The sequence below is a fragment of the Streptomyces sp. NPDC054794 genome, from assembly GCF_053611585.1.
In genome coordinates this window covers 100,907-158,577 of record NZ_JBSHAQ010000011.1, presented here as the reverse complement: position 1 = coordinate 158,577, position 57,671 = coordinate 100,907, and the positions used below count along the sequence as shown (strand labels likewise).

The window sequence follows — 57,671 nt, the reverse complement described above, 5'->3', positions numbered from 1 at the left end:
TGCCGATCTGCGCGGGGGTGCTGGTCGTCGGGGCGGTGGTGGCCTTCACGACGGTACGGCGCCCGACCCCCGACTGCCGACGCCCGGAATGCCGCACACACGGCTGCGTGACGGCTCCGCCGCTGGAGCAGGGCGGCCGGGCCGCGGGCAAGGTGATCGGCGAGGTGGGGGATCGGGGGGTTTGAGCGGGGGCTCGAACGGGGGCGGCCGGCACCGGTGCCGGTGGGGGTGCCGCATGCCGGCCGGGTGGCTGGTGTCAGGTGACCGACGGCGGGTGCCCCGTACCGCGTGACCGGTCCACGGGGAGCGTGACCGTCGACGGGGAGACCGATCGCCCGTCACCGGCGGGCGTGCCCCAGACTTGAACCATGACGATTCACGAGAACCTTCTCGGGGGCCCGCCCCCGACCCACCTCCCCGACGACCCCGAGCCGCGTGAGCTCCTCGCCCAGGGCACCGCGCCGACGGACGTCGCCGCCCAGTACCCCACCTCCTCGCTCGCCTGGGCCCAGCTGGCCGACGACGCGTTCGAGCGGGGCTCGGTCGTCGAGTCGTACGCCTACGCCCGTACGGGCTACCACCGCGGCCTGGACTCCCTGCGCCGCAACGGCTGGAAGGGCCACGGGCCCGTCCCCTGGGAGCACGAGCCGAACCGCGGCTTCCTGCGCGCCCTGCACGCCCTCGCCCGGGCCGCGCAGGCGATCGGCGAGCAGGAGGAGTACGAGCGCTGCTCGCAGTTCCTGAAGGACTCGTCGCCGACGGCGGCCCAGACCCTGGGCTGAGTGGCGCTCGCGGTGTGGCCCGTCTGGCACTGGACGGGCCTTGCCGTAACCGGGGGTATTACGGAGGATGCCGGTGGGGACCGGGGCCCCCGTGCCGGAATCGGCAGGGGCGGACCGCTACCCGGAGCAACAACAGGAGACAGCGATGTCCCAACAGGCTCATCAGTCCCCCAAGGCTCAGGAGCCCGAGACTCCGCATCTCGACTTCGCGGGCACGACGCCGTACGAGGACTACGTCAAGGCGGACGTGCTCACCCACCTCCAGCACACCCTCTCCGACGATCCCGGAGAGATGGTCTTCCTGGTCACCACCCAGGTGATGGAGCTGTGGTTCACGGTCATCGTCCACGAGTGGGAGACCGCTGCGGAGGCGCTGCGTTCGGACGACGTGCCGACGGCCGTCGCCGCGCTGAAGCGCTCCGTACGGGAACTGGACGCGCTCAACGCCTCCTGGAGGCCGCTCGGCCAGCTGACGCCGGCGCAGTTCAACGCGTACCGGAGCGCGCTGGGCGAGGGCTCCGGCTTTCAGTCCGCGATGTACCGCCGCATGGAGTTCCTGCTCGGGGAGAAGTCCGCGTCCATGCTGGTCCCGCACCGGGGCGCGCCGCGCGTCCACGCGGAACTGGAGAAGGCCCTGCACGAGCCCAGCCTGTACGACGAGGTCGTACGGCTCCTCGCCCGGCGCGGCCACGCGATCCCGGCGTCCGTCCTGCACCGTGACGTCGCCCAGCGCTACGAGTCCTCACAGGCCGTGGAGTCGGCGTGGGCGGCGGTCTACTCCGGCGACCAGGACGCCGAACTCGCCCGGTTGGGCGAGGCGCTGACGGACGTGGCCGAGCTGGTCTGGCGCTGGCGCAACGACCACCTGGTCGCCACCCGCCGCGCGATGGGCGCGAAGCCCGGTACGGGCGGTTCGGCCGGGGTGGCCTGGCTGGAGAAGCGCGCCCGCAAGAACGTGTTCCCCGAGCTGTGGACGGCGAGGTCCCATGTCTGACGTGAGGGAACTCGCCACCAGGGCGGAGAAGCTGGACGCGGCGGACGAACTGGCGCCACTGCGCTCCCGGTTCGTCCTGGACGACGTCGTGTACCTGGACGGCAACTCGCTGGGCGCGCTGCCGGCGAACGTGCCGGGCCGGATCGAGGACGTGGTCCGCCGCCAGTGGGGCGAACTGCGCATCCGTTCCTGGGACGAGAGCGGCTGGTGGACCGCGCCGGAGCGCATCGGCGACCGGATCGCCCCGCTGGTCGGGGCGGCGCCCGGGCAGATCGTGGTGGGCGACTCCACCAGCGTCAACGTGTTGAAGGCCCTGGTGGGCGGGGTGCGCCTGGCCCGCCTCGCCCAGGGCCCGGGCCGGGACGAGATCGTGGTCGACGCGACGACGTTCCCCACGGACGGCTACATCGCGCAGTCGGCGGCCCGGCTCACCGGCTGCACCCTGCGCCCGGTGACCCCGGCGGAGGTACCGGGCGTGCTGGGCGAGCGCACGGCCGCCGTCCTGCTGAACCACGTCGACTACCGCACGGGCCGCCTGCACGACCTGCCCGGTCTGACGGCGGCCGTCCACGCGGTGGGCGCGATCGCCGTCTGGGACCTGTGCCACAGCGCGGGCGCGCTGCCGGTGGGGCTCGACGAGCACGGGGTGGACCTGGCCGTCGGCTGCACCTACAAGTACCTGAACGGCGGCCCGGGTTCACCGGCGTACCTGTACGTGCGCCAGGACGTGCAGGACCGCTTCGACTCGCCGCTGCCCGGCTGGAACTCGCACGTTGACCCCTTCGGCATGCGGCCGGACTTCGAGCCGGCGGCGGGCGCCCTGCGCGGCCGGGTCGGCACCCCGGACATCCTCTCCATGCTCGCCCTGGAGGCCGCGCTGGAGGTCTGGGAGGACGTGGACGTCGCCGCCGTGCGCGCCAAGTCCCTGGCCCTCACGGACTTCTTCCTGGAGTGCGTGACGTCGTACGTCCCGGACGGTCTGGTCGAGTCCCTGACCCCGGCTGCCCACGGGGAGCGCGGCAGCCAGGTCGCGCTGCGCTGCTCCCCCAAGCTCTCAACTTCGTTCGAGCAGGGAGGTACCCCCGTCGCCGGCGCCGTGATGAAGCGGCTCATCGAGCGGGGCGTGGTCGGCGACTTCCGGCACCCCGACGTGCTCCGCTTCGGCTTCACGCCGCTGTACGTGGGCTTCGGGGACGCGGAGCGGGCGGCCCGGGTGCTGGGGGAGGTGCTCCGCTAGCGGACCCCGTGGGGCGGCGGACGGCATACAGAACCGTTTACCCTCACCGTGCGTGACATCCCCGTGTCCCCGCACGTCACCGGCCTGATACCGTCCCCGCCAACGGCCGAAGTCTCACCTGGTCCGCCAAACCCGTTTCATCGCTGAGAGGTTGGAGCATGCCGGACGACGCCGCAGCAGCCCGCGCCGCCGCCGAGGAGGAGTCGGCCTTCTCCCACCCGCCCGTCGACCCCGACGCGACCGCGACGTACGGCGACCACCCGGACCAGGTGATCGACTTCTACGCCCCGCGCGGCGCCGAGCCCGCGTCGCCGGCCTCCCCCGCCCCGCTCGTCGTGGTCCTGCACGGTGGCGCCTGGCGCGCTCCGTACGACCGCCGGCACATCACCCCCTTCGCCGACTACCTGGCCCGCCGCGGCTTCGCCGTGGCCAACGTCGAGTACCGCCGGGGCACCGTGATCCCGGCCCAGGGCGGCGAGGGCGCGGTCGCGGGCCGCTGGCCGGACACCTTCGACGACGTGGCCGCCGCCCTGGACGCGCTTCCCGCGCTCGCAGGGGAACTCCTCCCGCAGGCCGACTCCCGCCGCACGGTGATCACCGGTCACTCGGCGGGCGGCCATCTGGCCCTGTGGGCAGCGGCCCGCCACGTCCTGCCCGCCGACGCCACCTGGCGCACGCACCAGCCCGCCCTCCTGCGCGGTGTGGTCTCCCTCGCCCCGATCGCCGACTTCGCCGTCGCGGAGAAGCTCGACGTCTGCGGCAACGCGGCGCTCCAACTCCTCGGCGGGGACGAGAAGTTCGCCGAACGCCGGCCGTACGCCGACCCGGCCCTCCTCCTCCCCACCGGCATCGCGACGACCCTCGTCCAGGGCCGCACGGACCTCGTCGTCCCCCAAGCGGTCGCCGAGTCGTACGCGGAGGCGGCGGCAAAGGCGGGCGAGGTCGTCGGCCTGACCCTCCTTGAGGACGTGGGCCACTTCCCCCTCATCGACCCGGCGGCGGACGCGTGCGCGGTGGTGGCGGAGGAGATCGCCCAACTCGCCTGGTGAACGGGCGAACGGCGGACGGATCCCCGGTCCCCCGTCATACCCGTAGTACTTGAGAGCTACCCCCAAGGACAGCTCCCAGGCGGGACGCCAACGACAGCCCCCGATTTCTAACTTCCTTGTCAGACAAGCCCGATGGCCGGGCGGACAAGGGGGAGAACGACCATGGGGCGTGAACCGGGGACGGAGAGTCCGGGACGGGTCGGCGTCCGAGACGCGACTGCGGCCGGGGCCCAGCGGAGCGCACGGGCAGCCGAGTTGTACGAGCCCGCGGCCGCAGACGGCGAGGACACCCCACAGGGGCCACCCGCACCCGACAACGATTCCCGCACGGATGGTGCGGGTGGGAGCAAACCCGCCGATGGCGAAGCCGAGGCGTCACCCCCACGCCCCCGCACCTGGCACCGCCCCCTCCTCGCCACCCTCATAACTGCCGCCGTAGTAATCCCCTTGTCCGCCGCAGCCCGACCGGAGGTCCCCGCTCCGCCTCCCGCTGTCCTCCCCCAGCCGAACGCGGCCACCCTGGACGAGGCCTACACGGCCAACAGAGCCAACGCCACCGAGGCCGCCCACATGGCGGCAGCCCACGGCTACCGCCACCGCGCCACCGCGGACCGCGCCATCGCCGCCCGCTCCCGCCAGTTCCTGACCTACGACGGCCGCGGCGCCGGCCGAGCGACGGAGATCCTCGGCGACCTGGCCCACGCCGACCACATAGCGGTCCTGGTCCCCGGTTCCGACACCTCCCTCGACACCTACGCCCGCTTCCACGCGGCAGCGGCCGCCCTCCACACCGAACTCACCCGCACGGCACCCCCGACCACACACGTGGCCGTAGTCGCCTGGCTCGGCTACACCACCCCAGGCACCGTCAGCACAACGGTCACCACCACGGACCGCGCCGACGAGGCCGCCCCCGACCTGCGGGCGTTCATACGGGAGTTGCGCGGCATCGTGGGCGCCAAGGCCCAGCTCTCCCTGTTGTGCCACTCCTACGGCTCGGTCGTCTGCGGCCGAGCCGCCCCCGGCCTGGCCGCCGACGACCTCGCACTCATCGGCAGCCCCGGCACCGGTGCCGACACGGCCGCCGCGCTGCACACCCCGGCCCGGATTTGGGCGGCCCGCGGTTCGAACGACTGGGTGGCCGGCGTACCGCACGTCAGCGCGACTCTCTTCGGCACCACCGTCGGCTTCGGCACCGACCCGGTCTCCCCGGCCTTCGGCGCCCGCGTCTTCGACGCCGAAGACGCGGACCACAGCGGCTACTTCACCCCGGGCTCGACCGCGCTCACCAACCTGGCCCGGATCGTCCTCGGCGAGACCTCGGAGGTGACCCGTGCGTGAGCCGGCCCCGAACCCCGTGCACCGCGCGCTGACCGGCATACGGCAGGGCGCCCGCCGCGTGGACACCGCCACGCCCGCCTCCCGGGACCGCGCCCTGGACGCCCTGCGGGCGCTGGCGATCCTCGGTGTCGTGCTCGGGCACTGGCTGGTCACCGCCCTGGTCGTGGACGGGGACACGCTGCACACGGCGAGCCCGCTCGGATCCATGCCCTGGCTGGCGCCCGTCTCCTGGGTCTTCCAGACCCTCGCCGTCTTCTTCCTGGTGGGCGGCCATGTGGCCACCCGCGGCCACGCCTCGGCACGGGCGCGGGGGACGACGTACGGACAGTGGCTGTACGGCCGTCTGTCCCGCCTGTTCCGGCCGGTGGCCGCGCTTTTGGGGCTGTGGGCGGTGGCGGCCGCGGCGCTGCTCCTCTCGGGCGCGCCCCTGGAGACGGTGCACACGCTGGTCAAGCTGGCCCTGTCCCCGCTGTGGTTCCTGGTGGTCTTCGCGGCACTGACGGCGGCGACCCCTCTGGTCGCCCGCCTCAATCCGATGTGGCCCCTGGCCGTCGTGCTCCACGTGGACCTGTGGCGGTTCGGCCTGGGCGGCGCCCCTGACTGGCTCGGCTGGGTGAACGTGGCGGCGGGCTGGCTGGTGCCGTACACCCTGGGCGCGGCGTGGGCGCGCGGCGAACTGGAGGGCAGGCGGGCGGGCTGGGTCCTGTTCGCCGGCGGCGCGGCGGCCACGGCGGGACTGGTCGCGTGGGCCGGGTATCCGGCGTCGATGGTCGGCGTGCCGGGCGCGGCAGTCTCCAACCTCGATCCGCCGACCCTGGCGGCCGTCACCTTCGGCCTGGCCCAGTGCGGACTGGCCCTGCTGCTGCGCGACCGGCTGCGGCGTGCGATGGGCCGCCCCCTGGCCTGGGCTGCGGTGGCGCTGGTGAACCTCTCCGCGATGACGATCTTCCTGTGGCATCAGACGGCCCTCATGGCCACGACGGCCACCGCCCTCCCGGCCGGCCGCCGGCCCGGTCTGCACACGCTTCCCGACGATCTGACCTGGGTGGCGGCGCGGTTGGCCTGGCTCCCGGTGTTCGCCCTGGCCCTGGCCGTGTGCTGGACGGCCTTCCGTTCCTTCGAACAGGGCCCCCGCCGTCGCGCGGGCCGTCCCTCCCGGCTGGTCCACCGCCACGCCCGCCCTGCGGACGTGAAGGCCTCGCGCCATGCCTAGGGTTGACCCCGTGAACGGCGCGGACCCCAGGACCCCCTCGGACGACGAGCCCGTACCCGCCGCCGAAAGCCGTCTCCGCCGTCTGCGCGTCTGGCTCGGCGAACACCCCTCCTCCCAGTCGCCCCCCTTCTCCAGACAGCGCTGGCTGCGTCTGCTGACGTACCTGGCCACCTGCTACCTCGCGCTCGGCGTCGCCCTGGCCGGCGGCGGCGAACTGTCCGACGAATACCTCCTCTCCACGGCCCAGGGCCTGCTGGCCGGCTTCACCCAGGCCGTCGCCGTCGTCCTGGCCCTGCGGCGCCCGGTCCCGGCCTGGGGCCTGTCCCTGGCTCCCGCCCTGCTGACCGCGGTGGCGGCCCGCCCCCACCTGGCGAACACCCCGCTGCCCGGCCCCGACTGGCCCTGGGGCACGCCCACCCTGCTGGCCCACATGGCGGTCCTCCTGCTGCTCGCCGTGCGGGTCCGCACGGCCGGTGCGATCGCGGCGCTGGCGGGGTCCGCCCTGGCGACCTATCTCGTGCAGGGCGTGCTGGGTGCGCAGCGGTACTCGTCGACGGGCGTCGTGGCGATCATGCTGTTCGCCGTCTCCGTGCTGGTCGGCACCGCTCTGCGCGGCCGCAGCGAGGCGCGCAAGCAGCTGGTGGAGCAGACGACGATCACCGCCGAGGAGCGCGCCCGCCGCACCCTGCTGGAGGAGCGCAGCCGGATCGCCCGCGAGCTGCACGACGTGGTCGCCCATCACATGTCGGTGATCTCGATCCAGGCCCAGGTCGCCCCGCACCTGGTGGACAACCCCTCCGAGGAGCTCAAGGAGAACCTCGCCGGCATCCGCCAGAACGCGCTGGAGGCGCTGACCGAACTGCGCCGCGTGCTGGGCGTCCTGCGCTCCGAGGAGCCGGACGACCTGCACCATCCTCAGCCCACCCTGGACCGCCTCGACGCCCTTCTGGAGAACACCCGGGCCGCCGGCCTGGACATCGAGACCGACATCAGGGGCGGGCCCACCGCCTACCCGCCGGGCGTCGAACTGTCCGCGTACCGGATCATCCAGGAGGCCCTGAGCAACGTCCTGCGCCACGCGCCGGGTTCCCAGGTCCGTGTGGAGGTCAGCCACTTCAGGGACGGCGTCCACCTGGGGGTCATCAACTCCCGCCCCGGCCAGGCCGTTCCGGCCTCCCCGGGCAGCGGACACGGCCTGCTGGGGATGCGGGAACGCGCGGCCATGCTGGGCGGCAGCGTCACGGCGACCCCCACCCTGCACGGCGGTTTCATGGTGACGGCGTTCCTCCCCAGGGGCGGCGGCCCCACGACGCCACCCGCGTCCGACGACGAAGTCGGCGCGCCCGGAAAAGGAGACGAACTCCCATGACAACCGGCGGACAGAGCATCCGCGTACTCATCGCCGACGACCAGCAGATGGTCCGCCAAGGCTTCACCGTACTGCTCGACACCCAGCCGGACATCGACGTGGTCGGACAGGCGGTGGACGGTCTGGACGCGATCGCCAAGGTCGCCGAACTCGCCCCCGACGTGGTGCTGATGGACATCCGCATGCCCGAAATGGGCGGCATCGAGGCCACCCGCCGCCTCATCACCGACGAGTCCACCGTCAAGGTCCTCGTCCTCACCACCTTCGACCTGGACGAGTACGTCTACGAGGCGCTGCGGGCGGGAGCCTCCGGCTTCCTCCTCAAGGACGCCTCCGCGGACCAGCTCGCCGAGGCGGTCCGCGTGGTCGCCGCCGGTGACGCCCTGCTCGCCCCCGGGATCACCCGGCGTCTGATCGCCGAGTTCGCCCGCCTGGACGGCGGCCACCGCGCCCCGCTCAAACAGCGCGTCGGCGACCTGACGGAACGCGAGACGGAGGTCCTGGCCCTGATCGCCCAGGGCCTGTCGAACGCGGAGATCGCCGAACGGCTGGTCGTGGCCGAACAGACCGTGAAGACGCACGTGGGCCGGATCCTGGTGAAGCTGGGCCTGCGCGACCGCACCCAGGCGGCGGTATTCGCCTACGAGTCGGGGCTGGTCCGCCCCGGAACCCGCTGAAACCCCGTGGCCTGCCCCGCGTAGTACCTGAGGGGGATTCCCAGCGACCCTCTCATTGGTGACGACCGTGACCCGGTCCGCCGCATACCTTTTTCATCGTGACCGAGACGACGCACATGCAGACGACACCGCCGGGCGCAGCCGCCAGGCCGCGCAGCCCGGAGTTCCGGCTTGTCGCGGACGCCCTGCGGGGGCTGCGGCAGGACCTCTTCCACGACGCCTTCGCCTATGTCCCGCTGCCCCGCAAGCGCGTCCACGGCCGACTGACCCGCCGTCTCGGCGGCCGCCCCCGCGAGTACGCGGCCTGGACACCGCACATGCTGGTCGCGGCCCTGGGCGCGGTGGCGATGCTCAACGGGTTCTGGGGCAGTGGCAGCGGCGGTGGGGCGTCCCTGCTGTGCGGTCTCCTCGCGCTGGTTCCGGTCCTGCTGACCCTGGCCCGTCCGGTGGGAGCCTTCTGGCTGTCCCTCGCGGCGACGGCAGTCACCTCGATCGTGAGCTCGTCCTGGGCCGACTGGCCGTGGCTGCCGGGCAGCTTCCTGGCCCATCTCGTGGTGCTCACGGTGGTGGCGGTACGGACCCGCCCGCGCACGGCGGCCTGGATGTGGGCGCTGACCGCGGGCTACGGCTTCATCGTCGAGAGCATCCACAGCGGGGGCCAGTACAACACCAACCTCGGCCCGATGCTCGTGCTCTCGGCGATATCCCTGCTGGCCGTCACGGTCTGGCACATACGCCGGGACGCCGTGCAGGAGGTGACCGCCCAGCAGACGGTGACCGCGCACGAGCGCTCACGCCGCACGCTGCTGGAGGAGCGCACCACCATCGCCCGCGAGCTGCACGACGTGGTCGCCCACCACATGTCGGTGGTCGCCATCCAGGCGGAGGCGGCGCCGTACCGGGTGGAGAACCCGCCGCCGGAACTGGAGAAGGCCTTCGCCACCATCCGGGAGAACGCGGTGGCGGCGCTGACCGAGCTGCGCCGGGTCCTCGGCGTGGTCCGCGCCGAGGACTACGAGGCGCCGGAGGCCCCGCAGCCCACCCTCGCCGAGCTGGACGCCCTGCTCGCCAATGTGCGGGAGGCCGGCCTCGACGTGGAGAAGGTGGTGACCGGCGCGGTGCGCGAACTCCCGCAGGGCGTGGAGCTGTCGGCGTACCGGATCGTCCAGGAGGCGCTGAGCAACACGCTGCGGCACGCGCCCGGGGCGAGCGCCCGCGTCGAGATCGGGTATGTGCTCGGCGGGCTCGGCCTGCGCATAGTCAACGGCCCGCCGCCGGCGCCGAACCTGGTGAAGCCCTCCCCGGGCGCCGGGCACGGCATCACCGGGATGCGGGAGCGCGTCTCCATGCTGAGCGGTGAGATGACGGCCGGCACGGCCGAGGACGGCGGCTACGAGGTGGCGGTGTTCCTGCCGGTCGTCGCCGCGAGCGACGGTGAGGCATGACGATCCGGGTACTGATCGCGGACGATCAGATGATGGTGCGCGAGGGCTTCTCGGTCCTGCTCAACGCGATGCCGGACATCGAGGTCGTCGGCGAGGCCGTCAACGGGCGCGAGGCGGTCGAGCGGGTGCGGGAACTGGCCCCGGACGTCGTGTTGATGGACATCCGCATGCCCGAACTGAACGGCATCGAGGCGACGCGCGAGATCGTCGCCGCGGACGGCACGGCGAAGGTACTGGTGCTGACCACGTTCGACCTCGACGAGTACGTGTACCAGGCGCTGCGGGCGGGAGCCTCCGGCTTCCTGCTCAAGGACGCCTCGGCCCGCCAGCTCGCCGACGGGGTACGGGTGGTGGCCTCCGGCGAGGCGCTGCTGGCCCCCTCCGTCACCAGGCGGCTGATCACGGAGTTCTCCCGGATGTCCGAGCCGCCGCGGCTGCCGGCCACCGCCCAGGCGTCGTACGGCGATCTGACCGAGCGGGAGACGGAGGTGCTTGTCCTCATCGCACAGGGGCTGTCCAACGCGGAGATGGCGGAGAGGCTGGTGGTCGCGGAATCGACGATCAAGACGCACGTAAGCCGGATCCTGGTGAAGCTGGGCCTGCGGGACCGCACCCAGGCGGCGGTGTTCGCCTATGAGGCGAGGCTGGTCACGCCCAGTTGAGGCACCCCTGGTCAGGGAGGGGGTGGCCGGGCTAGCGTCCGTTCATGGCAGCCTTTGATCCGTGGGACCCGGCGTTCCTCGCCGACCCGTACCCCGCCTACGCCGAGCTGCGTGCCCGGGGCCGCGTGTACTACTTCGAGCCCACGAACCAGTGGCTGGTCCCGCACCACGCGGACGTCTCGGCGCTGCTGCGCGACCGTCGCCTGGGCCGCACCTACCAGCACCGCTTCACGCACGAGGACTTCGGCCGGACCGCGCCTTCGCCGGAACACGAGCCGTTCCACGTCCTCAATGACCACGGCATGCTCGACCTGGAGCCCCCGGACCACACACGGATCCGGCGCCTGGTGTCGAAGGCGTTCACCCCGCGCACGGTGGAGCAGCTCAAGCCGTACGTGGCCGACCTCGCCGGGGAACTGGTGGACCGGCTCGTCGAGGCGGGCGGCGGGGATCTGCTCACGGACGTCGCCGAGCCGCTCCCCGTGGCCGTCATCGCGGAGATGCTCGGGATCCCGGAAGCCGACCGTGCCCCGCTGCGGCCCTGGTCGGCGGACATCTGCGGGATGTACGAACTGAATCCGTCCGAGGACGCTGCGAGCAGGGCGGTGCGCGCGTCGGTGGAGTTCTCGGAGTACCTGCGAGAGCTGATCGCCGAGCGCCGCAAGGAACCGGGCGACGACCTGGTCTCGGGACTGATCGCGGCGCACGACGAGGACGACCGCCTGACCGAGCAGGAGATGATCTCGACCTGCGTGCTGCTGCTGAACGCGGGCCACGAGGCCACGGTGAACGCCACGGTCAACGGTTGGTGGGCCCTGTTCCGCAACCCCGACCAGCTGGCGGCCCTGCGTGCCGACCACTCCCTCGTCCCGTCCGCCGTCGAGGAGCTGATGCGCTACGACACCCCGCTGCAGCTCTTCGAACGCTGGGTCCTGGACGAGATCGAGATCGACGGCACGACGATCCCGAGGGGCGCGGAGATCGCCATGCTCTTCGGCTCCGCCAACCACGACCCGTCCGTCTTCACCGCCCCCGACCGGCTCGACCTCACCCGCGAGGACAACCCCCACATCTCCTTCAGCGCCGGCATCCACTACTGCATCGGCGCCCCCCTGGCCCGCATCGAACTGGCGGCCTCGATGACGGCCCTCCTGGAGAAGGCCCCGGCCCTGACCCTGGCGGCAGAGCCGACGAGGAAGCCGAACTTTGTCATCAGGGGACTGGAGGGGCTGCGCGTGGAGGTGGGGTGATCACCCGTTCGGCCGATTGCTGAGTGATTCCACCCGACCGTCGCGGACGACTGGCCCTTCCTGCCCCCGTCGGCATCGAGCTCGGGACCGAGGAGCTCAAGCAGTACGTCGACTGAGGGGCACCGTCACGTCGTCATGTCCCGGCTCCGCAACCCCGCCAGTCCTCCACCCACCAGCATCATGGCCAGCCCCATCAGAATCAGCACCGGAGGCCACTCCATTCCTCCGCCCGGGAGCTTCGGGAGGTGGCCGAACGGGGACAGGTCCAGCACGATCCGCGGGGCGTTCAGGGCCGGGCCCACCCAGCCGATCAGGAGGACCGCCACGGCGATGCCCCAGGCGGCGGGGGCCAGGCGGGGGACCAGGCCGTACAGCAGGACCGCCGCGCCGCCGATCACCCATACCGCCGGGAGCTGGACCAGGCAGGCGCCCAGGACCGGGCCGATCTCCTTGCCGTAGCCGACGGCGAAGCCCAGGCCCGCCAGGAGCATGATCAGCGCCGAGCCGCCGAAGGCGATCAGCAGATGGCCGGCGGCCCAGCGCAGACGGCCCACCGCGCACGCCAGCAACGGTTCCGCTCGGCCGGAGGTCTCCTCGCCGTTCAGGCGCAGCACCGACGCCACCACGTACAGCGAGGCGATCAGGCCGAGCATCCCCACCATCGACGCGAGGAACGTGTCCGTGAGGCCGCTCTGGCCGCCCATCCGCTCGAAGATCTCCCGCGCCTTTTCGTTGTCGCGGACCAGGTCGGCCGCGCCGTCCGTCAGCCCGCCGTACACCACCCCGGCGAGGAAGAAGCCGACCGACCAGCCGAGCACGCCGCCCCGTTGGAGCCGCCAGGCCAGGGCGCCCGCCGTGCCGAGGCGGCCGGTGGGCGGGCCGGGCCGGGTGGGCAGGAAGCTCATGCCCACGTCCCGGCGGCCCGCCAGCTCGTAGGCGACCACCGCCTGCACGGCCACCGCCGCCGCGAACAGCAGCAGCACCCACCAGCGCTCGCCCCCGAAGGAGCGCTGGTTCTCCAGCCAGCCCAGCGGGGACAGCCAGGTCAGGACGGACGAGCCGTCGTCCGTAGCGGTGTCGCCCGCCGCGCGCAGCACGAAGGCCGCGCCCAGCACCGCCGCCGTCAGCCCGCGGGCCAGCCGTGCGCTCTGGGTCAGCTGGGCGGCGATCGCCGCCAGCGTGGCGAAGACCATGCCGACGCCGGCGAGCCCGAGCCCGAAGGACAGGGCGCCGGACGCCCCCTGTCCGGCCAGGCCCGCCGTGATCAGCAGGGCCAGCACCGCGTTCGCCCCGGCCGCCGCGAGCAGCGCCGCCGTGAGCGAGGCGCGCCGGCCCACCATGCCCGAGGCCACCAGCTCCTGCCGGCCGCTCTCCTCCTCGTCCCGGGTGTGCCGTACGACGATCAGCAGGCTCATCACGGCGCCGAGCGCGGCCGCGTAGATGCCGACGCGCCAGGCCGTCAGCGCCCCGATCGAGGTGTCGAAGACCGGGCCGATCAGCGCGCGGAAGGAGGCGTTGGTCTCCATCTGCCGCACCAGGTCGGCGCGTTCGGCGGTGGTGCCGTACAGGCCCTTGAGCGTGTTCGGCATGGAGAGGACCATGAGCGCGTTCACCGCGATCCAGACCGGGATCATCACCCGGTCGCCGCGCAGCGCGAAGCGCAACAGGGTGCCGGTGCCGGCCAGTTGGCGCGAGCCGCGCGGCGCCCGGGTCGCGGGCGTGGTCATCGGGCCACCTCGTCCTGGTAGTGACGCAGGAAGAGTTCCTCCAGCGTCGGCGGGGTCGAGGTCAGCGAGCGCACCCCCGACTCGCTCAACTGCCGCAGTACGCCGTCCAGCTGGTCGGTGTCGACCTGCAGACGGACCCGGCGGCCCCGCACGTCGAGGTCGTGGACGCCGGGCAGGTGCGCGAGCCCGTTGGGCGGGCCCGCGAGTTCGGCGGACACGCTGGTGCGGGTGAGGTGGCGCAGGTCGGCGAGCGATCCGGTCTCGACCGTACGGCCCTTGCGGATGATGCTGACCCGGTCGCAGAGCTCCTCGACCTCGCTCAGGATGTGCGAGGAGAGCAGGATGGTACGGCCGCGGTCGCGTTCCTCCTCCACGCAGCGCTGGAAGACCTCCTCCATCAGCGGGTCCAGGCCCGAGGTCGGCTCGTCCAGGATCAGCAGGTCGACGTCGGAGGCGAAGGCGGCGACCAGGGCGACCTTCTGCCGGTTGCCCTTCGAGTACGTGCGGCCCTTCTTGGTGGGGTCCAGCTCGAAGCGCTCGATCAGCTCCGCCCGGCGCCGGGGGGCGAGGCCCCCGCGCAGGCGGCCGTACAGGTCGATGACCTCGCCGCCGGAGAGGTTGCGCCACAGGGTGACGTCGCCGGGGACGTAGGCGATGCGGCGGTGCACCTCCACCGCGTCCGTCCACGGGTCGCGGCCCAGCACCTGCGCGGCGCCCGCGTCGGCGCGCAGCAGCCCGAGCAGCACCCGGATGGCGGTCGACTTGCCCGCGCCGTTCGGGCCGAGGAAGCCGTGGACCTCGCCGGTCTCGACGTCCAGGTCGAGGCCGTCCAGGGCGTGCGTGCTGCCGAACGACTTGCGCAGTCCGGAGACGGTGATTGCCTTCGTCATGGCTCAGAACGTACGCTTCTTTCAGAAATTTGTGAAGTTAAGGAAGTGCGTGAAGCTCCGGTAGGGTGATCCCATGACGGAATCAGCCGGTGGCCGGCGGGATGCGGAGGCCGTGTCGCAGTTCGTCGAGTCCTTCGCGGCGCAGCTCGTCGAGGCCGGGATGCAGCGGATGCCCGCCCGGGTCTTCGCCGCGCTCCTGTCCTGCGACGACGGTGCTCTGACCTCCGCCGAACTGGGCGAACAGCTCCAGGTCAGCCCCGCCGCGGTCTCCGGCGCGGTGCGCTACCTGGCGCAGCAGCACATGGTGTCCCGCGAGCGCGAGCCCGGATCGCGGCGGGAGCGCTACCGCGTGCACAGCAACCAGTGGTACGAGGCCCTGACCAACCGCGAGGCCGTCCTCAAGCGGTGGGAGGGGGCGCTGCGCGACGGCGTCCACAGCCTGGGCGCGGACACGCCCGCGGGACGCCGCATGGCCGAGACCCTCGCCTTCTTCGAGTTCGTCGACGGCGAGATCGCGGCCATGATGGAGCGCTGGCGGGTGCACCGGGAGAAGACCTTCGGGCAGGGGTGACCCCGCCTCCCCCCTCACGCCGAGGGCAAGGTGAGACCCCAGGCGCCTTCCACCACCCGCCACGTCCGCCGCCGCACAGGCCCTGACACGGCCGAGTCCGCCCGGTAGCGGAAATCCGCCCCGGCGACGGTCACCGTCTGCCCACAGACCCGCAGCGGGGTCGCCTCCGCGCCCACCGACAGGGGCCGTACCTCCACCGAGGCCATCCCGCCCGTACCCGGGGCCACCGACACCGTCTCGACCGGCTGGTCCAGGTCCACGACCGTCTCGCCGTCGACCTCGACCCGGAGCCGGGAGGGGCCCGGGCAGGGCACGGAGGCGAGGCGGGCCGGGCGGGGGGCCAGGTTGCGGACCAGGGAGCGGTACGTCGTACGCAGCCACGGCCGCCCCGAGGCGACGCTCACCGGCTCCGCGGCCGCCGCCGCCCGCGCCGGCGACGGCGGAATGCCCAGCGTGCCCAGCACCACCCCGTCGCTGTCGTCGACCAGCAGGTCCAGTTGCCGCGCGGCCCCGTCCAGCACGGCCCGCGCCGCCGCCACCGCACCGGCCGGCACCCCGAGGGACGCCGCCAGGGCCGCCTGCCCGACCGGCACCACCGACAGCACGCATCCGGCCAGGTCCCGCTGCCGGTGCAGCTGGGACACCGCCCGGACCAGAGCGCGGTCGTCGCCGACGACCACCGGCCGCCGGGACCCGCGCCGGGCCAGTGCCCGGGCGAATTCCTCGGGTCCGTCCGGCAGGCACACCTTGGTCGCCGCACCCGCGCTGAGCACGTCTTTCGCGATCCGTACGGACTCGCCGTCCGTCTGCCGGGCTGCCGGATCGATGACCACCAGCAGCTGATCGGACGTCGCGAAGGTCGCCACCTCGGTCCTGCCTCGCTTCCTCGGGTAGCATCTTTGTGCAAGAGCCCCTTGCGCTATTGCGCCAGGGGCTTCGTCTATTCCGGGGCATCCGGTCCGACGGTTGTGCGACCAACGGCGGTCGCGGTGGTATGCGGCGGTGAACCTTACGCCCACGCCCCTGACCTTGGACATGCCCCGCCCGGAAGGGGTGTACGCGCGTGCCCGCACTTGTGCTGCTCGGTGCTCAGTGGGGTGACGAAGGCAAGGGGAAGGCCACCGACCTGCTCGGTGGCTCGGTGGATTATGTAGTGCGCTACCAGGGCGGCAACAACGCCGGCCACACGGTCGTCGTGGGCGACCAGAAGTATGCACTCCACCTGCTCCCTTCCGGAATCCTCTCGCCCGGTTGTACGCCGGTCATCGGCAACGGTGTCGTCGTCGACCCGTCGGTCCTGCTCTCCGAGCTGAGCGGTCTGAACGAGCGTGGCGTCGACACGTCCAAGCTCCTGATCAGCGGTAACGCGCACATCATCACGCCGTACAACGTGACCGTCGACAAGGTGACGGAACGCTTCCTCGGCAAGCGCAAGATCGGTACGACCGGCCGCGGCATCGGTCCGACCTACGCCGACAAGATCAACCGTGTCGGCATCCGGGTCCAGGACCTGTACGACGAGTCGATCCTGCAGCAGAAGGTAGAGGCGGCGCTCGACGTCAAGAACCAGCTGCTCACCAAGCTGTACAACCGGCGCGTCATCTCCGCCGACCAGGTGGTCGAGGAGCTGCTGGGCTACGCCGAGCGGATCAAGCCCTACGTCACCGACACCGTCCTGGTCCTCAACCGGGCGCTGGAGGAGAACAAGGTCGTCCTGTTCGAGGGCGGTCAGGGCACCCTGCTCGACATCGACCACGGCACGTACCCCTTCGTGACGTCCAGCAACCCCACCGCGGGCGGCGCCTGCACCGGTGCGGGCGTGGGCCCCACGAAGATCAGCCGGGTCATCGGCATCCTCAAGGCGTACACCACCCGCGTCGGCGCCGGTCCGTTCCCGACCGAGCTGTTCGACGAGGACGGCGAGGCACTGCGCCGCATCGGCGGCGAGCGGGGTGTGACCACGGGCCGCGACCGCCGCTGCGGCTGGTTCGACGCCGTGATCGCCCGCTATGCGACCCGCGTCAACGGCCTCACCGACTTCTTCCTCACCAAGCTGGACGTGCTGACCGGCTGGGAGCAGATCCCGGTCTGTGTGGCGTACGAGATCGACGGCAAGCGGGTCGAGGAGCTGCCGTACTCGCAGACGGACTTCCACCACGCGAAGCCGGTCTACGAGACGCTGCCGGGCTGGTCGGAGGACATCACCAAGGCCAAGTCCTTCTCGGACCTGCCGAAGAACGCCCAGAACTACGTCAAGGCGCTGGAGGAGATGTCCGGCGCCCCGATCTCCGCGATCGGCGTGGGTCCGGGCCGGGATGAGACGATCGAGATCAACTCGTTCCTGTAAGTCGCTTGAAAGCACGGCGCCTTGGGCCGGTCATGGACATCCTTGACCGGCCCATGGGCTGCTCCTGGTTCCGCCCGGATCCGGCGGAGGGCAAGCATCTACGCGGGTAGTTGCCGTCCCTCCTCCCTCTCCCAGTTCAGGAGCCCCGTATGTCCGTCCCTCCCATGAACCGCCGGCAGTTCATGCAGAAGTCGGCCGTCACCGGTGCCGCCGTCGCCGCAGCCGGGGCGGTCGGCACCGGTACCGCCGAGGCCGCCGACCCCAGCCCCGAAAAGGCGCCCCGCACCTGGTCGTTCTCCATCCTCGGCACCACCGACCTGCACAGCCACGTCTTCGACTGGGACTACTACAAGGACGCGGCCTACAGCGACAAGGCGGGCAACTCCGTGGGCGTGGCCCGGGTGGCCACCCTCATCAAGCAGCAGCGCGAGGCGAAGGGCGAGCACCGCGTGCTGCTCGTCGACGCCGGCGACATCATCCAGGGCACCTCCCTGGCCTACTACTTCGCGCGCGTCGACCCCATCACCGGCACCGACGGCAAGCGCGGCCCCCAGCACCCGATGGCCGTCGCCATGAACCACATGCGCTACGACGCCGCGGCCCTCGGCAACCACGAGTTCAACTACGGCATCGACGTGCTGCGCAGGTTCGAGAGCCAGTGCCGCTTCCCGCTGCTCGGCGCCAACGCCCTGGACGCGAAGACGCTCCGGCCCGCCTTCCGGCCGTACACCGTGAAGCGGATCTGTGTGCCGGGCGCCCCGGACATCAAGGTCGGCATCCTCGGCCTGACCAACCCCGGTATCGCGCTGTGGGACAAGGACAACGTCAGCGGAAAGATGGTCTTCCCGGGCCTCGTCGAGCAGGCCAAGAAGTACGTGCCGCGGCTGCGCGCCCTCGGCTGCGACGTCGTCTTCCTGACCGACCACTCCGGCCTGGACGGCTCGTCCTCGTACGGTGACGCGCTCCCGTACACCGAGAACGCCTCCAACCTGGTCGCCGAGCAGGTCCCCGGCATCGACGCGATCCTCGTCGGCCACACCCACGTCGAAGTTCCGTCGTACACGGTGAAGAACGCGGAGACCGGCGAGGAGGTCCTCCTCTCCGAGCCGTACTGCTGGGGCTACCGCCTCAGCGTCTTCGACTTCGAGCTCGAACTGCACCACGGGCAGTGGAAGGTGACGAGCAAGAAGGCGCAGACCCTCAACCCCAAGGACGTGGCGGAGGACCCGGAGATCACCCGGCTCCTCACGGCGGACCACGACCTCGTGGTCAAGTACGTCAACACGGCGGTCGGCACCTGTACCGAGGACCTCTCGGCGGCCGAGTCCTGCTGGAAGGACGTGCCGATCATGGACTTCATCCACAAGGTCCAGATGGACACGGTGAAGGCGGGCCTGTCCACGGCGGACGCGGCGCTCCCGCTGATCTCCGTGGCCGCGCCCTTCAGCCGCACGGCCGACATCCCCAAGGGCAGCGTGACCATCAAGGACATCGCCGGGCTCTACATCTACGACAACACCCTGTACGGCAAGAAGCTCACCGGCGCCCAGCTCAAGGCCTACCTGGAGTACGCGGCGAAGTACTACCACCAGGTCCCGGCCGGCACGAAGGTCGACACCGCGACCCTCACCAACGCCAACAACTTCTGGGACTACATGTACGACACCGCGGCGGGCGTCTCCTACGAGATCGACATCGCCCGGGCCGAGGGCTCCCGGATCAAGAACCTGACCTACGGCGGGGCCCCGGTCGCCGACGACCAGGTCTTCGTCGTGGCGGTCAACAACTACCGGGCGAACGGCGGTTCGGGGTACCCGCACATCGCCTCGGCGCCGAACGCGTACAGCTCGACGAACGAGATCCGCCAGCTGATGATCGACTACGTGACGGCGAAGAAGACCCTCGACCCGGCGGACTTCGCGGCCGTCGACTGGAAGCTGACCCAGGCCGGAACGCCGGTGTTCTGAGCCGCCCCTTCGAGCGGGAGGGCGCCCCGTGCGGGCGCCCTCCTCGTCCGGCCGCTCGGCGTCGGGCCGTTCAGCTGAAGACGATCATCGAGCCCTGCGCCAGGGACCGCGTCGCGGCCGCGTGCAGGCCGAGCCAGACGTGCCGCTCGCGGGCGAAGGGACTGGGGTCGTACGGCGCCGGAACGGCCGGTTCCTCCAGCTCCGTCGGGGCGGAGGGGGGCTGCGGGGCGGCCGGCGGGTTGGCCGGGTCGATGCCGATCGACGGGGCCACGTACTCCAGCTCGCGCAGCAGGGTCTGCGAGGAGCCCAGCGGGCCGCCGCTCGCGAGGAGTTCGTCGTTCGAGAGCGGGTGCGGGAAGTCGACCGGGACATAGGCGCCCGCGTGGTCGTAGTGCCAGACCAGGTGCGACTGCTGGGCCGTCGACTCGAACATCTCCAGGAGCTGCTCGTAGTCGCCGCCCAGTTCGTCCACCGGCGTCACCGGCAGCCCGCACACCTGCAGCAGGTACACCCGGCGCAGGAAGTGCAGCGCGTCGTAGTCGAAGCCGGCCACCGGGGCCACCTCACCGGACAGGCCCGGCATGTACTGGTACACCGGCACCGGTGGGAGCCCGGCCTCGGCGAGCACCTTGTTGTATTGCGCGAGTTCCTCGGCGAACGGGTTGTCGGGCGTGTGGCACAACACGTCCACGAGCGGTACCAGCCACAGGTCACAGGCCAAAGAGGGCTCCTCACACAGCGCGGTGCTCAAGGCATGGATAAGCAGAGTAATTGGTGCGGCTCGGGGTCAGTTCCCCCCGTGCAGGTCCCATACCCACACTCCGCCGGTCCACTTCCCGGGACGCCCGGTCAGCTGCTGCACGGCCTTGCGCAGGGCGTCGTCGTTGGGCTGCGGCGCGACCACCAGGGCGCCCGCCTTCCAGTAGGCGAAGTCCCGCTGGGCCTGCGCCCGCCAGTTCTTGCCGATCACCGGGATCCGGCCGGAGTAGCGCACGTCCCGCAGCATGTTCGAGGTGAAGCGCGGTGAGGCGCCGTAGATGCCGATACGGTCCTTGCCGTACGGGCCGTTGTAGTAGCCGCCCGGCATCTTGAAGCCCAGGTCGGCGGTCGTCTGCCAGTGCAGGGCCTCCGCCGCCCCCGGGTCGGGCAGCGGCAGGGGCACGAGGGACTCGCCGTCATGGACGTACGACTTCCACATGCCGTCCGCGAAGAACGCCGGCACCTCCACCCGGTCCACCGACTTCAGCGGCGCCGGGACCAGCGGGAGCAGGGCGAGCAGGACGGCGAGCAGGCCGACGTACTGCACCCCCCGGCCGGTGGTGGCCAGCAGCCGGTCGACCGCGACGGCCAGCAGCATGCCCAGCGCCGGGCCGCAGATCATCGCCACCCGGCCCTCGATGACCGACTCGAAGAGCGGCTTGTGGGCGAGCAGCGCCCAGGGGCCGGGGTAGACGAGATCGGTGAGCGGGATGCGGATCTTCGGGCCGAGGGACAGCAGGGCCGCGCCCACCGCCGTGAACGCCAGCGCCTTGACGAGCGCCTGCTCCCACAGCCGTACGACGATCGTGAAGGCGAGGGCGACCAGCGGCCAGCCGTAGAAGGCGTTCTGCTCGGTGGGGTTGAGGGAGAGCGCGTTCGCAGACTCCGCGTTGCCCGCGATCAGGGAGCGCTCGGCGAAGGCGAGCAGCGACAGGGGGCTGTTGCCCGCGTTGTCGCCGTGCAGCACGCTCGTGTAGCTCTGTGGCCCGGCGAACTGCCAGTACAGGGGATAGGCGACCAGGGGCAGACAGACCGCCCCGCCGATCAGCAGGCCCTTCAGCAGCGGACGCCAGGACCGGCGGGCCACGTCCCGGCGCACCAGCGCGTAGGAGGCGGCGAACAGGGTCATGCCCAGGGCGGCGAGCAGGAAGGGTTCTTCTCCGAGGAGGATCTGGTAGGCCGCCATCAGGCCGAGCACGATCCCGTCCCGGACGACCCGGGCGCCCGCACACAGCCGCAGCGCCCGCTCGATGATCAGCGGGATCATGAACAGGATCACGAAGTTGGGGTGCGCGTTGGCGTGGCTGACCATCGGGGGCGCGAAGGCGGCCAGCGAGGCGCCGACGAAGGCGGCCGGCCGTCGCTGAACGACCCGTTTCACGATCAGCCTGTACCAGGCGGCCGCCGTCACGGCCAGGCCCAGTGTCATGCAGACGCTCAGCGAGACCGCCGGGCCCGCGAGCAGTGTGAGCGGCGCGAAGGGCACGGACACGCCCAGCATGACCGTGTTGGCCATCAGGTTCACGCCGTCCGGGAAGCCCTGGAGATCGGAGAAGAGGGGATTGCGCAGGTGGGCGACGTTGTCGGCGGTCACCGCGAAGAACCATTCCCACTGGTTCTGGTCCTGGAGCGAGTCCGGGAAGTAGCGGTGGCCGGGGTCGAAGAACCGCCCCGAGTAGAGGGCCACCGCCATCAGCAGGAACAGGGCGGTGGCCAGGAGGTCGGCGGGCCGTATCGCGCGGGCCCGCAGGCGGCCCAGGTCGGCCAGGACGCGGGCGTAGTCGAGGGGGGCGACCTTGGAGCCGGGCTGGTGGCTCCAGCGGACCGGGACCTCGGTGACGGCCCAGTCGCGCCGGCGGAACTGCTGGAGCACCTCCACGTCGATGCCCCAGCCCTCCAGCCGGGAGCCGGCGAAGACCTCGCGGGCCTTGTCGCCCTCGAACAGCTTGAAGCCGCACTGGGTGTCCCGTATGCCGGGCACGGCCGTCGCGCGTATCAGGAAGTTCCCGGCGCGGCCGAGCAGTTCGCGCACCCGGTGCTGGTGGGTCCCGATGGCCGCGCCGGGCACGGAACGCGAGCCGATCGCCGCCGAGTGCCCGTCGCTGAGCGCCTTGTCGAGCCGCTCCAGCTCCTCGATCGGCGCCGCCAGGTCGGCGTCCGTGACCAGCACCCGGCGGCCCCGCGAGGCGGCGACACCGAGGCGCAGGGCGTGGCCCTTGCCCCGGTTGCGGGGGCTGGTGACGAGTTGGACGCGCGGATGCTCCAGGGCGGTGACGACGTCGCCGGTGCCGTCGGTCGAGCCGTCGTCGGCGACTATCACCTCCCACTCGCCCCAGCGGCCCTCGCCGTCGCCGAGGTAGCGGGTGATGGCGGTGAGAGTGGGGCCGAGACGCTCTTCCTCGTTGTAGGCGGGGACGACGACCGAGAGGTCGACCCCCGGGGAGCGGCCGCTCATCCGGCGGCCAGTCGCTCGATGAGGGCGAGGGAGTGCGCGTTGTACGCGGAGACGACCGCCCGTGCCGCCTCGAAGTCCTGCCGGGACAGCGCCTCCACCAGCTCGGTGTGCCCGGACCACAGTCGGCCGCGCAGATCGGGCAGCCGGCGCAGGTACCGCACCGCGCACACCCAGGACTGCACGCGCAGCCGGTGCAGGAAGTCGGCGAGGTAGGGGTTGCCGAACAGGGCGCTGAGCTCGCGCCAGAACCGCAGGTCGTAGCCGATCAGCACGGACAGGTCCCCGGCACCGGCGGCGCGCCGCGCCTCCTCGCCGCGCCGGCGGACGGCGGCGAGCGCGGCGGGCGTGCGGGGGTCCAGCGGGTCCCGGAACGCCGGGTGGCCGGTCAGCAGGGCCTGGAACATGCCGTCGGTGACCAGGCTGCGGGCCTGGATCATGCCGCGGTAGTCGTCGAGCGTGTACTCCGGGACGCGGAAGCCGCGGTGCTGGTCCGCCTCCAGGATCCCCTGCGCGGACAGATCGACCAGCGCCTCCCGGACCGGCGTCGCCGAGACTCCGTACTGCTCGGCGATCTCCTTCACCGTGAACTCCCGCCCCGGCAGGAGCCGCCCGGCCAGCACCTCGTCACGAAGCGCGTCCGCGATCTGCTGGCGCAGGGTACTGCGGGTCACGGCACCGTTGCCGGGCATGGTCGGGGCCCTTTCCTCACGCGTGCGGGTGACGTACTCGTCCATGTCTACGAGCACGCCACCTTACGCGTTCGGGTTGCCCCAGGTGAGCCTTGGTGTTGCGGTCCTCACCTACACCGTGTACTCGTCGGCCACGCTCAGCGCGGCGTCCAGGGCGGCGAGGCCCTCCTTCAGCTCGGCCTCCGTCACGTTGCACGGCGGGACGACGTGGGTGCGGTTCATGTTGATGAAGGGCCACAGGCCGTGCTTCTTCGCGGCGGCACCGAAGGCGGCCATCGGCGCGTTCGCCTCGCCCGCCGCGTTGTAGGGCACCAGCGGCTCCCGGGTCTCCCGGTCCTTCACCAGTTCGAGCGCCCAGAACATGCCCACGCCGCGCACCTCGCCGACGCTCGGGTGCCGCTCGGCCAGCGCGCGCAGGGCCGGCTCGACGACGGTCGCGCCCAGGTTCTTCGCGTTGGTGACGACCCCCTCCTCCGCCATCACATCGAGCGTGGCGACGGCGGCGGCGCAGGCCAGCGGATGGCCGGAGTACGTCAGCCCGCCCGGGTAGGCGCGCTTGCCGAAGGTCTCCGCGATCTTCCCGGAGATGGCGACACCGCCGAGCGGCACATAGCCGGAGTTCACGCCCTTGGCGAAGGTCATCAGGTCGGGCACGACGTCGAACAGGTCGGCCGCGAACCACTCACCGGTCCGCCCGAACCCGGCCATGACCTCGTCCAGGATGAACACGATCCCGTACTTGTCGCACAGCTCGCGCACGCCCGCCAGGTAACCGGGCGGCGGCACCATGATGCCCGCGGTGCCCGGAACGGTCTCCAGGACGATCGCGGCGACGGTCCCCGGTCCCTCGAAGGCGATCGTCGTCTCCAGGTGCTCCAGGGCCCGCGCGCACTCCTGCTCCTCGGTCTCCGCATAGAAGCGGGAGCGGTACAGGAAGGGCGCCCAGAAGTGGACGACACCGGCGTTCGCGCCGTCGGAGGGCCAGCGGCGCGGGTCACCGGTGATGTTCACCGCCTGCTGCGTGCCGCCGTGGTACGAGCGGTAGGCCGACAGCACCTTCGGACGGCCGGTGTGCAGGCGGGCCATGCGCACCGCGTGCTCGACGGCGTCGGCGCCGCCGTTGGTGAAGAAGATCTTGTCCAGGTCGCCGGGCGTCCGCTCGGCGATCAGCCGGGCCGCCTCCGAGCGGGCCTCGATGGCGAAGGCGGGCGCGAAGGTGGTCAGGTGTGCGGCCTGCTCCTGTATCGCGGCGACGACCTTCGGGTGCTGGTAGCCGATGTTCGTGTAGACGAGCCCGCTGGTGAAGTCGAGGTAGCGCTTGCCGTCGTAGTCCCAGAAGTACGACCCCTCCGCACCGGCGACGGCGAGCGGGTCGATGAGCTCCTGCGCGGACCAGGAGTGGAACACGTGGGCGCGGTCCGCGGCCTTGACGGCGGCGCCGGCCTGAGGGTTGGGCTGAGGGGTCATGCGGGCGAGCGTAAATGTCCGGGATGCGGACGCGGTATCGGCGTCCTGTTCCCTGGTCGGGGGGTTTCCGCGACAGATTGTCTGTTACGGAACCGTAGACACCGCTCCGCGCGACTGTCCGAGCGACCGCATTATTCTCGGTCCGTTGCACACCTACGGGGGGAAGGCGGCGCAGCCATGGAGAAGCTGACACCCGGAGATCCGCAGCAGATCGGGGCGTACCGGCTGCTGGCGCGGCTCGGCGCGGGCGGTATGGGGCATGTGTACCTGGCCCGGTCCGACCGGGGCCGCACCGTCGCCGTGAAGCTGGTGCGCGAGGAACTCGCCGCGCAGGAGGAGTTCCGGGCCCGCTTCCGGCAGGAGGTGCAGGCCGCGCGGCGGGTCGGCGGGTACTGGACCGCGCCCGTGCTGGACGCGGACACCGAGGCCGCCGTGCCGTGGGTGGCCACCGGGTACGTCGCGGGGCCGAGCCTCCAGCAGGTCGTCGGGCACGACCACGGGGCCCTGCCCGAGCGGTCGGTACGGATCCTCGCCGCAGGTCTCGCGCACGCCCTCAAGGACATCCACGCGGCCGGGATCGTCCACCGCGACCTCAAGCCGTCGAACGTGCTGGTGACCATCGACGGGCCGCGGGTCATCGACTTCGGTATCGCGCGGGCGCTGGAGACCCTGACCGGGGACTGGCTCACCCGCACCGGCTCCATGATCGGCTCGCCCGGCTTCATGTCGCCCGAGCAGGTGCGCGGCGACCGGATCACGACCGCCTGCGACGTCTTCTGCCTCGGCTCCGTGCTGGCCTACGCGATGACCGGCAGGCTTCCCTTCGGGGCCGCCCACAGCGGGGTGCACGCCCTGATGTTCCGCATCGCCCAGGAGGAGCCCGACCTGGAGGGCGTGCCCGAGGGCATCGCCGACCTCGTCCGCGACTGCCTGAAGAAGGACCCGGCCGCCCGGCCGACGCTGGAGGGGATCCTGGAGCGCACGGGCGCGGAGGACACGGTCTCCGGCGGCCGCTCACGGGACCCCTGGCTGCCGGGCACCCTGGTGGCCCAGCTGGGCCGGCACGCGGTGCAGCTCCTGGACACGGAGGACCCGCAGGGCCCGGCGGCGGTCGGGGGCGCGGGCGGTGCGGGCGGTCCGCAGGGTTCGCCCGCGGTCGGGGGCGCGTCCGTGCCGGCGCAGGGGCAGGGACCGGGTCAGGTGCCGGACCGCATGCCCGAGCAGAGCCCGGGCGTGGACCGTATGTCCAAGCAGCCGGGGCCCGCCGGGGACCGGATGGCCGCTCCCGTTCCCGCCGCCTCGCCCGAGCACGCCCCCGCCTCCGACGACGCCTCCGCGTCGCCCCCGCCCGGGGGCCCGCGGGCGCCGGGCGGGCCGGTGAACCACCTGCCCACGATGGTCGGCCAGACGCCGCCGCCCGGGACGCCGCCGCCCCACCCGGCGTACGGCTATCCGCAGCAGCACCCGCAGCCCCACGCCCACGGTTACCCGCAGCAGCCCGGTACCGGTGGCTGGCCCGGTGCCCAGCAGCCGTACAACCCGTACGCCGGAGGCCTCGGCTCGACCCCGCCGTACGGCCCGCCGCCCGTCGCCCCCACCCAGGCCTACCCGCCCGGCGGCGGCGCGCCCCAGGAGCCGGCCGGCAGCAACGGCCGCGCCACAGCGCTGCTCGTGGTGATCGCGCTGGTCGTCGCGCTCGCCGCGGGCGGCTCGGTGTACGCGCTGATGCAGGGCGGCGACGGCAAGGGCGCCGGCCCGGTCGCCGGCTCCCCGACCACCGGCGCGCCCACCACCGCCGGGCCGACCGGTTCCGAGCCCGCCCCGACGACCTCGGCGCCCACCTCCTCCGCGCCGGCCGACGGAGCGGTCCCGGCCGGGTACCTGGGGACCTGGGAGACGTCGATCGACAACGCCGCCGGGCACAACACCCGTGAACTGACCATCCGTCAGGGAAAGGTGGGGGACACGGTGCTCACGCTCGTCGCCGACGGGCCCACCGAAGGGGGCGGCAGCTACCACTGCGTGTTCGAGGCGAAGCTGGCCGAACGGCCCGGCGGCAACGGTCCGTTGCTGATCGGGCCGTCCGACGTCACGTCCGGACAGCCGCGTTCGTCCTGCACCCCGGGCGAGGCCACCGAGGTCACGCTGCTGTCCGACGGCACGCTGAAGCGGTCGAAGCAGGTCAACCAGGGCAATGGGGAGAGCCTGACGTACACACGGCAGTGACGATGTGGGGATGAAGTCCCGGTCCGTGGGAGGCCGTTGAACGTCGGGCGAACTTCAGCCGACGAGGCCGGATCGTCCCCTTCGGCGCGCGTACGGTGACCCCACCATCCGACTCCGGGGAGTGGCGGGGGCACCCACATGGAGTGGCTGAGCACGGAGAACGTCGTAGCCATCGGTACGGCCGTCCTGGGCATCGCCGCCTCGGCCGGCATGGTCCGGTACGAGCGCCGGGTGCCGCGCCGCAAGCGGGTTGGCTACCGCGTGCAGATGGACAACCCGATAGGCGACGACGTGCGCTCGGGCCGGGCCAACCGCCGGCTGGGCCTGTTCGACGAGGCGCCGGACATGACCGACGCGACCCTCGTGCTGCTGCGCGTCGAGAACGACGGCTCGCAGGGCATCGACCGCGACGACCACACCAGCCCCGAACCGCACGGTCCGACCGCGGTGTTCACCGACCGCACCATCCGGGGTTCCTCGACCTCGACGCCGACGCCCCGTCGGTGGACGCCATCGAGCACGGCAGGAGCGCGTATCCGTACCGCGAGATCGAGTACGCGTACACCTACGGCCAGCCGCCGGCCGACTCCCTGGTGTCGAGCTTCCTGACGTACCTCTCCCGCGGAAACGGCCAGGACGTGATCCGCACCCACGGCCATGTGCCGTGCCGGACCCCGGAGGGCATGAAGCTCTGCGCCTGACCGCGCGCGTACGTCACCGGGGCTCGGGCGGGCGCTGGCGGGGCATGTTGGGGCGGGTGCCGTTGGCGGGCGGCAGCGGGAAGCGGCCCTGCCAGATGCCCGGCTCGGCCCGGCCCCCGGTCGCGGCCACCGCCGCCTGGATGCCCAGCGGCGCGGGCCCCGTCCGGAACTCCACCATCCAGTCGGCCGTCTCCGCGCGGACCAGCTCCGTCACGTCCTCCGAGAACCGCCGCAGCACGCTCAGGCACCGCTCGGTGGCCTCGCTGGCCGTTCCCTCGGCCGGTCCCAGCACCTCGCGCACGCATTCCGAGGCCCAGTCGAACTGCAACACCTGGAGCCTGCGCTGCACGGCCTGCGCGGTGGCCACGTCCCTTATCCATCCGGACGTCACGCCGAAGAAGCGGTCGATCCCCACGCACGCCACGGCGAACACCAGCGCCAGATACCCCCAGGGCGCGCCCGAGTCGAGCGCCCCGGTCAGGTCCAGCAGCGGCAGCGCGGTCCCGCACACCGCCCCCGAGGCCGCCCCCACCCGCAGCACCCGGGCGGTGCGCCGTTTCCACACCCGGTCGGCGAGATACCAGGCCGCGGTCTCCAGTGCCCCCCGCTCCACCCACCGGTACAGCTCGTCGAGCCGCTCGGCCGGCTCGCCCCAGTCCCCGAGCGGAAACACCCGCCCGGTCAGATCGCCCGGCCGCAGCCCGGCCGCCCCCTCGCCGCGCTCGTCCTGAGGCGGACCCTCGGGCTGCATCTCCGGCTGACCCACCCGGCACTCCCTACTCACGACCGATACCGACTACGTACTGACCCTGACGGCGTTGATCTAGTTGATCCCGATCCATCACGCTGCGTGATATTCGATGCCGATGTGCGGCCCCCTTCCTACCGCCCAATGGGTGGCGAAGACGAAGCTTTCGCCTATTTTCCGCCCGGAAGAGGGCCTTGGTCAGGTATAGGGTCCCCCTCGGTCTCACTCGAAAGAGTGGCGGGGCGATGGCTGCGGTGAACACGTAGGCTCGTGCACAACGGAGGAAACGACGAACCAGGAGCTGATCGTGATTCCCGGTGGTGGCCAGCCCAACATGCAGCAGTTGCTCCAGCAGGCCCAGAAGATGCAGCAGGACCTGGCGCGGGCCCAGGAGGAGCTGGCGAACACGGAGGTCGACGGGCAGGCGGGTGGCGGCCTGGTGCGGGCCACCGTGACCGGTGCCGGTGAGCTGCGCGGCCTGAAGATCGATCCGAAGGCCGTGGACCCCGACGACACCGAGACCCTCGCCGACCTGATCGTCGCGGCCGTCCAGGCGGCCAACGAGAACGCGCAGACCCTTCAGCAGCAGAAGCTCGGCCCGCTCGCCCAGGGGCTCGGTGGCGGAACCGGCATCCCCGGACTGCCGTTCTGATGTTCGTCGCTCGCGCGACACCCGCACCGCCTTCCTAGGAAAGGCGGCAGCCAACTACCGTACGTACCGTAAGACTCCAGGAAGGGCAGTCCGTTGTACGAAGGCGTGGTTCAGGACCTCATCGACGAGCTGGGGCGGCTGCCCGGCGTCGGTCCGAAGAGCGCGCAGCGGATCGCCTTCCACATCCTGCAGGCGGAGCCGACGGACGTACGGCGCCTGGCCCAGGCCCTCCTCGAAGTGAAGGCGAAGGTCCGCTTCTGCGCGACCTGCGGCAACGTCGCGCAGGAAGAGCTGTGCGCGGTCTGCCGGGACCCGCGCCGCGACCAGTCGGTCATCTGCGTGGTCGAGGAGCCCAAGGACGTGGTCGCGATCGAGCGCACCCGCGAGTTCCGCGGCCGCTACCACGTCCTGGGCGGAGCGATCAGCCCGATCGAGGGCGTCGGCCCCGACGACCTGCGCATACGGGAGCTCCTGGCGCGCCTGGCGGACGGCACCGTCACCGAGCTGATCCTCGCCACGGACCCCAATCTCGAAGGCGAGGCGACGGCGACGTACCTCGCCCGCATGATCAAGCCCATGGGCCTGAAGGTCACCCGCCTGGCCAGCGGCCTCCCGGTGGGTGGCGACCTGGAATACGCGGACGAGGTCACCCTCGGCCGCGCCTTCGAGGGGAGACGACTCCTAGATGTCTGACGCCACGCTGCACGCCACGTCGCAGAACCCGGACGACTTCGTCGTCCAGATCGCGGACCAGGTGGAGAGCTTCCTGGTCGCGGTCACGGAGGTGGCCAAGGGAGACGAGCCGAGCTCGGCCGTCCCCTTCCTCCTCCTGGAGGTCTCCCAGCTGCTTCTGGCCGGCGGCCGCCTCGGCGCGCACGAGGACATCGTCCCCGACGAGCGCTACGAGCCCGACGCCGGTCCGGACGTCGATGTCGACGGGCTCCGCGAGAACCTCGCCCGGCTCCTGGAGCCGATCGACGTCTACTCCGAGGTCTTCGACCCCTACGAGCCGCGCAAGGCGCCGGTCCCCGCCCGGATCTCCGACGACCTCGCCGACGTCATCACGGACCTGCGGCACGGCATGGCCCACTACCGCGCGGGCCGCACCACCGAGGCCCTGTGGTGGTGGCAGTTCTCCTACTTCTCCAACTGGGGCACGACCGCCTCGGCCACCCTGCGCGCCCTGCACTCCGTCCTCGCCCACATCCGCCTCGACCAGCCCCTCGAAGAACTGGACGGCCTGGACACCGACCAGGGCGTGGGTGACGACACCCTGGAGTTCGAGGCGGGCCGGGTCATGGAGCAGGAGATCGCGCAGCCGCTCGGGATGCACCAGGCCAAGTAGCGGGACGCGCCCGCGGTCCGGGAGCCTTCGAGCCGCCGGGCCGACTGCAACGCATGTCACAGCCATCACTCGCGTGACTTTGGGCAGGGAACTCGCCAAGGAGGGCTCGGCGCGGGTGTCCGGACATCTCACCATGCGGTATCCCGGAGGGGATATTCGGACGCTCGTTAGACTGAGCTCGCAATCGACGGACTGAGCGAGGAGCGCACGTGGGCCTTGTCGTGCAGAAGTACGGAGGTTCCTCCGTTGCGGATGCCGAGGGCATCAAGCGCGTCGCCAAGCGGATCGTGGAAGCGAAGAAGAACGGCCACCAGGTGGTCGTCGTCGTTTCCGCGATGGGCGACACGACGGACGAGCTGATCGATCTCGCCGAGCAGGTATCCCCGATGCCTGCCGGGCGTGAGTTCGACATGCTGCTGACCGCCGGAGAGCGGATCTCCATGGCGTTGCTGGCCATGGCGATCAAAAACCTGGGCCACGAGGCCCAGTCGTTCACCGGCAGCCAGGCAGGCGTCATCACCGACTCGGTTCACAACAAAGCCCGGATCATCGACGTCACGCCGGGCCGGATCCGCGACTCCCTGGACAGGGGCAACATCGCGATCGTCGCCGGGTTCCAGGGCGTCAGCCAGGACAAGAAGGACATCACCACGCTCGGGCGCGGTGGCTCCGACACCACGGCGGTGGCCCTCGCGGCCGCCCTGGACGCCGAGGTCTGCGAGATCTACACCGACGTCGACGGCGTGTTCACCGCCGACCCGCGTGTGGTGAAGAAGGCGAAGAAGATCGACTGGATCGCCTTCGAGGACATGCTGGAGCTCGCCGCCTCCGGCTCCAAGGTGCTGCTCCACCGCTGTGTGGAGTACGCCCGCCGTTACAACATCCCGATCCACGTCCGCTCGTCCTTCAGCGGGCTGCAGGGCACGTGGGTCAGCAGCGAGCCGATCGAGCAAGGGGACAAGAAGGTGGAGCAGGCCATCATCTCCGGTGTCGCGCACGACACCTCCGAGGCCAAGATCACGGTCGTCGGCGTGCCGGACAAGCCGGGTGAGGCCGCCGCGATCTTCCGCACGATCGCCGATGCCGAGATCAACATCGACATGGTCGTGCAGAACGTGTCCGCGGCCTCCACGGGCCTGACGGACATCTCCTTCACGCTGCCGAAGACCGAGGGCCGCAAGGCCATCGACGCCCTGGAGAAGAACAAGGGCGGCATCGGCTTCGAGTCGCTGCGCTACGACGACCAGATCGGCAAGATCTCCCTGGTCGGCGCCGGTATGAAGACGAACCCGGGCGTCACGGCCTCCTTCTTCGAGGCGCTGTCCGGCGCGAGCGTGAACATCGAGCTGATCTCGACCTCCGAGATCCGTATCTCGGTCGTCACGCGGGCCGACGACGTCCCCGAGGCCGTCCGCGCCGTGCACACCGCCTTCGGGCTCGACTCCGACACCGACGAGGCCGTCGTCTACGGAGGCACGGGCCGCTGATGGCGCCGACCGTACGTCCGACGCTGGCGGTCGTGGGCGCGACCGGAGCCGTCGGCACGGTCATGCTCCAGATCCTGTCCCAGCGCGCGGACATCTGGGGCGAGATCCGCCTGGTCGCCTCCCCGCGCTCGGCCGGGCGCAAGCTGGCCGTGCGCGGCGAGGAGGTCGAGGTGCTGGCCCTGTCGGAGGAGGCCTTCGACGGGGTCGACGTCGCCATGTTCGACGTACCGGACGAGGTCGCCGCGCACTGGGCGCCGATCGCCGCCGCCAAGGGCGCGGTGGTCGTGGACAACTCCGGCGCCTTCCGGATGGACCCGGACGTGCCCCTCGTGGTGCCCGAGGTCAATCCGCACGCGGCGCGGGCCAGGCCGCGCGGGATCGTCGCCAACCCCAACTGCACGACCCTGTCGATGATCGTCGCCCTGGGCGCGCTGCATGCCGAGTTCGGGCTGCGCGAGCTGGTGGTGTCCTCGTACCAGGCCGTGAGCGGGGCGGGGCGCGCGGGCGTCGAGACGCTGCGGGCGCAGCTGTCCCTGGTCGCCGGTACGGAGCTCGGGACCAAGCCCGGTGACGTACGGCGGGCCGTGGGGGACAGCACCGGGCCGTTCCCGGAGCCGGTCGCGCTGAACGTCGTACCGTGGGCCGGGTCGCTCAAGGAGGACGGCTGGTCCTCGGAGGAGATGAAGGTGCGGGACGAGTCCCGCAAGATCCTCGGCCTGCCGAAGCTGCCCGTCGCCGTGACCTGTGTGCGCGTTCCGGTCGTCACCACGCACTCCCTCACCGTCCACGCCCGCTTCCAGGGCGAGGTCACCGTGGACCGCGCGCGCGAGATCCTCGCCACCGCGCCCGGTGTCGTGCTGTTCGACAATCCGGACGCCGGGGAGTTCCCCACCCCCGCCGACGTGGTGGGCACCGACCCGACCTGGGTCGGCCGCCTGCGCCGCGCACTCGACGATCCCACCGCGCTCGAACTCTTCGTATGCGGGGACAATCTACGCAAAGGCGCCGCGCTCAACACCGCCCAGATCGCCGAGCTGGTGGCGGCGGAGTTCTCGTGACACCGGTGCTGTACCAAAAAACACATCGATGGGAGCGGATCCATTTGTAGGATCTGTGTACGACACATGTGGTGCGGATAATGGTCCGGACCACTTGATCCGGGGTCCCCGGGCGTCCGAAGATTTTCCTCCCCGTCCTCCGCAACCGCGCGGAGGGCGGGGAGCGTCTTTGCGATAGCCCTTCCGGGCCGTGGTGGCGCGATGATCCAGGCGTGGGGGCGCCGTGATCTGGGCGTGGGGACGCCCGTTCATATGGGACATAAAGGAAGAGCGGGACGCATGACAGCACTTGAGGCTCCGTCGGGTGTGCTGCCGGCCGCGGAAACGCCGTCGGTCGTGGCATCCGGCGCGTCCGACGCAAAAGTGATGCTCGGCGCGTACAACCCCAGCGGGGGGACGCTTGTCCAACTGGCGTGGCAGAGGTTCTCGAATTCACGGCGGCGTCCCGCGGCACGGCCCTTCGGCCGCCGCGCGCGGCGTTCCGACCCCGTATGCCCGGTGCCGCCGGCGGCATGCCGGTGATCGCGCCCATGCCCGCAGCGCGGCCCGCCCGCATACCCAATCAGCGTGACGGCGCCGAGGAGACCGTGGCGACCGGCACGACCGTCGACCACCTCACCGAGACCTACCGGGCGCACTACCGCTCGCTGCTCGGCCTCGCCGCACTCCTCCTCGACGACACCGCCTCCTGCGAGGACGTCGTCCAGGAGGCCTTCATCCGCGTCCACTCGGCCCGCAAACGCGTCCGGGACCCGGAGAAGACCCTGGCCTATCTGCGCCAGACGGTGGTCAACCTCTCCCGCTCCGCCCTGCGCCGCCGCATTCTCGGCCTGAAGCTCCTCTCCAAGCCGATGCCGGACATGGCCAGCGCCGAGGAAGGTGCCTACGACCAGCTTGAGCGCCGGGACCTCATCAAGGCGATGAAGGGCCTGCAGCGCCGCCAGCGCGAGGTCCTGGTCCTGCGCTACTTCGCGGACATGACCGAGGCCCAGGTCGCCGAGACGCTCGGCATATCCCTGGGCTCGGTGAAGGCGTACGGTTCGCGCGGCATCGCGGCACTGCGGGTGGCCATGGAGGCGACGACGTGAGCGACCGCCCCGAGGGAGGCGATTCCCGTGAGCGCCACGAACCCTATGCCTGGCACGAGCCGACGGAACGCCACGAGCAAGAGCACACGCAATCGCACGCTGGGAACGGAACTGTGAACCACGGCCCCGACGACAAGAGCCCCGAGGGGCTCGGCTCGGACGAGCTGGCACTGCGCCGGATGCTGCACTCGGCCGTCCAGGACATGGAGCCGCGCGACGGCACGCTGGACCACCTGCGCCGCGCGGTACCCGCACGGCGGGCGCGCAAGCGGCAGGCCGCCGTCGGCATGGCGGCCGCCGCGCTGTTCATCGGCACCGCCATTCCCGCCCTGGTGCACGTCACCACCTCCGGCGGCTCCGACCCCAACACCTCCCCGGCCGGCCAGGCCTCACAGGCCCAGGGCGGCACCGGGCAGGGCAAGTACCCGGACGGCGGGTCCAGCACCTCGGGTGGCACCGGCGGCCAGACCCCGGGCCAGAGCAAGGGCGGCAAGAAGGACGGCGGCAAGGGCAAGACGGGCGGCACGGGCCCCGGCTCCTCCGGCGGCGCCAACCCGTCCGCCACCACGGGCACCGGCACCGCGGTGTGCACGGCGGCCCAGCTCGGGTCCACCACGGCGACCGTCGACGCCCCCGACGCCGCGGGCATCGTCTACGGCACCTTCCGCGTCACCAACATCTCCACCAGCAGCTGCACCGTCGGCGGCGCGGGTTCCGTGAGCACGCTCGCGCAGGGTGCCGCGGACGCCACGAAGATCGGTGTGGCCCGGCACGCGGCGGGCGACGCGGCGGCCGGTCTGCCCGACCCCTCCCTGGAGCTGTCCAGCCTGGTGCTGCAGCCCGGCGAGGCCTACCAGGAGAAGTTCGCCTTCGTCCCCTCGGAGACCTGCCCCACCACCGGTGGCGGCAACAACGGCGGCACGGACCCGGGCGGTCCGACGACCGACCCGAGCCCCTCCCCGGACACCGGCGCGAGCGGCGGCACGGACACCTCCGGCACCACGACGGGCGTCACCTCGCAGCTCCTCGCCGAGGACGGCACGGCGGACGGCAGCATCGCGGTGTCGCACACCCCGCAGGCCGGGTCACCGACGGTGTCGGCGACCGTGGCCAACGCGTGCGCGGGAACCGTGTACTGGACCGGGGTGCTCTCGGGGTCGTAGACCCGGGACGTGGGACGCGAGTCTCAGACGCCGGACGGGCTGGCGATGTTCTCCTGGTCCGCCTCGCCTGCCTCGTTCGCCTCGTTCGCCTCGTCCGGCACCAGGCCCAGCGCCGCGTCCCGCTGGAACTCCACCTCGCGGCGCAGCAGGCGGAACCACATGAAGACCACGAAGCCGGCGAAGACGAACCACTCGCCGGTGTAGCCGAGGTTCTGGAACGCCTTCAGGTCCAGGCCGGTGTTGGCCGGGGCGGTCGCGGGCACGGCCGTCATCCCGGAGTCGCCCCGGTCGAGCGTGATCCAGGCGTCGTACAGCCGGTACGGCACGAGGTTGACCAGCGATGCCGAACTGATCGCCGCCGTCTGCCCGGCGGGCAGCCCGCCCTGGGCGCCGACGCCGTTGTCCCCCGGGGTCTCGGACGCCTGCAGCGCACCGGTGACGGTGACCTCGCCGGTGGGCGCCGCCGGGGCCTTCGCCGGGTCCGCCCTGCCCGGCAGCCAGCCGCGCACGACCGGCAGCGCCTTGCCGCCGTCGGTGCGCAGCAGCGTCAGCACGTAGTAGCCGCCGTGGCCGTCCAGCTCCCGGCCGGGCACGAGGAGCTGCTTGCCGTACCGGCCGCTCGCCGTGGCCCGCCTGCCCGACGTGCTCTTGTCGACGGGCAGTAGCTCGGACAGCGGCCGGGCCGCCTCCTTGCGGCCCGCCGCGGCCTGCTCGGTCGCGCTGCGGTGGTCCTGCACCCGGTCCTCGAACCGGCTCAGCTGCCACGACCCCATGAAGACGCAGAAGGGGATGGCGAGCAGCACGAAGACGTTGATGCCCCACCAGCGGGGTGTCAGCAGGAAGCGGTACACGCCTTCAACGGTACGGGGCTGCCGTGCCGGGGTGGGGGCGGGGTCGGGGTGTCGCGGGGGGTGTCGTCGGTAGGTCGTCGAGGTGTCGGCGGTGGGGTCTCGGCGATGGGGGTCGGCGGCGGGCGGAAAGTTATCCACAGGCTGAGGACACCCGGCGGCGGATTGTCGGCGGGGCCAGGCACTATGGGGCCATGACTGAGAGCAAGATGCCGGACTGGGAGAAGCGCTTCCGGGCGCCGCGGGTGTCGCTGCCGGACTGGGCACAGGACGCGCCGGACCGCTCCCTGTTCGTGTCGAACGCGACGGGGACGTACGAGCTGTACGCGTGGGACCGGGCGTCGGGGGAGCAGCGCCAGGCGACGGCCCGGCCGAACGGCACGACGGACGGCCTGCTCTCTCCGGACGGCGCCTGGATCTGGTGGTTCGACGACAAGGACGGCGACGAGTTCGGCGTCTGGCGCCGCCAGCCGTTCGCGGGCGGCGAGGACGAGCTCGCGGTGCCGGGCCTGGAGGCCTCCTACCCGGCGGGCCTGGCCCTCGCGCGGGACGGCCGCACGTCGATCGTGGGCCGCTCGACGGACGAGGAGGGGACGACGATCCACCTCGTGCGCGAGGGCGATTCCCCGGTGGAGCTCTACCGTCACCACGAGTCGGCGTACGTCGGCGATCTCTCGCACGACGGCACGCTGATCGCGATCGAGCACACGGAGCACGGCGACGCGATGCACTCCTCGCTGCGCGTCCTGCGCCGGGACGGCTCGCCGCTCGCCGAGCTCGACGACACCAAGGGCGGCACCGAGGAGCTGGGCCTGGAGGTGCTCGGCTTCGCCCCGGTCGACGGCGACACCCGTCTGCTCATCGGCCACCAGCGGCGGGGCCGCTGGGAGCCGCTGGTGTGGGACGTGGCCACGGGCGCGGAGACGGACCTGGCCCTGGACCTGCCGGGCGACGTGAGCGCGGAGTGGTATCCGGACGGCTCCGCCCTGCTCGTCGCCCACGGCTTCGAGGCCCGCAGCGAACTGTTCCGGTACGACCTGGACTCGCGTGAGCTGTCGCCCATCCCGACCCCGACCGGTTCCGTCTCCGGTGCGACGGCCCGCCCGGACGGCAGCGTGGAGTTCCTGTGGTCCTCTGCCGCCGAGCCGCCGACGGTCCGCTCGTCGACGGGCCGGGTGGTCCTCGACCCGCCCGGCATGCGGTGCCCCGGCTCGGTCCCGGTCCAGGACGCGTGGGTGGAGGGCCCCGGCGGCCGCATCCACGCCCTCGTCCAGAAGCCGGCCGGAGCGACGGGCCCCCTCCCCACGGTCTTCGACCTGCACGGCGGCCCGACCTGGCACGACAGCGACTCCTTCGCCGCGGGCCCGGCCGCCTGGGTGGACCACGGCTACGCGGTCGTCCGCATCAACTACCGCGGCTCCACGGGCTACGGCCGGGCCTGGACGGACGCCCTGCGGGACCGGGTGGGCCTGATCGAGCTGGAGGACGTGGCCGCGGTCCGGGACTGGGCGATCGCGTCCGGCCTCGCCGACCCCGACCGGCTGATCCTCACCGGCGCCTCCTGGGGCGGCTATCTCACCCTCCTCGGCCTCGGCACCCAGCCGGACCTGTGGACGCTGGGCATCGCGGTGGTCCCCGTCGGCGACTACGTGACGGCGTACCACGACGAGATGGAGACCCTGAAGGCCATGGACCGCACGCTCCTCGGCGGCACCCCCGAGGAGGTCCCCGACCGCTTCGAGGCCTCGTCCCCGCTCACCTACGTCGACCGGGTCCAGGTCCCCGTCTACATCTCGGCCGGAGTCAACGACCCCCGCTGCCCCATCCGCCAGGTCGAGAACTACGTGGACCGCCTGGCCGCCCGCGAGGCGCCCCACGAGGTGTACCGGTACGACGCCGGACACGGTTCCCTGGTGGTGGAGGAACGGATCAAGCAGGTGGCGCTGGAAATGGACTTCGCGAGAAGACACCTGCCGAAGTAGGGGGGCTGGAGCCCGGGCGGCTTCTCGACGTACGGAGCGGTCCGCCCGGGTCGCCTCTCGACCTACCGAGTCGGGTGATCGGGCGGGCCGGCGGGGTCCGGGGGCGGAGCCCCGGGGCGGCCGAGCAGCTCGGCCAGCCCCCTGCGCGTCGCGGCCAGCACCACCCGCTCCCCGGCCCGCAGCACATGGTCCCCGGAGACCGATGACCGCCCCTCCAGCGCGAGCACCCGCCACGCCCCCGCCCGAAACGCGTCCGCCACGGTCCGGCCCTCCAACCAGGGCTGTCCGCCCACATCCACGGCCGCGAAGAGCAACACCCGCCGCTCGACGGGGATCGCCCCCAGGATCTGCCGCCCGAGCATCGCCCCGGCGAAGGCGGGCGCGGCCAGATGCGTCACGCTCCGGCTCCGGGTCAGCGCCCGCGGATGCGCGGCCCGCAGCGTCCGGTACACGGCGGTGGCGAAGTCGTCGTCGTACAGCCGCAGCACCACCCGCAGATCCGGCCGCACGGACCGCGCGTACAGCACGGCCTCCAGATTCGTCGTGTCCGCGCTGGTCACCGCGAGCAGCGCGTGCGCCCGGTGGATCTTGGCGGCCTCCAGGACGCCTTCCTGGGTCACGTCGCCGAGCACCACGGGCACCCGCAGTCGCCGCGCGGTCGCCAGTCCGCGCGCCTCGGGGTCGGCCTCTACACACACCACGGGGATGTGCAGCTCCCGAAGCCGGGTCAGCACCCGCGTGCCGATCTTCCCGAGGCCGAGCAGCACCACGTGCCCGCCCAGCCCGCGCGGTGGTCTGCGCAGCGTGGAGGCGGTGCGGAAGGTGCCGAACACTTCGAGTACCGCCGCCAGCAGGACCGGCAGCAGCAGCAACCCCATGAGCCCGGACAGGAGTTGCAGGATCTGCCGCCCGACGGACTGCCCGATGGCCGGGTCGTCGATGGCGAACAGATCGAGCAGCGTCAGATAGAAGGCCCGCAGCGGATGGATCCCGGTCACCAGCGACAGGGCGACGGCCAGCGCGACGACACACCCCACGAGCCCGGCCAGCGACCACCGCAGACGGCGGGAGAACAGCGAGGCGAACGGCGGCACGACTCCCGAGGTGCGCCCCGCGGGCATCGGCTCCTCGGCGGCCCACGACACCTGCTCCAGGACGACGGCCCCGCGCCCGGTGGCACCGCGCACCTCCGCCTCGTCGGGCAGCAGCCGCGGTCCGTGCTCGCCGCTGCCCTCGGAGCCGTCCGCACCGGCCGGATCGCTGCTGGTCGTCGAGAGGAGGGCCAGGGTGCACAGCCCGGGGTCGGGGACCAACTCCGGTCCGGGCGGCGGTCGTTCGACGGCGCGCAGCAGCAGCTCGTCCGTCTGGACGACCTTGGTGGTGCCGGCGACCGCGGCCGCGGCCAGCGCGGGCGCGGCGGTGTCGGCGTCGGAGAGTACGGTCGTCGACGCGTCGCTCCCGGCGCCCTCGCCGTTGCCCGCCGCCAACGCGGCTGCTTGGTCGAGGAGTTCCTCGATGTGCTGGCCGAGCCGCCGGTTGTAGAGCCGCAGGACGAGCCGCAGCCTCGGATTCAGGCGGCGGGCGGTGAGTGCGGCGCGGATGTTGGTCTCGTCGTCGTCGTACACGAGCGCCAGCGCGGTGGCCCGGTCCACGCCCGCCTCGGCGAGCACCGCCTCGGACGGCTCGGCGGCCTCCAACACCCGCTCGGCGCGGGCGGGTTCACCGCCGCCGCTCCCGTTCGTCCCGCCGTTGCCGCCGGCCCCGCCGTTGCCGTTGCCCGTGGCCCGGCCCACGGCGGCGTTGACCACCCGGTCCAGCAGTGCCGCCGAGGCCGCCCGGGCCCGCCGCCCGACCACCGGTGGCCGTGCCGTGCGTTCGTTCGGCGGCACGACGAGCGTCACCTGCTCGCCGTACACTCCGCGCAACTCGGCCGCCAGCCGATGCGCGAGACCGTCGTCCCCGCACACCACCATGTGCGCCGGCGCACCACTGTGTCCACCCTGATACGGAACGCTCCCCACGAGGGAAAAGACTGCCCCAAGGAGACGGGTGGTTCCAGTTACGGGGTGAACACCCGTGTGCGAGCCGCCGTACTGAGGGGGAGGGAGAACAGGCAGCAGCGCCCGTACGCCGGAGGTATCCCAGCCGTGGCCATCACCGAAGAAGCCCCGCCCGGGGCCGCCGCCCCCCAGCAGGCGGCGCCCGGCACCGGCAAACGGCCCGACCAGGAGGGCTGGCACCTCAACTCGCCGCTGGCGCTGACCCTGCTGTTGGTCGTGGTGGTGGTGCTCCAGGGACCGATCCGCGGGGCCCTGTCCACGCCGGTGATGCAGAGCTGGATGACGGTGTTCGTCGCGGTGGTCGTCCAGGCCCTGCCGTTCCTGGTGCTCGGTGTGCTGCTGTCGGCGGCGATCGCCGTCTTCGTACCGCCGTCGTTCTTCGCCCGCGCCCTGCCCAGCCGCCCCGCGCTGGCCGTACCGGTCGCGGGCATGGCGGGCGCGGTGCTGCCGGGCTGCGAGTGCGCGTCCGTGCCGGTGGCGGGGGCGCTCGTACGGAGGGGAGTCACCCCGGCCGCGGCGATCGCGTTCCTGCTGTCCGCCCCGGCGATCAACCCGATCGTGCTGACGGCGACGGCCGTCGCCTTCCCCCGCGACCCGGAGATGGTCGTGGGCCGGTTCGTCGCGAGCCTGCTGGTGGCGTGCGCGATGGGCTGGCTGTGGCAGCGCCTCGGCCGCACCGACTGGCTGCGCCCGCCGACGCACGCCGGGCACGAGGGGCAGAGCAAGGGGGAGGCGTTCTGGGGGTCGGTCCGCCACGACATGATGCACGCCGGAGGCTTCCTGGTCCTCGGCGCGATGGCCGCGGCGACGCTGAAGGCGGTGGCCCCGGAGAGCTGGCTGCGCACGGCCGCCGACAACCCGGTGTTCTCCGTCCTCGCCCTGGCCGTTCTGGCCGTGGTGCTGTCGATCTGCTCGGAGGCGGACGCGTTCGTGGCGGCCTCGCTGACCCAGTTCTCGCTGACGGCCAAGCTGGCGTTCCTGGTCGTCGGCCCGATGATCGACCTGAAGCTGTTCGCGATGCAGGCCGGCACCTTCGGTCGTGGCTTCGCTCTCCGCTTCGCCCCCGCCACCTTCGTCCTCGCCATCGCGGGCGCGGTGCTGACCGGGGCGGTGCTGCTGTGAACCGACAAGCCCAGGCGGCCGTCCTGTTCCTGACCGGCGCGGCCCTGCTGCACGCGGGCTTCACCGACCTCTACCTGCGCTACGTCAAGGCGGGCCTGCGCCCCCTGCTGCTGGCGGCCGGGGTGGTACTGATCGCGGCGGCGCTGGCGACGGCCTGGTACGAGTGGAAACGAGCGCGCCGGTCGAAGGCGGAGGCCGGGACCGCAAAAGCCGCCGAAGCCGCCGACATCGCGGACGCCCACGAGCACGTCCATCGCGAGCCCCGTATCTCCTGGCTCCTCGTCCTCCCCCTCTTCGCCCTCATCCTGGTCGCCCCGCCCGCGCTCGGTTCCTACAGCGCGATGCGCACCGGTACGGCGCTCCAGCAGCCGTACGGGTACTCGAAGTTGCCGGTCGGCGACCCCGTGCCGGTCAGCCTGGTCGACTACGCGGGGCGCGCGGTCTACGACCACGGCCGTTCCCTGGGCGGGCGGAGCGTGCGGATCACCGGCTTCGTCGCCGTGGACCGCACCGGCGCCCCCTACCTCGTCCGGATGGCCCTCAACTGCTGTGCCGCCGACGCCCAGCCGGTGAAGGTCGGTCTGACCGGGAAGATACCGCCGGTCCTCCAGCCCGATGCCTGGCTGGAGGTGACGGGCCGTTACACGCCCGAGCGGACCAGGGACCCCGTCAACCACGGCCCGATCCCGTTCCTCCAGGTGACCACGGCCAAGCCGGTGCCGACGCCGCACGATCCGTACGACGAGACCTGGAACAACTGAGCCGCTCGGCGGCTCCCCGCCCCTTTTGTCCGCCCTGCGGGTTCCCGCACTGCGGATTTCCGAACAATGTGCACGGTTCAACCGTCGCCGCCGCCCGAGCCGCTTTCGAAGCGGTCCTCGAAGCCGTAGTCGAAACCGTCCTCGAAGGCGTCCTCGAAACAGGCGTACACGGCGAGGCCGGAGGAGGTGCGGGCGCCGGCGGCATGGCGGCGCAGCAGGCTGCCGCCGCCGGAAGCGTCGAGTACGTACCGCGCCCGTACGGTGCGGGCGGGCCCGGCGTCCGGCCGGTACCGCAGCCCTCGGTCCGCGCCACCATGCTCCGCATGGTCGTCACCGGCCACACCCACGAGACCATAGCCGCCCGCCTCGGCGTGAGCTCCCGCACGGTCTCCGCCCACATCAAGAAGGTCTCGGAGCTCCTCGGCAGCCGCAGCCGTGCCGAACTCGGCTACCTGATCTCCCAGCGCCGCCTGCTGGAACAGGGCCTGCTGGAACAGGGACGGGAGGAACGGGCGGCGTCGTGACGCCCGGGGCCCGCAGTCACGGGCGCCCGACCGCACATCCATCGACGTAACGCCTGTTACATTCAAGGATGTGCCGAACACTGAACCGACGAGTCGCTGGCTCGTCCTCGTGGTCAAAGTCCCCGCGCAGCCGTCCCGGCATCGCGTGGCGGTGTGGCGCGAGCTGCGCAGGATCGGTGGGCTCTCCCTCGGCCAGGGCGTGTGGGCCGTACCGGACGTGCCGGTCTTCGCCGACGGCGTGGCGCGCGTGATCGCGCTGACCGAGCAGGGCGGCGGCCAGACGGTGACCCTGAACGCGACCGGGCGCGGTCCCGAGGACGCCGCCCGGTTCGAGGCGCTGTTCACCGCCGCCCGGTCCGCGGACTGGGCGGAGTTCCTCGCCGACTGCGGCAAGTTCGAGGACGAACTGGCGAAGGAGATCCGCATCGCCAAGTTCACGCTCGCCGAACTGGAGGAAGAGGAGCAGTCGTTGGAGCGGCTGCGCCGCTGGCACCGCGATCTCACGGCCCGCGACGTGTTCGGGGCGCCGGAGGCCGCCGAGGCCGGCCGTCGGCTCAAGGAGTGCGCGGCCGCCTGCGAGGACTACGCGGAGCGGGTGTTCGCGGCCCTGCACGAGACGCCGGGGGAGACGTCATGAGCACGGCGGCCACGGTGCGCTCGGCGCCCGCCCGGCAGATGTGGCCGCTGTACGCGGCCGGGTTCACCACCGCCTTCGGCGCCCACGGCATCGCCGCCAACCTCGGCGGTTTCTCCAAGGACGCGGTCACCTCGCTGATGGTGCTGGGCGGCCTGCTCGCCCTCTACGACGGCGCCGAGGTGCTCCTCAAGCCGCTCTTCGGCACCCTCGCCGACCGCGTCGGCGCCCGCCCCGTCCTGCTCGGCGGGCTCGTCGCCTTCGCCGCCGCCTCCGCCCTGTACGCGGTCGCGGACAGCCCCGGCTGGCTGTGGGCCGCCCGCCTCGGCCAGGGCGCCGCGGCCTCCGCGTTCTCCCCGTCGGCGTCCGCGCTGGTCGCCCGCCTCAACCCGGCGGCCAAGCACGGCCGTGCCTTCGGCAGTTACGGCTTCTACAAGTCCATCGGCTACACCCTCGGTCCGCTGCTCGGCGGGGTGCTGGTCTGGGCCGGCGGACTACGCCTGCTGTTCACCGTGCTCGCGGTGCTGGGCGCGGCGGTCGCCGTCTGGGCCGCGCTCGCCGTCCCCGTCGTACCGCCCCTGCCGAAGGCCCGGCAGACGGTGCTCGACCTGGCCCGGCGCCTGGCCGACCCGTCCTTCCTCGCCCCGACCGCCGCACTGGCCGGGGCGACCGCCGCCCTGTCGGTCGGGGTGGGCTTCCTGCCGGTCTCCGGCCGGGCGGCCGGGCTGGGCACGGTGGCCACCGGCGCGGCGGTCTCGGTGCTCGCCGCCTGCGCGGCCGTCGTACAGCCGCGGGCCGGCCGCGCCCTCGACGAGGGCCGCCTCACGCCCCGTACGGGCATGATCGTGGGCCTGTTCGTCGCCGCCGCCGGCCTGGCCTGCGCGATGCTGCCGGGCCTGACCGGCGTCCTGCTGGGCGCGGCCCTCACCGGCGCCGGCACCGGCCTGATCACGCCGCTCGGCTTCGCCGCGCTGGCCGCGAGCACGCCCACCGAGCGCCTCGGCCAGACCATGGGCGCCGCGGAACTCGGCCGCGAACTCGGCGACGCGGGCGGCCCCCTCCTGGTCGCCGCCGTCGCCTCCCTGGCCACCCTCACCTACGGTTTCGCGGCGCTCGCGATCCTGCTGGCGGCAGGCGCCGCGACGGCCCTGACCAGAACCCCCAAGCCCCCCAGGCCTTCCACAACCCCCAGGGCCGCGAACCCGCGGAACCCTTGAGCACGGCACATCGGCTCGAAACCAGACTCCGGCCGACGCCGGGCCCGATCGAGTCCGGCCGGCCCGGCTCGGGCAACTCCAGGGGACGACATGATCTGGTCACGGCTCCGCCGCGGGCGGTCGACGCCCGGGCTTCCGCTGCCCGGCGTATGCGGACACCGGCGGCACACCTTGCGCACGGCCCGCCTCCTGCTCTACACCCCGGAGACCAAGCTGGACCTCGCGGCCGCACTGGCCTCCGCCTCGGACCCCGAGGCCCAGCGATGGCTCGGCTGGGGCCAGGGCGTCCTGACCGACCCACGCACCCGCGAGGCCCTGCCCCAGCTGCGCCCCGGCGATGCCGCCTCCCGCGTCAAGTCCCGTGAGGCCCGGAGCCTGTTGGCCGACCTCTACGAACCCGGCCCGGACGACGGGGAGATACTCATCGGCGTGCGCCTGGACGACGGCCGATACGCCGGCGCCACACAGGTCGATCCCGGCACCGCGGAGATCGGCGGACATCTTGCTCCCCACGCACGTGGCCAGGGCCTCGGCGCGGAACTGTTCGCGGCCGCCGCACTTCTCGCCCACGCGCATCTGGGAATACGGACGGTACGCGCGGGACACGAGCCGGCGAACACCGCGAGCGGACGGTCACTGACGGCCGCCGGCTTCGTCCCGATCGCCGGCCCACCCCACCACACCCTCCCGGACGGCCGCGAGATAGAGGCCCGCTGGCTCCAGCACACGTCCCCCACCCCGACCAGCCGCTGCCGAGGGGCCGGCCCGACCGAGGGGCAGTAGCAGGGCGGGCGCAGGCACCGGCGCCGGACCGTTCGCCAGTACGGGGGGCGGCTCTCCTCGCCGGACACCACCAGGCGGGTGTCCGACGGACGCCCGCGCACTCCGGCGCACAAGATTCCGCAGGTCAGTGCATCCAATTCCGCCCAGTACCAGGCTTGGACGGCAGGTGTGTACCCATCCGGGTGGACCACCCAACAACCCCTGTTCTCACACCTGTTGCGCATGCTTCGCTACACCACATGACTCTCCGATCTCGGCGCGGCATGCGACATGGATCGGAGACCCCGTCGAGGTCGGAATCGGCACACCTGTCCGGCTCCCCAACCGCCCGCCGATCTCCGCCACAGACGCGCACAACTCACCATGCACGGCGCAACGGAAAGGACCCTTGATGCACCAGGCGACATGAACGCCTCGCCGACGTTCAGAGCGATTCGGATGCCCTGGGCGGCTCTTCCTGCGCGGGCGCACCACGACCGATCGTCAGGGACCAGTGCACGGCCGAGGGCGCCTCGACGGATACGACGCCACTACGGTCCGCCCCGCCAATGGCCACTTGGTCGTACGTGGTGCTGATCTCGCCGGCGAGGCACTTCAGCGGAAAGGAGACATGCACGGACCGCACGGCGACCTCGATCTTCCCCGCGCCCTGACAACGCACCGCGATGATCAGGGCGTCCCCCTTCTTGCCCTGACCGAATGCGATGCTCGCGTTCCCAATGGTCACCTTCTGACGACCGACGAGCGTCTCGTCATCGACCAACTCCGGCGGCTTCTGCACAAGGAACGGTCTGGTGCTCAGGCCGGCCGATGCCGTTGCCGAACCAGGCTCGGCCGAACGCGTGGTCCGCGACGGCCCCTTGGCGCCGGAATGATCCGAAGTGCACGCGACAACGGAAAGGAGCGCTGCGGTACAGGCGATGCTCAGCCCTACGAGGGTTCGGCGGGACACGTCAGTCCTCCCAGATGGCCGGCCGACACGATGCGGCATGCAGACGGTCACGGTCTTCTCGGCACCCTTGCCGCAGCCGTGGGCACGACGACCAGGGCGCGACCACTTCCCCCCTGCCCTGCCTGACGAGAGCATGCCAGCCCCCTGAGACGGACGACCGGCCTCCGCGCAATCCCTGAGCAAGACGTGAGGTTCACGTGGGGTGGAGCCGCGGAGCAACTGGCACCGTGAACCCGGGGCTCTCCCGTGCAAAGAGAGACCGGTCAGAGAACCTTCGAGGTCCGCGGTCAAGGGGGCGGGCACAAAGGGTTCTCACTGACGCCGTTGGCCAAGGACACAGAACTCGTTGCCTTCGGGGTCTGCCAGGACAACCCACGACTGGTCACCCTGGCCGATGTCGACACGCTTGGCGCCAAGAGCCTCAAGGCGAGCCACCTCGGCGTCCTGGTCATCGGGCCGGAAGTCGAGATGCAGCCGGCTCTTGACCTTCTTGCTCTCTTCGATCCGGACGAAGTCCAACCCTGGCAGGCGATCCGGCTCCGGGCGGATCTCGAACTCCTCGTCGGAGGAGTGGACCACAACCCAACCAAGAGCCTCGGCCCACCACTGCCCCAAGGCCACCGGATCCATCGAGTGAACGATTACCTGTTCCCATTCCAAGGTCATCGGGCGAGCGTAGTCCCACCGGACTTTCGAAAACAGGCGCAGTACTCCCGCCTGGTTGCCATTTGCGCAGGTCGGGACATTGGCTGTCTTGCGCGGTATGGGGAGGGTTCGGGGAGCGGGTCGGCTCCCGGGTATCTCGCCCACTTCTTTGATCATCGTTGACCCCCCTTTGCCTCTGCTGCCACTGGCGTGACCTAGGCTCCGGTTACTCCCCAGTTCAACAAAAGGGGCTCTTTTCGTTCCGGGGGTTCGAAGCCACCGTGCGCATACGCACTCTTCCGGCCGCGACGGCACTCGCGGTCCTCTTCAGCTCGGCCGCGCTCGCGGTCACCTCGGCCGCGCCCGCGCTGGCCGACTCCAGCACCATCCTGCCGGTCAAGTCGACCGGCGACGTCGTCGTGGACGGCGTCCACCAGCGGGTCTTCATCAGCGACCCGACCAGCGGAAAGGTCGTCGCAACCGACTACAGCGGCACGGTCGTCGGCACCGTCGACTCGTTGCCCGGCGTCCGCGGCCTGGAACTGTCCGCCGATTCCGGCACCCTGTACGCGGCTGTCGAGGACGCCGACGCGATCGTCGCCATCGATACGGCGACCGCCACCGAGGCCCATCGCTACCCGACGGGCGACGGCACCCAGCCCGAGTATCCGGCCCTCGCCGGCGGCAAGCTCTGGTTCGGCTACCGCGGCGCCGGCAGCGGCAACATCGGCTCGCTCGACCTGAGCGCCGGTGACCCGGTCGTGGCCCTCCACCAGGACACCACCCGTACCTGGAACGACGCTCCGATCCTCGGCTCCTCGACCGGTGCCCCTGGCACCATCGTGGCGGGGGCCTCCGGGCAGAGCCCGAACGAACTTGCCGTGTACGACGTGTCGTCGGGCTCGGCGAACCGCACCGCGTACGCCTGGGATCCGGGCAGCAGCAGCAACCTCACCGACCTCGCCGTCACTCCGGACGGCAAGGACGTCGTCACGGCCAGCGGCGCCCCCTACAAGCAGGAGGTGTTCAAGCTCTCGGACCTGTCGGAGGACGGCAGCTACACCACCAACCCCTACCCGAACGCGGTCGACATCGCCCCGAACGGCGCCGTCGCCGCGGGCACCTTCTCCTGGTACGACCCCGACGTCCACATCTTCGAGCCGGGCGTCTCCACGCCGGTACGGCAGTACGACTTCCCGAACACCGGCGGCGGCAGCGGCTCCGACACCCTCGTGCCCTCGGGTCTCGCCTGGGCGCCGGACGCCGACAAGCTGTTCGCGGTGTCGTACAACGCCGCGGACGTGTACTCGCTGCGCGTCCTCGACGACCCGACCAAGGCGGACACCACCCTCACGGCGACGGTCCCGGCCACCGCCACGCGCGCCAAGTCCCTCAGCGTCACGGGCAAACTGACGTCGAACACCGTGTTCCCGTCCGGCACCACGGTCTCCGTCACCCGCACCGACGACGAGTCCCCGGCCGGCAAGGCGCTCGGCAGGGCGACGGTCGGTGCCGACGGCTCGTACACCTTCGCCGACACCCCGCCGGCCGGCGGCAAGGTCACGTACACGGTCGGCTACGCGGGCGACGAGTACCACGCGGGCGCCACCGCCACGAGCACGGTGAACGTCACCCGCACGGCGACCGCGGTGACGCTCAACAACAACGGCAAGGTGTACGCGTACAACAGCGCAGTGAAGTTCACGGCGCACCTGGGGACGACGTACAAGAACCGCACCGTCGCGATCTACGCCAACCCCTACGGCGCGGACAAGCCCGAGAAGCTGGTCAAGTCCGGCACGGTCGACTCCTCCGGCAACCTGTCCGTCACTCTCTCCCTGACCCGCGACACCAAGGTCACCGCCAAGTTCACCGGCGACACCCGGTACGCGCTCGCGACGGCCACCAGCACGGTCGGCGCGCGGGTCAGGGTGTCGACCGCGCTCAGCGGTTACTACACGAGCAAGACGGCGTGGAGCCAGACGTACCGCTACTTCCACAAGTCCAAGGACCCCGTCTACGACACGACGATGACGCCGTACCCGGGCCGCAAGTACAAGGTGGAGATGCAGGGTTACTACCAGGGTGCCTGGCGCACCACGCACTCCGCGTACCTCGTACTCGGTTCGGGCGGAAAGGACACGCTCGAGCTCACGGGCACCCCGCCGACGGGCGTCCGCTTCCGGGTCCGGTCGTCCTACATCGACACGACGTCGGGCGACAACGTGAACTCGACGACGCACGGGACCTGGAAGTACCTCATCTTCACCAGCTGACGTCCGGTACTTCTCACCGAAGACCGACGTGACGGGCGCGGGTCTGCTGCTGAAGCAGGCCCGCGCCCTGGGCATTCGCCGCCCGGTAGCCGAGGCCCGAGAGGGATCCGCGCCTCCCACGCCGTCCTCCGTGATGACGATGAACCGCGTCCCCCTCGTCCCTGGACGCACGTGATGCGCCGTACCGCGTGCCGGGGTCTGGCGAACATCGACGCTGCTTACGCGGTAGCCGCACTCGGCGAGATGCCCGAGCCGAAGCAGGCTCTGCCGGAGGGGCACGGGTGCTGACGCCGTGCGAGCGGCTGCTGGTAGGAGAGTTCCTCGGACCCGTTCGGCCGCCTGCACCACCTCGCTGACGGCTCCGGGCTCCGCCTGGCCACGCGTCGCGGATCAAGCTTCGTGTACCTGACCTGCTTCCGCCCCTGCGGGACAGCCGAGCTCGGCCACCCCCGGCAAGCCGACAGCGGAGAGACCGCCTGTCGGATGGTCCGAGCCGTAAGCCGGTGGGCGGCTCCCAAACGGTTCCCCAAAAGGCCCGCGAAACCAGTCAGGGGCCCGACCCGCCAAGCGGATCAGGCCCCTGATCTGGTACTGCACTGTCGGGGTGGCGGGATTTGAACCCACGACCTCTTCGTCCCGAATAAGGTCCGGGTGAGGTCCGAACCTGGCCTCGCCGACGTTTATGCAGGTTAGGGCTTTGGTATGGCAAGTTCTCCGTGAGTGCTGGAGTGGCGCCGGGAGAAGATCTTCTCCCAGGTTTCTCCCAAACACAGAGCGTCCCGGTCCCTGGCCAGGAGGCAGAGTCAGCAGCCTTGCAGTGGGCCAAGTCCGGTCAGCCTGATCAGGCACTTCTTCCAGCGCCTCGTTTCGCGCTGTATGGGGGGGACGAATCCCTCATCACCGTCACAGCCCCGAGGTCTCGACTTGGTTTAGCACCTCTGACCACATGGAGCAAGATCTCAAACGGGCGTCGTTATGCCTCAGTTGCCGCGTTCCTCTGCTGTGAGGCATCGGCAACTTGATGAAGGCTTCGTCGGGCATTGAGGGTGTCTGGGTGGGTGTCGCCCAGGGTCTCGCGCCGAGCGGCGAGGACGGCTTCGAACTCGCGACGGGCCCGGCCCACTTCCCCCTGCTCGCGCAGGACCGACGCGAGGCTGTGTCGGGCATTGAGGGTGGCAGGGTGGGTGTCGCCCAGGGTCTCGCGTCGAGCGGCGAGGACGGCTTCGAACTCGCGACGGGCCCGGCCCACTTCCCCCTGCTCGCGCAGGACCGACGCGAGGCTGTGTCGGGTGGCGAGGGTGTCTGGGTGGGTGTCGCCGAGGGTCTTGCGCTGAGCGGCGAGGATGGCTTCGAACTCGCGACGGGCCCGGCCCACTTCCCCCTGCTCGTGCAGGATCAAGGCGAGCCTGTGTCGGGTGGCGAGGGTGCCTGGGTGGGTGTCGCCGAGGGTCTTGCGCTGAGCGGTGAGGATGGCTTCGAACTCGCGACGGGCCCGGTCCACTTCCCCCTGATCGTGCAGGACCGAGGCGAGGTTGTGTCGGGTGGCGAGGGTGTCTGGGTGGGTGTCGCCCAGGGTCGCGCGCTCCGCGGTGAGGATGGCTTCGAACTCGCGACGGGCCCGGTCCACTTCCCCCTGATCGTGCAGGACCAAGGCGAGTTCGTGTCGGGTGGGCAGGGTGCTTGGATGGGTGTCGCCGTGGATCTCGCGCTCCGCGGTGAGGATGGCTTCGAACTCGCGACGGGCCCGGCCCACTTCCCCCTGCTCGCGCAGGACCAAGGCGAGGTCGTGCCAGGTGGTGAGAGTGTTTGAGTGGGTGTCGCCGAGGAGCTCGCGCCGAGCCGCGAGGACGGCTTCGAACTCGCTACGGGCCCGGCTTAGATCCCCCTGATCATGCCGGGCCGAGGCGAGGCTGTGCCGGGTGGCGAGGGTGCCTGGGTGGGTGTCGCCGAGGATCTTGCGCTGAGCGGCGAGGACAGCTTCGAGCTCGCTGCGGGCCCGGTCATACAGGCCGCGGACTCGCAAGTATCGGGCGGCGAGCCAGGCAGTGCGCGCCGCGTCTTGGACTGTTTCATCGGGCAGTTCAGTGGCCGTGGCTCGTTGAAAGAGGTCCAAGCCGTGGGGATGCAGGAGCCGCCAGTGATCCCAGTAGCCCGGATCCTCAGGCCTCCCTGTTCTATCGGCAGCAGCTGCGCTATGTAGTGCGCTGACGGCAGTGCCGAGTACACCTTGGTCGAGGCTTGCGTCGCGGACCAGCGGGTGTACGCGCAGCGTGGGCAGCGTGTTGGTGTCCGTGGCGGGTGAGAGGTCGACCAGGCCGAGGGCGGCCAAGGCCGTGAGCAGCCTCCACAAGCCAGGCCCCTCGAGACCGGCAAGCCCTTCCGCGGTGGAAAGTGTTTGCGGGGTCAGCAGCAGGGTGTACGGCAGGGGGGCATCGGCAAATGTGGCGATCAGTTGAAGCAGGGGCTGAGCCAGGGGCAGGCCACGTTGTTCCAGCAGCCTCACGGACATGGCCCAGGTCTGTGCGATGACGTTGCCTTGGTCCACGTGTGCAAGGCCACGGTCCAGTGCTTCCTGGTAGGAATGGAAGTCGACCGGTGTGCCTGGCTCGCGGTAGGCGGGCGGCACGTTGCCGGCGTCGGCGAGGTAGGTGCCGGCGAGGCGCAGGGCCAGGGGCAGCCCACCCAGGCGTTCGGCCAGGCGTCGGGCATCGTCCGCGGGGCCTGCCCCGTCGCCCGCGTGGTCGCGCAGGATCTGTTCGGCGTCCGTGAAGTGGTCACCGGTCAAGGGGCGCACGGGATGCCGGGTGCAGGCGGTGCCCCACGTCTGTGGGGTGCTGTCGCGGCTGGTGACGAGGACGCTGCCGAGGCCGTTGGCAGGAGGCCGGATCCAGCCGGTTCCCTCACTCAGTCTCCCGGGGCCATCCAGCAGAGCTGGCTCGTCGGCGTTGTCCACCACCAGTAGCCACGGCCGCTCAAACCGCGCCAGGCACGACCACAGCACGTCCGCCGCAGCCCCCGTACGCAGTTGCTCCTCGGAGGCACCGGCCTGCCGGGCCACTGCCCGCAGACCGGCCTCAAGAGTCGTGTCCTGCCGGGCGTCGACCCACCACACCTGTGCTCGGCCAAGCCGATGGCGAACCAGTTCCAGGGCGATCGAGGTCTTCCCGGAACCGCCCATCCCACATAGCACCTGCACCAGCGGGTCGCCTGCAGCGGACAGCGCTGAGTCCACCTGCGCGAACAGTGCGTCGCGGCCCCGCAGAGGCCTTCGCGGATCGCGCAGGCCCAATGGCGGCGCCACCGTGACCGCGACGGGTTCGGCCTCGGGCCCGGACGTTCCGATGTAGACGTTGTCGGCTCGGAACTTCCCAGCGGCGAGTGCTCCGTTACTGGCCTGTACGCCCGGGAGCGGGGCGTGTCGGTTGCCGGGTTCGGTCAGGGCCGGTCCGTACCCGGCTGCTGAGGGTTTCCCAACCGCACCCCGTCACGGATGTTGGCAACGCCCGCCGCGAAGGAACCTCCCTCCGCCTTCACCGACAGGTCACCGCCCACGGCCAGCCCATAAGCACCGGCCACCACGCCGCCCGCCGCCCGGGCAGCCTCCTGCACCGCGGCCACCGCCTCTTCCAGATCCCGCGCGAAGTCGCGGTCCTGCTCGGCAGCCCGGGAAACGGCGGCCTCGACACGCTGCCGGGTCAGGGCACTCGGTTCATCCTGGCCGGCTGCCGCCTCCGCCTCCAGCCGTTCCAGTTCCGGATCATTGCCCAGCCGCCGGACCACTACCTGGTGCACGCGGTCCATTGCCCCGTCGAGCGCCAGATCCACCTCGGCATCGGCCCGCCCCGCCACCCGGCGGGCCTTACACACCGCCCACGCGAAGACATAGCCGATCGCGATTTCAACACCCGTCATACCGTCCCCCTTTGCGTATACCGAGCGTAGCGAGATGGTGACCACTGCGAGCGCCGAATTCAGCAATCGCCGAGAGCATGGCCAAGCTGGCTACCGAGAAGGCAAGACCACGACTGAGGTCGCCCCTGATCCGGTACGCCGCAAGACGCACTGAGGGTCCTGGTGCTTCGCCCCTGTCGAAGGACACGGGGCCGCATGGGAGATCACCTCATGCGGCGCCCGCGCCCGGCGGGGCCACCAGATGCGCTGAACGAGAGAATCGCCTTCGGGATTCGAACCGAGACCGACGCATTACGAGTTGTCCGATCTTGGTCCGGAGGCGTCCGTGGGCGTCCCTCGACCCAGTAAAGCCGCTGTTCATCCGTCCTCACAAACTTGAGTGGACGGCTGTGGAACAGGGCGGACCGGGACACAAACGAGACCGCGACTGAGACCACGGCCGCCGTAGGGCGGGGTGATGCCGGCTACTACTCGTCCGGCCAGTTGGCCAGTGCCGCGCCCGCGGCCTCGTCGGTGAGGGGGATGCGGGCGCCGGGCATGGCGCCCCGTTCGCCGATCCAGGACGTCCACTTGCGCCGGGCAGTCGCCTCGTTGCCCCACCAGCCGTGCATGATCAGCCGGCCGTCGCAGGTCAGGCTCAGGTGGTAGCGCTGCGAGTCCGTCATCCGAGGCGGATCCCGCGCGGTCGGCCGGGCTCCCGGGCGATCGCCGCCTTCGCTTCGAGCTCGCGCAGCTGGTAGTGCACGGAGGCCCGGCTGCGCATCCCGACGGCCGCGCCGATCTCCGCGATCGTCGGCGCCTCCCCGTGCTCGGCGATGAATCCACGGATGCAGGCCAGGAGGCGCGCCTGGGTGTCGGTGAGGTGCTCAACTCGATGCATAACCTGATTAGAGCGTGTGTTCGAATTCCGAGACAATCCGACGTGTGCACCCTTCCGCCTTCAGGTCAGCGCGCATCACCACAACGGGCGGCTCCGTTCCTACGGGCTCTGAAGCCGCGATCACGCCTGGCCGCATCATCCTTGCAGCAGACAGCGGTACCGCCACCGGGCTTCGCGGTGGGCGGCACGAGCGTCTGTGGGGGAGCCGCCTCTCGTCCACATCTGGACCTGATCTTGGGAAATCCCCGTTCGATTCGCTCGGCATAGCGCGTTGGTACCAGGTGGTCATGAGCCGCAATTGAGGGCGCGGGGTGTCTGGGTGTGAGTACGGTCAGGGTGTCGTCTTCGGCTGGATCAAGGGGGTTGCTGTGGTTCCGGGGGTGGAGATTGCGGTGGGGTATGTGTTCGCCTGGCTGGCCCGGAAGGCCCAGCGAGTGGCGGTGCGGGCGGATACCGAGGTTGATCGGGGGTTGGATGCGGGGATGGACCGGCTGCACGACTTGGTCAGCCGCAAACTCGGCGAGGATCCGGCGCTCCAACGAGCTGCGGAGGAGGCCGGGGAGGGCCGAGAGGAGCTCTCGGAGCGCACCCAGCGGCGGCTGACGGATTCTCTGGAGGATGCCGCCGAGCGGGATGCGGGCTTCGCCGAGGGCCTGGCGGACCTGGTGGAGAAACTGCAGGCCGCTGCGGCTGCTGGGACCGCGGGTGGCGGGGTGTCGGCTTCCGGGAACGGGCAGGCCGTCGCCGGGAATGCGGACATCCGTGCCGAGGGCGGGTCGGCGGCCGCCATGCGCATGGGGGACGTGACAATCGGGTCGGCGCCAAACCCCTCGCAGCCGGGTCCGGACAAGGGCTGACCGCACCCGGCGCCACTCCCAGCCCACCACCCACCGACCAGTTCATCACCGCCCACCCCTCGCAGGTCATCGCGGGCGGTGGCAGTGTCGCTGCCGGTTCCGTCGCCGGTGGGATCCACCAGCACCGGCACGAGCATGCCGCGCCGCGCACGCCGGCGTCGTGGCCGCACCAGGTCGGGGTGATCCCGTCGCGGGCGGACTGCTTCCAGGACCGGGCCGAAGCAGCCCGCCTGTGCCAGGCCCTCGCGGGGGTGGACACCGCGGTTTTAGTCGGACAGGACACCGTGCGTGGGCAGGTGCTGACCGGGATGGGCGGGGTCGGCAAGACCCAACTTGCCGCCGACTACGCCCGCACCGCCTGGCAGACCCGCACTCTGGACGTACTGGTATGGATCACTGCCGGCACCCGCAGCGCTGCCGTGACCGGATACGCGAGAGCCGCCGCGGAGGTCCTTGCCGCCGACATCGACGACCGCGAGACGGCCGCCGAGAAGTTCGTGGCCTGGCTGGAGCCCAAACCCCACCGACGCCCCTGCCGGTGGTTGATCGTGCTGGATGACGTAGCCGACCCCGACGCTCTGCAGGGCCTGTGGCCGCCGGCCAGCCCGCACGGCCGCACCCTGGTCACCACCCGCCGTCGGGACGCCGCCCTCACAGGCTGCCAACGACGCCTGATCAACGTCGGACTGTTCACCGAGACCGAAGCACTGGCTTACCTCACCACGGCACTGGCCGCCCATAACCGCCACGAGCCCGACGAGCAACTCGCCGCGCTCGCCGCGGACCTCGGACACCTGCCGCTGGCCCTGTCCCAGGCCGCCGCCTACCTCATCGACTCCAGCCAGACCGCAGCCGTCTACCGCACGCTGCTCGCCAACCGCACCGCCACCCTCGCCGATGCCGTCCCCCTGGTCCTGCCCGACGATCAAACCCGTACCATGGCCGCCGCTTGGTCCCTGTCCATCGATCGCGCCGATACCCTGCCCCCGGCCGGCCTGGCCCGTCCTATGCTCCAACTCGCCGCATTCCTGGACCCCAACGGCATTCCCGAAACCGTCCTGACCGGCCCCCCTGCCGTTGCCCACCTCACCGTTGAACAAGCCGGACGCCACCGCCCCGAAGTGACAGCCGAAGATGCGACGGGGGCCCTGCGTGCCTTGCACCGGCTCAGCCTCATCGACCACACCCCAAACGAGGCCGTCCGAGTCCACCAGCTCATCCAGCGCGCCGTCCGCGAACGGCTCCCCGATGACCGCCAAAGCGCTGCCGCCCGCACCGCCGCCGACGCTCTCCATGCAGCCTGGCCCGAGGTAGAACGCAACACCACGCTCGCTCAGGCCCTGCTCGCCAACGCCACCGCCCTCACCAGCTGCGCCGCTGACGCCTTGCACCAGCCGGACGTCCATAGGGTGCTGTACCGCATGGGCACGAGCCTCGGCGAGTCTGGCCAGGTCACCGCCGCTGTCAGCCACTTTTACGACCTCGCCGCGACCACCCGCCGCCACCTCGGTCCGGACCACCCTCACACGCTCATTTCCCGCGGCAACCTTGCCCGGTGGCGGGGGCAGGCGGGTGATGCGGTCGGGGCCGCGGCTGCGTTTGCGGAGCTGCTGGAGGATTTGATGCGGGTCCTCGGTCCGGACCACCGCCACACCCTCACCACCCGCGGCAACCTTGCCCGATGGCGGACGGAGGCGGGTGATGCGGCTGGGGCCGCGGCCGCGTTCGCCGAGCTGCTGGAGGATTTGATGCGGGTCCTCGGCCCGGACCACCCTCACACCCTCAGCACCCGGCACAACCTGGCCCACTGGCGGGGGGAGGCGGGTGATGCGGCCGGGGCCGCGGCCGCGTTCGCCGAGCTGCTGGAAGACCAGGTGCGGGTCCTCGGCCCGGACCATCCCCTTACCCTCAGCACCCGGCACAACCTGGCCCACTGGCGGGGGGAGGCGGGTGATGCGGCCGGGGCCGCGGCCGCGTTCGCCGAGCTGCTGGAAGACCGGGTGCGGGTTCTCGGCCGGGACCACCCCGACACCCTCAGCACCCGGCACCACCTGGCCCTAGGGCAGGGGGCAGTGGGTGATGCGGCCGGGGCCGCGGCCGCGTTCGCGGAGCTGCTGGAGGACCGGGTGCGGGTTCTCGGCCCGGATCACCCCGACGCTCTCAGCACCCGGCACAACCTGGCCCACTGTCGGGCGGCGGGGGATGCGGCCGGGGCCGCGGCCGCGTTCGCCGAGCTGCTGGAAGACCGGGTGCGGGTCCTCGGTCCGGACCACCCCGACACCCTCAGCACCCGGCACAACATGGCCCTATGGCAGGGGGCAGCGGGGGATACGGCCAGGGCCTTGGAGGCAACGGCAAAGCTACTGGAAGACCGGGTCCGGGTCCTCGGCCCGGACCACCCCCAAACCCTCAACACACGGCGCCAGCTGGCCCACTTGCGGGGAATGCAAGGGGGAGCGATGGCGCCTTCTGTTAACGGACGCTCGCGAAACATCCAGGTTCACCCCGAGCGCGGCTCATGACGAAGCCGTTAGCAATCCCCCAGGTACGCACCACGGCAGATTTACAGCGGGCTCCGTCCACCACTCCTAGCCTGCGATTCTTGCTTCGCTCGCCGTTATTGGGGGACACCTGGGGGAAATCGGGACCTCGCGCCTGTCACGCCGGGATCCGCCGTCACAACCACCCAACCTCCGAAGCCTCTGTCGGGCAGCCATCAAGAGCTGATGACCTTTTCAGTCGACCGCACGGGGCTGTGGAAGCCGGGCGAGTTCGTGCTGGGTGGTGAGGGTGTCTGGGTGGGTGTCGCCGAGGGTGTCGCGCCGGTGGGCGAGGACGGCCTCGAACTCACTGCGAGCC

General features: G+C 71.5%; 51 protein-coding genes and 1 pseudogene (1 of these 52 cut by a window edge). 34 read left to right on the top strand and 18 right to left on the bottom strand.

Going from position 1 to position 57,671, the window contains the following annotated elements; all coding sequences use genetic code 11:
* From ACWGKT_RS14540 to ACWGKT_RS14485, 12 genes are all read left to right on the top strand, one after another.
* Positions 1-185, top strand: the 3' end of a protein-coding gene (locus ACWGKT_RS14540) for an MFS transporter (protein WP_453273847.1). 1,309 nt of this gene lie to the left of the window's left edge; the window shows 185 of its 1,494 coding nt (coding positions 1,310-1,494); the start codon falls outside the window, past its left edge; the stop codon is at positions 183-185.
* A gap of 183 nt (positions 186-368) precedes the next feature.
* Entirely contained in the window at positions 369-782 is a 414-nt protein-coding gene (locus ACWGKT_RS14535; protein WP_453273846.1) for a DUF3151 domain-containing protein, read from the top strand.
* A gap of 145 nt (positions 783-927) precedes the next feature.
* Positions 928-1,776 carry a tryptophan 2,3-dioxygenase family protein gene (locus tag ACWGKT_RS14530; RefSeq protein ID WP_453273845.1) on the top strand — a complete coding sequence of 283 codons (849 nt, stop codon included), beginning with the start codon at positions 928-930 and terminating at the stop codon, positions 1,774-1,776.
* Complete coding sequence (kynU, locus tag ACWGKT_RS14525) at positions 1,769-3,013, top strand: kynureninase (RefSeq protein ID WP_453273844.1); 1,245 nt, start codon at positions 1,769-1,771, stop codon at positions 3,011-3,013. Before ACWGKT_RS14530 ends, kynU begins: the two co-directional genes overlap by 8 nt.
* Positions 3,014-3,171: 158 nt before the next feature.
* A complete protein-coding gene (locus ACWGKT_RS14520) occupies positions 3,172-4,062 on the top strand; it encodes an alpha/beta hydrolase (protein ID WP_453273843.1) in 891 nt (296 codons plus the stop codon).
* A gap of 255 nt (positions 4,063-4,317) precedes the next feature.
* Positions 4,318-5,403, top strand: a complete 1,086-nt coding sequence (locus ACWGKT_RS14515) for an alpha/beta hydrolase (protein WP_453273891.1) — start codon at positions 4,318-4,320, stop codon at positions 5,401-5,403.
* Entirely contained in the window at positions 5,396-6,616 is a 1,221-nt protein-coding gene (locus tag ACWGKT_RS14510; RefSeq protein ID WP_453273842.1) for an acyltransferase family protein, read from the top strand. The genes ACWGKT_RS14515 and ACWGKT_RS14510 overlap by 8 nt, the downstream gene beginning before the upstream one ends.
* Positions 6,609-7,985, top strand: a complete 1,377-nt coding sequence (locus ACWGKT_RS14505; RefSeq protein ID WP_453273841.1) for a sensor histidine kinase — start codon at positions 6,609-6,611, stop codon at positions 7,983-7,985. The genes ACWGKT_RS14510 and ACWGKT_RS14505 overlap by 8 nt, the downstream gene beginning before the upstream one ends.
* Positions 7,982-8,662, top strand: coding sequence for a response regulator (locus tag ACWGKT_RS14500; protein WP_453273840.1), 681 nt, complete (start codon positions 7,982-7,984; stop codon positions 8,660-8,662). Before ACWGKT_RS14505 ends, ACWGKT_RS14500 begins: the two co-directional genes overlap by 4 nt.
* 98 nt (positions 8,663-8,760) lie before the next feature.
* Positions 8,761-10,107, top strand: coding sequence for a sensor histidine kinase (locus ACWGKT_RS14495; protein ID WP_453273839.1), 1,347 nt, complete (start codon positions 8,761-8,763; stop codon positions 10,105-10,107).
* The gene (locus ACWGKT_RS14490) at positions 10,104-10,769 is read left to right on the top strand and encodes a response regulator transcription factor (protein ID WP_356145677.1); all 666 of its coding nucleotides are present in this window, start codon (positions 10,104-10,106) and stop codon (positions 10,767-10,769) included. The genes ACWGKT_RS14495 and ACWGKT_RS14490 overlap by 4 nt, the downstream gene beginning before the upstream one ends.
* A gap of 44 nt (positions 10,770-10,813) precedes the next feature.
* Positions 10,814-12,019 carry a cytochrome P450 gene (locus ACWGKT_RS14485; protein ID WP_453273838.1) on the top strand — a complete coding sequence of 402 codons (1,206 nt, stop codon included), beginning with the start codon at positions 10,814-10,816 and terminating at the stop codon, positions 12,017-12,019.
* A 125-nt stretch (positions 12,020-12,144) separates the two neighbouring features.
* Here the strand turns inward: ACWGKT_RS14485 and ACWGKT_RS14480 are convergent, their stop codons facing one another.
* Entirely contained in the window at positions 12,145-13,746 is a 1,602-nt protein-coding gene (locus ACWGKT_RS14480) for an ABC transporter permease (protein WP_453273837.1), read from the bottom strand.
* A complete protein-coding gene (locus ACWGKT_RS14475) occupies positions 13,743-14,636 on the bottom strand; it encodes an ABC transporter ATP-binding protein (protein WP_453273836.1) in 894 nt (297 codons plus the stop codon). The genes ACWGKT_RS14480 and ACWGKT_RS14475 overlap by 4 nt, the downstream gene beginning before the upstream one ends.
* Before the next feature lie 73 nt (positions 14,637-14,709).
* On the opposite strand from ACWGKT_RS14475, the gene ACWGKT_RS14470 reads away from it, so the two are divergent.
* On the top strand, positions 14,710-15,207 hold the full coding sequence (locus tag ACWGKT_RS14470; RefSeq protein WP_235460089.1) for a GbsR/MarR family transcriptional regulator: 498 nt from the start codon (positions 14,710-14,712) through the stop codon (positions 15,205-15,207).
* Between the two features lie 14 nt (positions 15,208-15,221).
* Here the strand turns inward: ACWGKT_RS14470 and ACWGKT_RS14465 are convergent, their stop codons facing one another.
* Complete coding sequence (locus tag ACWGKT_RS14465) at positions 15,222-16,073, bottom strand: diacylglycerol kinase (RefSeq protein WP_453273835.1); 852 nt, start codon at positions 16,071-16,073, stop codon at positions 15,222-15,224.
* A 197-nt stretch (positions 16,074-16,270) separates the two neighbouring features.
* Here ACWGKT_RS14465 and ACWGKT_RS14460 point away from each other — a divergent pair, with 197 nt between their 5' ends.
* Both ACWGKT_RS14460 and ACWGKT_RS14455 read left to right on the top strand, forming a co-directional pair.
* Entirely contained in the window at positions 16,271-17,554 is a 1,284-nt protein-coding gene (locus ACWGKT_RS14460) for an adenylosuccinate synthase (protein ID WP_453273834.1), read from the top strand.
* A gap of 149 nt (positions 17,555-17,703) precedes the next feature.
* Complete coding sequence (locus ACWGKT_RS14455; RefSeq protein ID WP_453273833.1) at positions 17,704-19,521, top strand: bifunctional metallophosphatase/5'-nucleotidase; 1,818 nt, start codon at positions 17,704-17,706, stop codon at positions 19,519-19,521.
* Positions 19,522-19,591: 70 nt separating this feature from the next.
* Here the strand turns inward: ACWGKT_RS14455 and ACWGKT_RS14450 are convergent, their stop codons facing one another.
* From ACWGKT_RS14450 to ACWGKT_RS14435, 4 genes are all read right to left on the bottom strand, one after another.
* Complete coding sequence (locus ACWGKT_RS14450) at positions 19,592-20,242, bottom strand: hypothetical protein (protein WP_356145801.1); 651 nt, start codon at positions 20,240-20,242, stop codon at positions 19,592-19,594.
* A 66-nt stretch (positions 20,243-20,308) separates the two neighbouring features.
* Positions 20,309-22,735 carry a glycosyltransferase gene (locus tag ACWGKT_RS14445; protein ID WP_453273832.1) on the bottom strand — a complete coding sequence of 809 codons (2,427 nt, stop codon included), beginning with the start codon at positions 22,733-22,735 and terminating at the stop codon, positions 20,309-20,311.
* Entirely contained in the window at positions 22,732-23,424 is a 693-nt protein-coding gene (locus ACWGKT_RS14440; protein ID WP_453273890.1) for a GntR family transcriptional regulator, read from the bottom strand. The genes ACWGKT_RS14445 and ACWGKT_RS14440 overlap by 4 nt, the downstream gene beginning before the upstream one ends.
* 111 nt (positions 23,425-23,535) lie before the next feature.
* Positions 23,536-24,891: an aminotransferase class III-fold pyridoxal phosphate-dependent enzyme gene (locus ACWGKT_RS14435; protein WP_453273831.1), complete on the bottom strand. Its 1,356-nt coding sequence runs from the start codon at positions 24,889-24,891 to the stop codon at positions 23,536-23,538.
* A 177-nt stretch (positions 24,892-25,068) separates the two neighbouring features.
* Here ACWGKT_RS14435 and ACWGKT_RS14430 point away from each other — a divergent pair, with 177 nt between their 5' ends.
* On the top strand, positions 25,069-27,117 hold the full coding sequence (locus ACWGKT_RS14430) for a protein kinase domain-containing protein (RefSeq protein ID WP_453273830.1): 2,049 nt from the start codon (positions 25,069-25,071) through the stop codon (positions 27,115-27,117).
* Between the two features lie 138 nt (positions 27,118-27,255).
* Positions 27,256-27,612: pseudogene (locus ACWGKT_RS14425) on the top strand (phosphate ABC transporter substrate-binding protein); the annotation flags it as partial.
* A gap of 219 nt (positions 27,613-27,831) precedes the next feature.
* Here the strand turns inward: ACWGKT_RS14425 and ACWGKT_RS14420 are convergent.
* A complete protein-coding gene (locus tag ACWGKT_RS14420) occupies positions 27,832-28,584 on the bottom strand; it encodes an SLATT domain-containing protein (protein ID WP_453273829.1) in 753 nt (250 codons plus the stop codon).
* Between the two features lie 289 nt (positions 28,585-28,873).
* On the opposite strand from ACWGKT_RS14420, the gene ACWGKT_RS14415 reads away from it, so the two are divergent.
* The 7 genes from ACWGKT_RS14415 (at position 28,874) to ACWGKT_RS14385 (ending at position 35,359) form a co-directional block, all read left to right on the top strand.
* Complete coding sequence (locus tag ACWGKT_RS14415) at positions 28,874-29,218, top strand: YbaB/EbfC family nucleoid-associated protein (RefSeq protein ID WP_453273828.1); 345 nt, start codon at positions 28,874-28,876, stop codon at positions 29,216-29,218.
* Positions 29,219-29,311: 93 nt separating this feature from the next.
* A complete protein-coding gene (recR, locus tag ACWGKT_RS14410; protein ID WP_235460829.1) occupies positions 29,312-29,911 on the top strand; it encodes a recombination mediator RecR in 600 nt (199 codons plus the stop codon).
* Entirely contained in the window at positions 29,904-30,563 is a 660-nt protein-coding gene (locus tag ACWGKT_RS14405; RefSeq protein ID WP_453273827.1) for a DUF5063 domain-containing protein, read from the top strand. The genes recR and ACWGKT_RS14405 overlap by 8 nt, the downstream gene beginning before the upstream one ends.
* 209 nt (positions 30,564-30,772) lie before the next feature.
* Entirely contained in the window at positions 30,773-32,050 is a 1,278-nt protein-coding gene (locus tag ACWGKT_RS14400; RefSeq protein ID WP_235460831.1) for an aspartate kinase, read from the top strand.
* Positions 32,050-33,108, top strand: coding sequence for an aspartate-semialdehyde dehydrogenase (locus tag ACWGKT_RS14395; RefSeq protein ID WP_235460832.1), 1,059 nt, complete (start codon positions 32,050-32,052; stop codon positions 33,106-33,108). The genes ACWGKT_RS14400 and ACWGKT_RS14395 overlap by 1 nt, the downstream gene beginning before the upstream one ends.
* Before the next feature lie 491 nt (positions 33,109-33,599).
* Entirely contained in the window at positions 33,600-34,196 is a 597-nt protein-coding gene (locus ACWGKT_RS14390) for a SigE family RNA polymerase sigma factor (RefSeq protein WP_356145723.1), read from the top strand.
* Positions 34,197-34,309: 113 nt separating this feature from the next.
* Positions 34,310-35,359: a hypothetical protein gene (locus ACWGKT_RS14385; RefSeq protein WP_453273826.1), complete on the top strand. Its 1,050-nt coding sequence runs from the start codon at positions 34,310-34,312 to the stop codon at positions 35,357-35,359.
* A gap of 23 nt (positions 35,360-35,382) precedes the next feature.
* Here ACWGKT_RS14385 and ACWGKT_RS14380 read toward each other — a convergent pair whose 3' ends face one another.
* On the bottom strand, positions 35,383-36,210 hold the full coding sequence (locus ACWGKT_RS14380) for an SURF1 family protein (RefSeq protein ID WP_453273825.1): 828 nt from the start codon (positions 36,208-36,210) through the stop codon (positions 35,383-35,385).
* A gap of 191 nt (positions 36,211-36,401) precedes the next feature.
* Between ACWGKT_RS14380 and ACWGKT_RS14375 the strand changes: the two genes are divergently transcribed.
* A complete protein-coding gene (locus ACWGKT_RS14375; protein ID WP_453273824.1) occupies positions 36,402-38,189 on the top strand; it encodes a prolyl oligopeptidase family serine peptidase in 1,788 nt (595 codons plus the stop codon).
* 62 nt (positions 38,190-38,251) lie between these two features.
* Here ACWGKT_RS14375 and ACWGKT_RS14370 read toward each other — a convergent pair whose 3' ends face one another.
* Entirely contained in the window at positions 38,252-40,162 is a 1,911-nt protein-coding gene (locus ACWGKT_RS14370; RefSeq protein WP_453273823.1) for an NAD-binding protein, read from the bottom strand.
* Between the two features lie 174 nt (positions 40,163-40,336).
* Between ACWGKT_RS14370 and ACWGKT_RS14365 the strand changes: the two genes are divergently transcribed.
* Together ACWGKT_RS14365 and ACWGKT_RS14360 are read left to right on the top strand one after the other, a co-directional pair.
* Complete coding sequence (locus ACWGKT_RS14365) at positions 40,337-41,371, top strand: permease (protein WP_453273822.1); 1,035 nt, start codon at positions 40,337-40,339, stop codon at positions 41,369-41,371.
* Positions 41,368-42,132: a TIGR03943 family putative permease subunit gene (locus ACWGKT_RS14360; RefSeq protein WP_453273821.1), complete on the top strand. Its 765-nt coding sequence runs from the start codon at positions 41,368-41,370 to the stop codon at positions 42,130-42,132. Before ACWGKT_RS14365 ends, ACWGKT_RS14360 begins: the two co-directional genes overlap by 4 nt.
* Positions 42,133-42,209: 77 nt before the next feature.
* On the opposite strand, the gene ACWGKT_RS14355 is transcribed toward ACWGKT_RS14360, so the two are convergent.
* Positions 42,210-42,473, bottom strand: coding sequence for a hypothetical protein (locus ACWGKT_RS14355; RefSeq protein WP_453273820.1), 264 nt, complete (start codon positions 42,471-42,473; stop codon positions 42,210-42,212).
* Between ACWGKT_RS14355 and ACWGKT_RS14350 the strand changes: the two genes are divergently transcribed.
* The 4 genes from ACWGKT_RS14350 (at position 42,456) to ACWGKT_RS14335 (ending at position 45,290) form a co-directional block, all read left to right on the top strand.
* Positions 42,456-42,656 (top strand): LuxR C-terminal-related transcriptional regulator, encoded by a 201-nt coding sequence (locus tag ACWGKT_RS14350; RefSeq protein WP_453273819.1) that lies wholly within the window; start codon positions 42,456-42,458, stop codon positions 42,654-42,656. The two genes, ACWGKT_RS14355 and ACWGKT_RS14350, sit on opposite strands and share 18 nt — an antisense overlap.
* A 70-nt stretch (positions 42,657-42,726) precedes the next feature.
* Positions 42,727-43,293, top strand: a complete 567-nt coding sequence (locus tag ACWGKT_RS14345; protein ID WP_453273818.1) for a Chromate resistance protein ChrB — start codon at positions 42,727-42,729, stop codon at positions 43,291-43,293.
* 38 nt (positions 43,294-43,331) lie between these two features.
* On the top strand, positions 43,332-44,507 hold the full coding sequence (locus ACWGKT_RS14340; RefSeq protein ID WP_453273889.1) for an MFS transporter: 1,176 nt from the start codon (positions 43,332-43,334) through the stop codon (positions 44,505-44,507).
* A 90-nt stretch (positions 44,508-44,597) separates the two neighbouring features.
* Positions 44,598-45,290, top strand: a complete 693-nt coding sequence (locus tag ACWGKT_RS14335; RefSeq protein WP_453273817.1) for a GNAT family N-acetyltransferase — start codon at positions 44,598-44,600, stop codon at positions 45,288-45,290.
* 424 nt (positions 45,291-45,714) lie between these two features.
* On the opposite strand, the gene ACWGKT_RS14330 is transcribed toward ACWGKT_RS14335, so the two are convergent.
* Positions 45,715-46,242, bottom strand: coding sequence for a hypothetical protein (locus ACWGKT_RS14330; protein ID WP_453273816.1), 528 nt, complete (start codon positions 46,240-46,242; stop codon positions 45,715-45,717).
* Between the two features lie 312 nt (positions 46,243-46,554).
* Positions 46,555-46,908 (bottom strand): VOC family protein, encoded by a 354-nt coding sequence (locus ACWGKT_RS14325; protein WP_453273815.1) that lies wholly within the window; start codon positions 46,906-46,908, stop codon positions 46,555-46,557.
* A gap of 260 nt (positions 46,909-47,168) precedes the next feature.
* Between ACWGKT_RS14325 and ACWGKT_RS14320 the strand changes: the two genes are divergently transcribed.
* Positions 47,169-49,163: an Ig-like domain repeat protein gene (locus tag ACWGKT_RS14320; RefSeq protein WP_453273814.1), complete on the top strand. Its 1,995-nt coding sequence runs from the start codon at positions 47,169-47,171 to the stop codon at positions 49,161-49,163.
* A gap of 973 nt (positions 49,164-50,136) precedes the next feature.
* Here ACWGKT_RS14320 and ACWGKT_RS14315 read toward each other — a convergent pair.
* The 4 genes from ACWGKT_RS14315 to ACWGKT_RS14300 form a co-directional block, all read right to left on the bottom strand.
* Entirely contained in the window at positions 50,137-52,395 is a 2,259-nt protein-coding gene (locus ACWGKT_RS14315) for a tetratricopeptide repeat protein (RefSeq protein WP_453273813.1), read from the bottom strand.
* A gap of 203 nt (positions 52,396-52,598) precedes the next feature.
* The gene (locus ACWGKT_RS14310) at positions 52,599-53,075 is read right to left on the bottom strand and encodes a hypothetical protein (RefSeq protein WP_453273812.1); all 477 of its coding nucleotides are present in this window, start codon (positions 53,073-53,075) and stop codon (positions 52,599-52,601) included.
* Positions 53,076-53,542: 467 nt separating this feature from the next.
* On the bottom strand, positions 53,543-53,740 hold the full coding sequence (locus ACWGKT_RS14305; protein WP_453273811.1) for a hypothetical protein: 198 nt from the start codon (positions 53,738-53,740) through the stop codon (positions 53,543-53,545).
* Positions 53,737-53,955: a LexA family protein gene (locus ACWGKT_RS14300; protein WP_453273810.1), complete on the bottom strand. Its 219-nt coding sequence runs from the start codon at positions 53,953-53,955 to the stop codon at positions 53,737-53,739. The genes ACWGKT_RS14305 and ACWGKT_RS14300 overlap by 4 nt, the downstream gene beginning before the upstream one ends.
* A 380-nt stretch (positions 53,956-54,335) precedes the next feature.
* On the opposite strand from ACWGKT_RS14300, the gene ACWGKT_RS14295 reads away from it, so the two are divergent.
* Positions 54,336-54,812, top strand: a complete 477-nt coding sequence (locus tag ACWGKT_RS14295; RefSeq protein ID WP_453273809.1) for a hypothetical protein — start codon at positions 54,336-54,338, stop codon at positions 54,810-54,812.
* Entirely contained in the window at positions 54,809-57,334 is a 2,526-nt protein-coding gene (gene fxsT, locus ACWGKT_RS14290) for an FxSxx-COOH system tetratricopeptide repeat protein (RefSeq protein WP_453273888.1), read from the top strand. The genes ACWGKT_RS14295 and fxsT overlap by 4 nt, the downstream gene beginning before the upstream one ends.
* Positions 57,335-57,547: 213 nt before the next feature.
* On the opposite strand, the gene ACWGKT_RS14285 is transcribed toward fxsT, so the two are convergent.
* A partial coding sequence (locus ACWGKT_RS14285; RefSeq protein ID WP_453273887.1) for a hypothetical protein occupies positions 57,548-57,671 on the bottom strand: 124 nt, incomplete at its 5' end.

Bases quoted from the DNA above. Each gene is read 5' to 3' on its own strand.
- ACWGKT_RS14535 (WP_453273846.1), top strand. From the start codon at position 369: ATGACGATTCACGAGAACCTTCTCGGGGGCCCGCCCCCGACCCACCTC.
- ACWGKT_RS14530 (WP_453273845.1), top strand. From the start codon at position 928: ATGTCCCAACAGGCTCATCAGTCCCCCAAGGCTCAGGAGCCCGAGACT.
- kynU (WP_453273844.1), top strand. From the start codon at position 1,769: ATGTCTGACGTGAGGGAACTCGCCACCAGGGCGGAGAAGCTGGACGCG.
- ACWGKT_RS14520 (WP_453273843.1), top strand. From the start codon at position 3,172: ATGCCGGACGACGCCGCAGCAGCCCGCGCCGCCGCCGAGGAGGAGTCG.
- ACWGKT_RS14505 (WP_453273841.1), top strand. From the start codon at position 6,609: ATGCCTAGGGTTGACCCCGTGAACGGCGCGGACCCCAGGACCCCCTCG.
- ACWGKT_RS14500 (WP_453273840.1), top strand. From the start codon at position 7,982: ATGACAACCGGCGGACAGAGCATCCGCGTACTCATCGCCGACGACCAG.
- ACWGKT_RS14490 (WP_356145677.1), top strand. From the start codon at position 10,104: ATGACGATCCGGGTACTGATCGCGGACGATCAGATGATGGTGCGCGAG.
- ACWGKT_RS14485 (WP_453273838.1), top strand. From the start codon at position 10,814: ATGGCAGCCTTTGATCCGTGGGACCCGGCGTTCCTCGCCGACCCGTAC.
- ACWGKT_RS14480 (WP_453273837.1), bottom strand. From the start codon at position 13,746: ATGACCACGCCCGCGACCCGGGCGCCGCGCGGCTCGCGCCAACTGGCC.
- ACWGKT_RS14475 (WP_453273836.1), bottom strand. From the start codon at position 14,636: ATGACGAAGGCAATCACCGTCTCCGGACTGCGCAAGTCGTTCGGCAGC.
- ACWGKT_RS14470 (WP_235460089.1), top strand. From the start codon at position 14,710: ATGACGGAATCAGCCGGTGGCCGGCGGGATGCGGAGGCCGTGTCGCAG.
- ACWGKT_RS14455 (WP_453273833.1), top strand. From the start codon at position 17,704: ATGTCCGTCCCTCCCATGAACCGCCGGCAGTTCATGCAGAAGTCGGCC.
- ACWGKT_RS14445 (WP_453273832.1), bottom strand. From the start codon at position 22,735: ATGAGCGGCCGCTCCCCGGGGGTCGACCTCTCGGTCGTCGTCCCCGCC.
- ACWGKT_RS14440 (WP_453273890.1), bottom strand. From the start codon at position 23,424: ATGCCCGGCAACGGTGCCGTGACCCGCAGTACCCTGCGCCAGCAGATC.
- ACWGKT_RS14435 (WP_453273831.1), bottom strand. From the start codon at position 24,891: ATGACCCCTCAGCCCAACCCTCAGGCCGGCGCCGCCGTCAAGGCCGCG.
- ACWGKT_RS14430 (WP_453273830.1), top strand. From the start codon at position 25,069: ATGGAGAAGCTGACACCCGGAGATCCGCAGCAGATCGGGGCGTACCGG.
- ACWGKT_RS14405 (WP_453273827.1), top strand. From the start codon at position 29,904: ATGTCTGACGCCACGCTGCACGCCACGTCGCAGAACCCGGACGACTTC.
- ACWGKT_RS14395 (WP_235460832.1), top strand. From the start codon at position 32,050: ATGGCGCCGACCGTACGTCCGACGCTGGCGGTCGTGGGCGCGACCGGA.
- ACWGKT_RS14390 (WP_356145723.1), top strand. From the start codon at position 33,600: ATGCCCGGTGCCGCCGGCGGCATGCCGGTGATCGCGCCCATGCCCGCA.
- ACWGKT_RS14375 (WP_453273824.1), top strand. From the start codon at position 36,402: ATGACTGAGAGCAAGATGCCGGACTGGGAGAAGCGCTTCCGGGCGCCG.
- ACWGKT_RS14370 (WP_453273823.1), bottom strand. From the start codon at position 40,162: ATGGTGGTGTGCGGGGACGACGGTCTCGCGCATCGGCTGGCGGCCGAG.
- ACWGKT_RS14350 (WP_453273819.1), top strand. From the start codon at position 42,456: ATGGTCGTCACCGGCCACACCCACGAGACCATAGCCGCCCGCCTCGGC.
- ACWGKT_RS14340 (WP_453273889.1), top strand. From the start codon at position 43,332: ATGTGGCCGCTGTACGCGGCCGGGTTCACCACCGCCTTCGGCGCCCAC.
- ACWGKT_RS14335 (WP_453273817.1), top strand. From the start codon at position 44,598: ATGATCTGGTCACGGCTCCGCCGCGGGCGGTCGACGCCCGGGCTTCCG.
- ACWGKT_RS14325 (WP_453273815.1), bottom strand. From the start codon at position 46,908: ATGACCTTGGAATGGGAACAGGTAATCGTTCACTCGATGGATCCGGTG.
- ACWGKT_RS14310 (WP_453273812.1), bottom strand. From the start codon at position 53,075: ATGACGGGTGTTGAAATCGCGATCGGCTATGTCTTCGCGTGGGCGGTG.
- ACWGKT_RS14305 (WP_453273811.1), bottom strand. From the start codon at position 53,740: ATGACGGACTCGCAGCGCTACCACCTGAGCCTGACCTGCGACGGCCGG.
- ACWGKT_RS14300 (WP_453273810.1), bottom strand. From the start codon at position 53,955: ATGCATCGAGTTGAGCACCTCACCGACACCCAGGCGCGCCTCCTGGCC.